Origin of the sequence: Acetivibrio cellulolyticus CD2, from assembly GCF_000179595.2 — a bacterium.
GTDB lineage: Bacteria > Bacillota > Clostridia > Acetivibrionales > Acetivibrionaceae > Acetivibrio > Acetivibrio cellulolyticus.
This window is the reverse complement of the sequence record NZ_JH556657.1, coordinates 1-57,671: the sequence shown is the minus strand read 5'-3', so window position 1 is coordinate 57,671 and position 57,671 is coordinate 1. Positions and strand designations below refer to the sequence as shown.

Sequence of the window (57,671 nt, the reverse complement as noted above, 5' to 3'; positions counted from 1 at the left end):
ATAAAATCATTTTTGAATGAAGTTGGTATAAGTTCAGGCAGTACAGAGAACACGTTAAGCAATGGAAGTGTGTCTTCAGATAACTACAAAAAGGTAGTAATTGAGAGTAAGGATTCTGCTGTAGTAGCTGTTGCAGAAAAAGTTGGACCTTCCGTTGTAGGTATAAGTGTCAAATTCCAATCACAGAATTTCTTTTTTGGTGCTCAGGAGGGTTCGGCATCCGGTTCGGGAATTATAATCAAAAGCAATGGTTATATAATGACCAACAACCATGTTATATCTGAAGCTTTGCAAGATTATAGCAATAAGACATTAAATGGGGCAAAAATTGAGGTTATTCTGCCAAATGAAGTAGATAAGCCGTATTCTGCAACTGTAGTTGGAAGAGATGAAAAAACTGATCTTGCAGTTCTAAAGATTGAAGCAACTAATTTGCCGGCCATAGAAATGGGTAATTCTGATGAAGTTAAGGTTGGAGAAATGGCTGTTGCAATTGGTAACCCCGGTGGACTTGAGTATATGGGATCTGTAACAGTAGGGGTAATAAGCGGTCTTAATAGAACGATTTCAATAGATGAGAATAATGGACTAAAGCTGATACAGACTGACGCAGCAATTAATCCTGGTAATAGTGGTGGAGCTCTTGTAAATTCTGAGGGGAAATTGATAGGCATAAATACAGCTAAGATTAGCGGTGATGGATTTGAAGGACTTGGATTTGCTATTCCTGTTAATAATGCCAAGGAAATTACAGATAACCTTATTGAATATAAATACGTAAAAGGCAGACCTTCAATAGGTATATCAATTAACCAATCCTTTAATGAAGACATTGCAGCACGTTATAATGTACCTGCAGGAGTTCTGATAGAAGAAGTTTCACCGTTGAGCGGGGCCTATAATGCAGGTCTTAAAAGAGGAGACATCATAACAAAGGTTGATGGTAAAGTTATAAAAACTTATTCCGAGTTAAATGATATAAAGAACAAGCATAAAGTAGGCGAAAAAATAAAGCTTGAGGTTTATAGAGATGGTAAAACCCTTACAGTTGAAGTTTTATTAGGGGAAGACAAAGGTAGTAATTAATTATTAACAGTAAAAAAGCTAGGTTGTATTTATTACCATATTGGAATTTTTGCTAAAAAATATTAAGATAAAGTGAACCGGCAAAGCAACTTATAATCTGCTCTGCCGGTTTTTGTTATGAGTTTTTATACAAGTTATTTGCTAAAATAATAAGAGGTGTGAAGGATTTTAGAATATTTTGTAGAATAATAAAATTAGAGAGTTCTTAAAGAATTTCTAGATAAAACTGATTGCGGGGAGCAAAATAATAGGCCTTAAGTTTAGACGGGCTTGATGACCTCATGATATTTGTTAATTGATCTGGAGGTATTGTATGTCAAATAAATCCCTGGCAGTTGAACGCATAAATTATATATTTGCTTTTTCCATACTCATTATCTCACTATATCTGTTTATTAGAACAGGATCTTTCTCGTTTCTTTTTTTCTTAATTTCCTCAGTTGCTTATATTGTAGTTAACTATATCTTTACATATTATAAGAGTAAAAAGCCTGCAGATTTAGATCAAAATTCAGACAGGTATGAAGAGTTAAACAGGACAATAATTGAGCAAAAAGAGAAGATTGAAGAAATGGAAGATGAACTCCTTTCACTTCACGATGCTCTAAAAATAATAACTTCAACCTTTGATCTAAACACCATAATGGTATATACTTGCAAATTGTTAAGCAAATATGCTGAATGTGAATGGTACTATTTATGTATTGTAAATGAAAGCACTGGAAAGCTAAACTATAAATATGAATACGGTGAAGCATGTACTTCCGAGATAGATAAGAATGAAATTGAGGAATATCTTAAGGAGGCACGTGACGGTGTTATTGACAGTATTCAAATTATTTCTGACAAAATAAAGGGAGATACTATAATTATACCTCTATCAGTATCCAACGAATTTGTAGGAGCAATTTATGCAGGAAGTACAAGTGTTGGAAGCTTTTCGAAGGTTAATTTTGGCTTTTTGGAGAGTTTGGCAAATTTTACTGCTATAAGCGTAAAAAATGCTGAAATGTATAATAGTATTTATACTCAGAAGCAGGAAATAGAAGCTTTGTATGAACAGGCAGCAGCAAGTAATGAAGAGCTTAATGCTTATATCAGGGAGCTCGACGAAACAAAGGTAGAGCTAGCCAAAAAGAACAATGAACTCACAAGATATTATAGTGAGATCCAATACGGTTATTTGCAAACGGTTATGTCGCTTGCAAACTCAATTGAGGCGAAGGATCCGTATACCAGAGGACACTGCCAAAGAGTTATGGAGATTTCCTGCGAATTGGCAAGAACATTGGGATTAAGTGAGAATGAAATAAGTGACTTGAGATATGCAGCAATACTTCACGATATAGGAAAGATTGGGATTTCGGCAGCTATACTCAACAAGCAGGGAAAGCTTACAGATGAAGAGTTTGATGAAATAAAGAAGCATCCTACAATTGCATATAATATATTAAAGGATATTGAATTTTTGAATAATGGTTTGAGCGGAATTCTGCAGCATCACGAAAGATATGACGGAAGAGGATATCCAAATGGGCTTAAAGGTAGCGAAATTTGTACTTTTGGAAGAATTCTCTGTGTTGCAGATGCTTTTGATGCTATGACCAGCGACCGTCCATATAGAAAAGGAATGGCAATGGAAGCTGCAATTGAAGAACTGAAAAGGTGCAAGGGAAGTCAATTTGACCCTGAAATTGTTGATGTTTTAGTATTGATGGCAGATGGAAAAGATGGCGGCAATGAAGTTATGTAGGGGGATTTTTGTGCCTTTGAGAGGCGCGAAATATTTCTTACACTTTTTTTGTGCGGTTGTTTGGTGTACAATAACTTTTGAGGTTGCTTTTAACTAAAGCAATTGATTATGCATAATATGGGTATATATAGATATTGGGATAAAAATACCCATAGTAGAAACTGTTGTAAATTAATTTTTATTGTGCTAATTTATTTTAGTCCGGCTTATTTATAGATCAGGTGGAGGCATAAAATGAGGGAGAATGATAACTTGAAAGTATTATTTGTTTCAGTTGAAGTAGCTCCATTCGCTAAAACAGGTGGTTTGGCAGATGTAGCAGGTTCGCTGCCAAAGTCATTAGTTTCAATGGGACACGATGTAAGGATTGCAATGCCCAGGTTTCAGCAAATAAATACGGATATGAAATATATTACCGATTTTCCGGTGATTATAAATAATAGGAAAGAAACTTGTATAGTTCGGGAAGGTGAAATTGGTTTTAAGCACGATAATGAGGATAAAAGTGTACCTGTATATTTCTTAGATAACTACCATTTATATGATAGAGAAAATATTTATTGTTATTTAGATGATGCTGACAGATTTGCATTTCTGTGTAAGGCAGCTCTTGAGATGCTTCCTAAAATTGGTTTTCAACCTGATATAATCCATTGCAATGATTGGCATACCGGCCCGCTTTGTATGCTTTTAAACGAGAAGTATAAGGAATATCCGTTCTATAAAAATATGAAAACTATATTTACTATTCACAATCTTGAATATCAGGGCAATTTCTCGAAAGATGTTATAGGGCTGTTTAATGTGGGTGAAGATGTTTTTATACCGGAAAAGGTTGAATTCTATGGTACGTTTAGCTTTATGAAGGCTGGTTTGGTTTACTCAGATATTATAAATACTGTGAGTGAAACCTATGTGAAGGAAATACAGACTCCACAGTATGGTGAAAAGCTGGAAGGTTTGCTGAAAAAAAGATCTAAAGACCTTTATGGAATAGTAAATGGGATTGATTACGATGTGTTTAATCCTAAGGAAGACCCAAGGATTGTAAAGAATTATGATGTGAATTCTATTGAACTTAAAAAGGAAAATAAATTTGCCCTTCAGAAGGAAATGGGGCTTCCTGTGAAAGATATGCCTATGATTGGATTAATATCCCGGTTGTCGAGCCAAAAAGGGCTAAACCTCTTAATGGATGAAATCGATGAAATTATGAAAAATGATATACAATTCGTATTACTAGGTGCCGGTGATGAGTACTATGAAACAGGATTCAAAAAGTTCAGGGAGAAATACCCGAAGAAAATGGGCGTGTACACAGGTTTTAATGCTCCTTTAGCGCAGCGTATATATGCAGCAAGTGATTTGTTCTTGATGCCGTCACGTTTTGAACCTTGTGGTTTGGGCCAGCTCTTCAGTTTACGTTATGGTACCATTCCGATTGTAAGATCAACAGGTGGATTGGCAGATACTGTTTTTGATGTTGAGAATGACAGTAAGAACGGAAACGGTTTTACTTACACTGAGTTTTCATCAAAAGATATGCTTAAGACCATAAATCGGGCATTGAAATTCTATCAAACCAAGCCTTCAGAATGGAAAGAGCTTGTTAAAAGGGCTATGAATATCGATAATTCATGGGATAAGTCAGCAATAAAGTATTTGGAATTATATAACAAGCTTATAAAAAAGAAAAGATAAAAATGTGACTATAGATAAGTGCGAAAAAGTCCGGGAAACTAGGGCTTTTTTCGTACATTTTGCTATCAATAAGTGTTATAATTAATGTTTTATAAATTAATTCAGTACGCATAATACAAATAAGATTTAATATTGTAAACAAATTTTATTGTACATTTTATATATTATTTTGATATAATAAGGATGGAGAGTTTTAATATGGACAAAAGAGCTCGTGTTATTGAGATTATAAAGATATTTGATGTATTATACAGTGATGCGGATTGCACACTGGATTATAAAGATCCCTTGCAGCTTCTGATATCAACACAACTTGCTGCACAATGTACTGATGCAAGAGTTAATATAGTAACCCAATCACTATATAAAAAATATAAAAGTGTTTTCGATTTTGCAAATGCAGACTTGAATGAACTGGAGCAGGATATAAAGCCTACAGGTTTTTATCACAACAAGGCTCGTAATATCAAGGAAACTTGCAAAATGTTAATTGATAAGTTCAAAGGAAAAGTTCCCGATAATTTAAATGATTTACTTACCCTGCCTGGGGTGGGTAGAAAAACTGCAAATCTTGTTTTGAGTGACATCTATGGCATACCTGGAATTGTTATTGATACTCATGCGAAAAGACTTAGCAACCGTATTGGTCTAAGTAAAAATGAAGATCCAACGAAAATTGAATTTGATTTGATGGAAATAGTCCCTAAAGAGAACTGGAGTAAATTTTGTCATCAACTGGTTTATCATGGCAGAGCTGTATGTCAGGCTAGAAAACCTGAATGTGCAAAATGTGGAATTCTAGATTACTGTGATTATGGAGTTAATCAAATAAGGAATAGCTGAAATGTTTTACTCATTCCTTAATTCCGATTTTTATCATTCCAAAAAAACATAAAGCGAGGGATTCTAATGACTGCTAACTTGGGTCAAAGCAAAAAAGATTTAAGAAGTAAAGTCATTGAGCGAGACAAAAAAAAGGCAACAAAAAGTCCTTTGAAAGAAAATTCAGTAAATAAAGTTAATCCCGAAGAAGTAATATTTGCAATGGATATTGGTACGCGGACGGTAGTTGGAATAGTTGGTATACAGGAAAATGACAAATTCAAAGTACTTGCAGCAGAAATAATTGAGCATAAGAACAGGGCAATGATGGATGGGCAGATTCATGACATAGCAGAGGTTGCTTTTGTTGCACAGGAAATAAAAGAGAGATTGGAAAAGAAGCTTGGATTTAATTTGTCGAAGGTTGCAGTTGCAGCGGCAGGAAGGGTTTTAAAAACTTGCGAGGTACGGGTTGAGCGCGAATGCGATATGGCAAAGGAAATTGACCAGGAATTTATAAGCAGTTTGGAAGTAGAAGGTATTCAAAAGGCACAGTTTGCTCTTGACGAAGAAATATCGAAAGAGGAGAGGACTCCTTTCTACTGTGTCGGATACAGCGTAATAAATTATTATTTGAATGGATATGTTATTTCATCCCTGGCCGGGCATAAAGGCAAAAAGGTTGGAGCTGATATACTGGCAACATTTTTACCCCATATAGTAGTTGATAGTATGTATACAGTTATGAGCAGAGTGGGTCTTGAGATAGTAAACCTTACTCTTGAGCCTATAGCTGCTATTAATGTAACTATACCTAAGGACTTAAGGCTTTTAAATCTGGCTCTGGTGGATATAGGTGCAGGTACTTCGGACATAGCTATTACAAGAAATGGAAGTGTAGTTGCTTATGGAATGGCTCCTATTGCCGGAGATGAGATAACCGAGAAAATTGCACAACACTATCTTGTGGATTTTAATACAGCTGAAAAAATCAAGTTATCTATAAGCGAGAAAACTGACAAAATAGCATTTACGGATATATTGGGTATTAAGAGAAATATAGCTGTAAGTGAAATAATGGAGGTTATCAAGCCATCTGCAGAGTTTCTTGCACAGACAATTTCAGAGAAGATTCTTGAATTTAATCATAAAGCTCCAAATGCGGTATTTCTCATTGGCGGCGGAAGTCAGATTCCTGGACTTACTGGCTTTATATCGTCAAGCTTAGGACTTGCAAACGATAGGGTAGTAGTAAGAGGGAGAGATGTTATTTCTAATATTAAGTTTAATAGCAAGAAGCTTTCTGGTCCTGAAGCTATTACACCTTTTGGTATTGCTGTTACAGCACAAATGCAGTGTGGAAAGGACTTTATGAAGGTTACAATAAATGGACAGAAGATTCGCCTGTTTAATTCAAAGAAGCTTATAGTAGCAGATGCACTTATACTAATAGGATTTAATCCCAGTCAGTTAATTGGAAGAACCGGTAAGAGTATCAACTATGAATTAAACGGTGTAAAAAAGGCTGCAAGGGGCGGAATCGGAAAAAGCGCGGAGATATATGTTAATGACAAACTTGCAAACCTTGAAACGGTTCTTAGCATTGGGGACAACATAAGAGTATTACCTGCTGAAGATGGCAGCAATGCAAGTCTAAAAGTTTTTGATCTTGTAAGAAATCCTGATACCAGAAGGGTTAGCTTAAATGGTACAAGTATTACATTAGAACCTAAGGTTTTTATAAACGGCAAACCTGTAGATATTACAGAAGCTATACATGACGGCGATATAGTGAATATTGAGGAAGTCGTTACAATAGAGAATTTACTTAAAGTTTGTGAAATTAATACTTCAGGGTTTGATGTAACGGTTAATGAAGTTGCTGTGCCGGAAGATTATGTGTTACAGGACTCGGATGTAATAGGATATACCCCTAAAAATCTTCAAGAATCAGTTGTTAATGAGGATTTAAGAGATAATGGTGACTATTATGCTGAAGGTGGAAACGAGACATCAGAAATCGGCAACAGTGATTTGTTTAGTATTAGCAATGATATCCTGGATAAAGAGGAGACTGTAAAAGATGTTCTGGTGAGTGGAAAATGTTTGAACATTATTGTAAACGGTGAAAGTAAGTCCATTAGAAGCGAAAACTCGCAATTTATATTTGTAGATATTTTTAATTACCTTGATTTCGATTTGTCAAACCCAAAAGGGAATATAGTTCTCAAGTTAAACGGTAAGAATGCCGGGTTTACTGATGTGATAAAGCCGGGAGATGTAATTGATATTTACTGGGATAAACTAGCCTGAAAAGGTAATAAACTTACTATAGTAATCCTAAATGTCTGTTATTAATGTAGTAGATGTCTGTTATCAAATATAAAGGAAGTGAATTTGTGAAAAAATTTGAGAGATATGAACAAATCTATGTTAATTTGGTCTGGATATTCATTGTATTATCCATTACCTTAGTAATATTTAGTGATTATGTTTATATTGGAGCGGGTAATATATTATCAGAAGTTACTGTTCACAAGTTCTGTTTTATTTTTATAGCAGGTCTATTTAATTTTCTTAAGCAAATAGCAGTTAAAAAAGGTTTGTTTGCCCATAATCGGTATTATATGCTTTTTAGGATTATAGAGCCGTTATTACTAGGTTATGCAGTAGTATTTTTGGGATCCAGGGAATTGATTTTGTCACTGCTATTTTTTGTAACACTTTTAACTGCTTTTAGAAAAGGCAAAAAAGGTGCACTTTATTTGGTGTTATTTTCAATGGTGGTTAATTTTGTATTTCAAGCTTTGCATGATTCGATATATAAATATGTGGGAGAAGATTCAATATTTGAGCCTACCAGGTTATATAAAACTTTGCTAATTTATCTTGTATTTTTAATGTTTTCATTAATGTGTGGAAGAATATATGAGGATAGTGCTGAGAACGAACAAAACAATTCAAAGCTGTATATCGAATTAGAAGAGAAATATGATCAACTGGCAGTTGCTCAGGAAGAAATAAAGACTCATAATGAAAAGCTTAAGGAAACTAACTTTAAAATTGAGGATGCAAACAAAAAACTTAGAGACAGTATAGCTGAGTTTTACACAGTACAGCAGATTACGCAAGCTATAAGTTCCATTTTTGATGTCAAGGAACTCTTAAAGCATGTTAATGATATAATAATTGGAGTTATGGGGGTAAATAACTCAACGGTAATTCTATATGATGAAAAGAAGGATCGGTTGAGAGTGAATACTACCAATGTAAGCAGTAGAGAGGAGCTCATTTCACTTTTTGACAATATTAATTGTGAACTTCTAAAGGATGTCCTTAAAAGTGGAGAGCCTCTTATGGAGAATTTTGTTGATTCTAAAGAATACTCCTTCACGCAGGAGAGAGAAGTGAGTTCATTAATTTGCGTTCCGCTTGTTACGAAGACAAGGAAATTCGGGCTTGTATTGATAGAACATAAATATTTTAATGCTTTTGACGAGGATAATTTAAGACTTCTTAACATTATTGGACAGCAAGTTAGTATTGCTCTTGAAAATGCCGAACTGTATGAGAGAATGCATGAGCTTGCGACTGTTGATAGCTTGACTGGGGTATATAACAGGTTATATTTCCAGGAACGTTTGCAGCAGGAATTTGAAAATGCGCAAAAGAATAAATATGATTTGTCTTTGGCCATATTTGATATAGACCATTTTAAACGTTTTAACGATACATTTGGCCATCTTTTTGGAGATAAGGTCTTAAGGCATATTAGTGATCTGCTTAAGAATTCATTAAGAAGCGGAGATATCATTGCAAGATATGGAGGAGAGGAGTTTGTACTTCTATTTCCTAGAACGGGACTTAAAGAGGCATATGATAAGGTTGAGATACTGAGAGAGAAAATTGCAAAAACTACTATCAGGGATGAGCTCGTGACAGCATCTGTTACTGTCAGCTTTGGACTGTCAACTTATCCTGAGGTGTCAACAACGGAATCGGATCTTTTGAAGATGGCTGACAATGCCTTATATGATGCCAAGGAAAGCGGAAGAAACTGTGTCAAAGTTGCAAGTTGTGTTATTACAAAGGAATAATAAAAATGAAACTTCCACTAACGGTAAAAGCAGTGGAAGTTTTTTTATGCGACTTTTTTACCTTTAAAAGGTCTTGAATGATTTTACAATGCTCCAGAAGGTTTCATATTCCTTGTCGCTCCAGAGATTTCCGGGTACGAAATAACTTATCCTATACATTTTATTGTCCTTTTTCCAGAACACTTCCAAACCTCTGTAATTTATATTGTCATTTGTTAATATACTGTAGTTCCAGAAGATAGCCGGGCTATTGTCTACAGTTACTGATTGCGAATTAAAGTTTAAATAATTTTGGGTTGAAGTTGACTTTGACTTTGCCAGAAATTCATCCAAGGAGTAAGGCATATTCCAGACCTGTACAAATCCATGAATAGGTCTGTTCTTATCTCTAAAACCTATATGGTATAAAATTTCCGCACTGTTGAAATCCTGTTCTTTTAATTCGAAAGCTGTAGGATAGTCAAAGCTGAATTGACCTTCCATAGATTTATATGTTGAGAATTTTTGTGCGATGTTCTGACTTATGTTGTAATTTGCTTCAATTGTATTTGCCTGAATGTTTTGATTGATAAAGATATCTTCAATAGTGTACTTCGTTGGGCACGAAAAGGTTAAATAATCGTTTATAGTCAGGTTGTACGCAAAGGTTTGACCTATAAGCATGCTGGCTGCCATGAACATTGCAATCCATAAAAGAATAATTAGCGAGAGATACATTATTTTTTTCTTGTAGTTTTTCACATAAATTATATACATTTTAAATCCTCCAAAATGATAGTCTACTTTTTGCAAAGAAACTTTCTTTATATAATTTATTTTATTCATGAAAAAAGTAAATAAAACTTATAATGGGAAATAATAATACAAACTAATAAATGAAAATTCAATTGTATAATTAGAGGAGGAGCATATGGTAGGTTTTATTGTAACTGTAATAATAGCTTTGGTATTGGGAGGTATAATGAATTCGATACTTATAGGAAAGATTAAAGGGGGAGCTGGTGAAGCTGCAATAGCTGGACTTGTTGGTGCATGGATTGGTGCATATATGCCTTTTTTCAATACATTTGGTCCCAAGTTTTTTGATATAGCTATTGTTCCAGCAATATTAGGGGGAGTAGTTACAATCCTTATTTTGAGTTTTTTCAGTTCTATTGCTCAAAAAAGCAGTTAGAACTTTTTGCATTTGAGGAATTTGGAAGGCAAATATCATAAAACCCAGGGGAACTATTGTGAAAATGGTAAAAATATTCACCAAAAAGATTGAGTTTGAATAATATATTAAGTAGTGGGAGCTTTTTACCGGGGAGGAGTGTTTCATATGAAAATAGTAGTGGTAAAAATGCCTAAATTCTTCGGGAGCTTAATAAGAAAGGTACTAAGAATGGGGTAGACGTAATTTCCTATCGCCTTCACACATAAAAAGGTTTATGATACCTTTTTTATCGAAACTCAAAAATTGAGGTGGCAGTAATTGCCATCTCAATTTTAGTACTTTATTGACCGAATTGATAAAAATTAAATAAAGAGGGTAAAACAAAATTGAGGTAGCTAAAGCCACCCCAATCCATAGTCGGTTTTAATATTAAACTGCTCTTGTTACTTTATTCGAACGTAAGCATCTTGTACAAATATTTATTGATTTTGGAGTTCCATTATCAACAATTCTTACCTTTCTAACATTTGGCTTCCAAGATCTGTTCGTTTTTCTGTTAGAGTGACTAACTCTTAAACCAAAAAGATAATCTTTGCTACATACATCACACTTTGCCATTTATGACTACACCTCCTTTAAGTTGGAGAAATCCAATTCTTTTAAAGAAATTTTAACTTATTAACCAAAGCAATAACTATTTTAACATAAACTATAGAAATTCTGCAAGTTATTTTACAAATTTTTTATATGATTGAGTTTTTAAGAAATCTATGGGACAAATTTTCTATAATCTCTAAGGCTAAACAGATTTTTATATAAAGGGTTATTATTTTTTAGTCTCTATGATAAAATAATAACAAATAAAGTTCGGATAATAAAATAATAACTTCTGTTTTTTACTGAAGCTTATTGGTTTAAAGTAGGTTGTGCAAAAAATTAAAAGTGATGTTTCATTTATATCTTAAATAGAAGGATAGGATCTATGGATATTAAAGAACTTTTGAAAAAGAATGTTCAATATATTAAGGGCGTTGGTGAGGCTAGGGCAAAATTGCTTCATAAACTTGGAATATATGATGTTGAAGATATTATTACTTATTTTCCTAGAGATTACGAAGACAGAAGCAGGCTTAAGAAAATTAATGAGCTTATAGATGGAGAATCCTGCGCTTTTGAAGGTATAATAGCATCAAAGGTTTCTCAACATAGATTTAGAAAAGGACTCACGTTGTATAAGGTACTAATAAAGGATGAAACAGGGGCTATAACGGCGTCTTGGTTTAATCAGCATTATATAGGGAAGGTCTTAAGGATTGGAGAAAGGTTTATTTTCTTTGGGAGAATATCAGGAAGATATAAGAACCTTGAAGTTCAGAGTCCTGTTTATGAAAAACATGATATTGGGGAAGCTAGAAATGTTTTAAAGATAGTCCCCGTGTATCCTTCAACAGCGGATTTAACTCAGAATACTATAAGAGCCACAATAAGCAGTGCTCTTGAAATGGTAGGCGGAAAGCTTGAAGATTTCCTTCCTAAAAGCATATTAAGCGAGCACCAATTGAGTGAAATAAACTATTCCATACAGCAGATACATTTTCCAAAAAGTGATGAGGATTTTAAAAATGCAAGGTATAGATTAGTATTTGAAGAACTATTTCTGCTTCAGCTCTGTCTTTTAAGTGTAAAAAAATCCTTTGAGAAAGATAAAAAGGGTATTGAGTTTAAGAATGTCCCAGAAATGGATGACTTTATAAAAATGCTTCCTTTTAAGCTTACCAATGCCCAAAAGAAGGTTTTTGAAGAGATTGAAAAGGATATGGAAAGTAATAATGTTATGAACAGGTTGGTTCAGGGGGATGTTGGTTCGGGTAAAACAATTGTGGCTGTGCTTGCGCTGTTTAAAGCCATACGAAACGGGTATCAGGGTGCATTGATGGTACCGACCGAGATTTTGGCAGAACAGCATTATAAGTCTATTAGCGAGCTTATGGGAAGGTATGATATTAATACAGCTTTGTTGACAGGCAGCCAGACTAAGAAGCAGAAGACCAAAATACTTGAAGAAATAAAGTCAGGAGAAGTTCAGATAGTAATTGGTACTCATGCACTGATTGAAGACAATATAGAGTTTAAAAACTTGGGGCTTGTAATTACTGACGAACAGCACCGCTTTGGTGTACGGCAGAGATCCTTGCTTTCTAAAAAGGGTGAAGACCCGGATGCTATTGTTATGACAGCTACACCTATACCTAGAACATTGGCATTGATTTTATATGGAGATCTTGATATATCTATAATAGACGAATTGCCCCCGGGCAGAAAACCTGTCAAAACCTATCCTGTAGATGACGGTATGAGGGAAAGAATAAATAATTTTATAATAAAAGAAGTAAGGCAAGGAAGACAGGTTTATATTGTATGCCCTTTAGTAGAAGAGTCGGAGGAGATCAATGCAAAATCAGCGGTACAGCATGCAGAGAAAATCGCTAAAGATGATTTTAAAGATTTGAGAGTTGGGCTTATTTATGGGAAAATGAAGGCTAAAGATAAAGAAGAAGTTATGAGAAGTTTTGTTGGCGGAGAAATTGATATTCTTGTCTCAACAACTGTTATTGAGGTTGGAGTTAATGTTCCGAATGCTTCGATAATGGTTATTGAAAATGCTGAAAGATTCGGGCTCGCGCAGCTACATCAATTGAGAGGAAGGGTCGGAAGGGGCGAATATCAGTCGCACTGTATTCTTTATAGCGAAGGAAAGACAGAAGTTTGCAGGGAGAGAATGAAAATAATGCAGAAGACCAATGATGGATTTATAATATCTGAAAAGGACCTGGACTTAAGGGGACCGGGTGAATTTTTCGGTACAAGACAGCATGGTATTCCGGAATTGAAAATTGCCAATCTGTATGAAGACATTGATATACTTAAAAAGGCTCAGGAGGCAGCAATAACACTGATCAATGATGATAAGGATCTTGAGCGTGAAGAAAACTTCAAGTTAAAAACAAAAATGCTGGAGATATTAAGTGAAAAACTTTATAATATAACAATGAATTAAAAGCCTTATTGTGGTTGACAATTATATATGATAAGATAAAATATCATTAGATTATTATTTTAAATTAGATAATTATTATTGAAGATGCAATAAAATTGGAGGAATTGTTATTCTTAGGGTTATATCAGGAGAGGCCAGGGGGCATAAACTTAAAACTTTAAAAAGCAATTTGACAAGGCCGACTTCGGATAAGGTTAAAGGGTCAATTTTTAATATTATAGCTGCTATTATTTTTGATAAGGATGTCCTGGATTTGTTTGCTGGAACTGGAAATCTAGGCATAGAGGCATTAAGCAGAGGTTCACGGTCGGCGGTGTTTATCGATAAAAGCCATGAATGTTCTCAAATAATCAAAGAGAACCTTACCCATACAAAACTTGTGGAGAAGGCGGAGGTGCTGGTAGCTGACGTTTGTAGCGGTTTAAACAAGCTTTCACAAAGGGGTAACAAATTTGATATAATATTTTTAGACCCACCATATAGTAAAGGACTTGTAGACGAAACACTTAAATGTATTGTCGGTGTTGATGTTATAAAGCCGGATACTATAATAATAGCAGAACATGATATAGAAGATGTTGTTCCTGAAAGTGTTGGAACGCTTAAGAACTTCAGACAGCAAAAATATGGGGATACTATGGTGTCTTTTTACAGGTGTGAAGGTTAGTATTTAATTGATTTATAAGCTATAAATCAAGAATTAAGTGACAGGAAGGTATTTGCAGTTGAGAGTGTATGTTTATCCAGGTAGTTTTGATCCCGTTACCAACGGGCATGTTGATATTATAAAAAGAGCAGCTAGCTTGTGTGATAAGCTCATTGTGGCAGTTTTGGTCAATAGCAGCAAAAATCCGTCTTTTACGTTGGATGAGAGAGTAAATTTATTAAAGTGTGCAATAAGTGATGTACCCAATGTTCAAATTGAGAGTTTTTCAGGTCTGTTGATAGACTTTATGACAAAGAAGAAAGCTGCGGTAATAATAAAAGGTTTAAGGGCTGTTTCAGACTTTGAGTATGAACTCCAAATGGCATTGTTAAATAAGAATTTGAATCCTGATATAGAAACTTTATTTATGATGACCAATATAAATTATTCATTTTTAAGCTCCAGTTCTGTAAAAGAGCTGGCGAGAAATAAAGGAAACATAGATGGCTTGGTGCCGGATTGTATTAAAGATGAAGTAATTAAAAAATTTAGTATATAGGCAAGATGAGTTCAAAATCCTGGGAGGGGTTTTAATGGAGATACTTTCAATACTTGAGACTTTGGAAGATGTTGTAGAAAAAAGCGTAAGCGTACCGTTTTCTGGCAAGTGTATGGTTGACAGGGAAGAAATACTTGAAATTATCAAGGAAATGAGGCTTAAGCTTCCTGATGATATTAAACAGGCAAAATGGGTGAAGGAAGAGAGGCAGAAGATTCTTTTAGAGGCGCAGAAAGAAGCCAATAATATTATCAAAGACGCTGAAAACAAAATTGCTTCTCTTGTTGATGAACACGAGATTACTAAAAAAGCCTATGATCAATCAAACGAGATAGTTTCAAACGCGCAGAAGAATGCCAGGGAAATAAGACTTGGCACTAAAGAATATGCAGATAATGTACTTAAGAAAGTTGAAGAAATACTTGAAGAAACACTTGAAGTAATAAAGGTAAACAGGGAAGAAGTTAAATAGTTTGGTCCTTTAAAGGGTCATTTTATAGTGATTTATGCAGCATAAAATATTGCATACTATTTTTCGCGAGGAAGCTATATATTCTAAAAAGTATGTTTTTCAAACGACCTTTTTGAGGATAATAGATAAAGTGAAATTTTTATAGTATGTTTATTTTATGGCATACCTTTGGCGTCTTTTAACAACAAATGATATTAAACCCATCAAAAATAGAAGAATAAGTGAAGCTGACATGTTCTTGATGGAGTTTAACATATAGTTGTACCAGGTCCAATTCGTGTTATATGTGAAGTAACCGAAGACGCTCTGACTTTTTACACCTATTAAAAAAGAAAGATTCATAAAAATTGATATATATATTGCCGCGAAAATACCTTGTATTAGTTTGCCAAATAAATAAGGTTTTATACTTATGTCAGTTTTGGAGATTATGCTGTAAACCTGAAAGTGAACTGACAGCCCAGCCCATCCTAGAATTAAACTTACTGCTGCCAGTTGCTGCACAAAAGATATTCCTTCTGTTTTGCTTATCATATTTATACCCGTCGTAATTTCGAAAAAACCACTCAAGATAGGAGTGAGTATATCTTTAGGGATTCCGATTATTGCAAGAAAGCCTGACAGGAAGTTTGATAAAGAGGCTATTACACCTGTTTCCAGTAAAAGGTTTATAATTACCGAGAATAAGATAATAAACCCACCTATTGCGAGCATAGTGTTTATTGAGTTCCGGATTGATTCACCCAATACTTCGCCGACATTTACTGGTTTGGTATTTGCCAGCTCTTTCTTGAATTTCCTGAAAATCTTATCTCCTTCAACACTTTTTATCTGATCTCTACGCTTACCGTAGAATCTGAACAGTATTCCTACAGTCAGACATGCTAGAATGTGACAAAATAATAAAACAAACCCTATGCCTGGATTGTTAAACATACCTACAGCTACTGCGCCAATGATGAAAAGCGGTCCTGAGTTGTTGGTAAATGAAAGAAGTCTTTCTGCCTCTGTTTTAGTTAGAAGCTTTTCTTCTCGCATGCTTGCCGTTAGTTTGGCACCAACAGGGTAACCACTTGTTACACCCATAGCAAGAGCAAAAGAACCACAGCCTGGAACATTAAAAAGTGGACGCATAATGGGTTCAAGCAAAATTCCAACTGATTTTATAAATCCTGTTCGGTTAAGAATTTCCGATGCTACAAAGAATGGAAACAGAGATGGAAATACAACATTTAGCCACAAATTAATTCCCTTTGATGCTGATGCAACTGCTGTATGCGAAAAAATTATCAGCAAAAGGATAAATGTAATACAACTGAATGGAAGCAAAAGAGGTCTTAAGCGGATAACCCTGCTTGATTTAAAATTGTAGAAAATAACTACAAAAATAATGATTAGTATTACCAAAGTATAAAGACTCATATTTCACCTTTAAAATTTAGATTCCATTTAATTTTATTAAATTAGAAATATACTTATAACTATTACGCAAAAAGGTATAAAAAAAAGTTGAAAATGTTCGATATAGAATAATGAAAAAGGATTTATTATTTTTATGTAGAATAAATAATATGTCAAACAAGCGGAGAGGTATCAAAGTGACTAACTATAAAGTAGATGTGGCTAATTTGGATAAAATCGTAAAGAAAACTATTGAAGCCATAAACAATAGTAAGGTTGAGTTGTTTGACATAGCAGAGAGTGCAAGAAAGGAATGCGGGAGACTTGAACAAGAACTAAATGACCTTAAAGAACAGACTATACTTCTTATTGATAGCGTTGATGTTTTAGAAAAAGAATTAAAATCCAGTAAGAAACATCTAATGTTAGTAAGCAAAAATTACGATAAATATTCCGAAGAAGAAACACGAAAAGCATATGAAAATGCAGATAACCTTCGTGTTGAGCTGGCAGTTAAACGTGAACAGGAACAATTTTTCATAAAGCGAAGAAATGATTTGGAAATTAGATTAAAAGATTCTATAAAGACTGCTGAAAAAGCAGATAGACTTATTTCAAATATTGGAATATCTTTAGGATGTCTGACAGGTGACCTTCAGCAAGTAACTCTTCAGCTTGAAGACTTACAGCAGAAACAGATGATGGGTTTAAGAATTATCAAGGCCCAGGAAGAAGAACGACAGAGAGTTGCAAGAGAAATACATGACGGTCCTGCACAGTCCATGTCAAATATTGTTTTAAAAGCCGAGATATGTGAACGTTTGGTAGATGCTGAGCCTGTTAAGGCAAAAGAAGAACTTAAAAATCTGAAATCAGTAGTTCGTGATACACTTCAGGACGTAAGGAAAATTATATATGACCTAAGGCCAATGTCTTTAGACGATTTGGGTTTGGTTCCGACACTTCAAAGATACATTATTACTTACCAGGAAGAAACAAGAACAGCAGTTTCTTTTAAAACACGAGGGGTTTGTGAAGAGATAAAACCTATAATATCATTAACGGTTTTCAGACTTGTACAGGAAGCTATCAGTAATATTAAGAAACATGCTAAAGCTAAAAATGTTGCAATTAACCTTGAGTTTGTGGATAAGGAACTAAAGCTACATATACTTGACGATGGCAAGGGATTTAATACAGATAATTTAAAAGTTAGAAAAGAGGATATAAACAGTGGATTTGGTCTCTATAGCATGAGAGAAAGAGTTGAACTTCTAAATGGCAAATTTGAGATTAATTCTACAGTAGGAAAAGGCACTAGTCTAAACATAACCGTACCTTTAATTCCGGACGAGGAGGTCTCAAATGGATAAGATTCGTGTTCTAATTGCCGATGATCACACTATGGTGAGACAGGGGCTAAAACAAATACTTGAGCTTGAAAAGGATATGGCTGTAATTGCTCAGGCACCAAATGGTGAGGAAGCTATAAGGCTTGCTAAAGAGTGCAGCCCTGATGTCATACTGATGGATATTAATATGCCTGGCATGAATGGTTTGCAAGCTATAAAGGAAATGAAGGCAGATAATATCCCATCAAGGATAATTGTATTGACTATCCATGAGGACAGGGAATATCTTTTTAAGACACTTCAGATGGGGGCAGAAGGATATGTATTGAAAGATGCAGATCCGGTTGTTTTAGTTGAAGCAATCAGAAGTGTGAACAGGGGACAGTCATATATTCAGGCTAATATGACTAGGGAGCTTGTAAGAGAATTTAATAAAATTACTCTTCATGATAAAAGTAAATCTGAGGAGAGTAACTTGACGGCCAGAGAGGTTGAAGTGTTGGAGTTAATAGCAGAAGGTATGATAAATAAGGAGATTGCAAAGCGCTTGTATATAAGTGAAAAGACAGTTAAAAACCATGTATCCAACATATTCAGGAAGTTAAATGTATCCGATAGAACACAAGCTGCCATATATGCTTTCAAACATAATATGACAAATTGATAGGATGCTGGTATAATACTCATTGTGTTATAAATAGAGACCTTCCGTTACTTAAGGTAACTGGTAGGTCTTTTTATTATGCCAATTTTGAACATGATTCCTATGTTACTTGTAGGTATATTGGTCTACCTAAATGGGGGCATGTGGTGGATAGAATATTATCGCTAAAGATTTTATAATAAAAATATAAGGTTACAGAAAACCTTGTAGCAAGGGGGTTTTAAAGAACCATGAACGCTATAAAGGAATTCATAAAGTTAGTAAGGAAGCAGAAAGGACAAGGACTAGTCGAATACGCATTCATAATAATCTTCATTGCGATGGCTGCATTTGCATCTCTAGGTTTATTAGGAACATCTTTGGTGGGCTTTTACAATTATTTTCTGAGTCTATTTTAAAAATTACAGATAAAAAATATTCAAGGAAATCTTTAACGAAAAACCAATAAAATGAAAGGTGGAATTTTAAATGATGAAAATGTATTTTGATTATTTGAAGGCGTTAGTAGGAAACAAAAAAGGACAGGGTATGGTTGAATACGGATTGATAATTTCACTGATAGCAGTAGCATGTATAGCAGCGTTGGTAGTTTTGGGACCTAAAATTGCGACTTTATTCAATGGCGTAGCTAACAGTATAACAGCTCCGTAAATTTGTGTAAAAAGTATTGATAAAAAAGTCTTATAAAACGAAAGGTGGAATTTTAAATGATGAAAATGTATTTTGATTACTTAAAGGCGTTAGTAGGAAACAAAAAAGGACAGGGTATGGTTGAATACGGATTGATAATTTCACTGATAGCAGTAGCATGTATAGCAGCGTTGGTAGTTCTGGGACCTAAAATTGCGACTTTATTCAATGGTGTAGCTAATAGTATAACAGCTCCATAATATTTGCTGAGACTTTGCTGCCCTATCTGGTTTCAGGTAGGGCAGCTTTTTGGAATATATATAGAAATTTGATGGGGATAAAAGTTTATTAAGGAATAGCTGAAGTTATATCTAAGTTTTAGTTGTCGGGTTGTTCTTATAAGGTGAAAGGTTGTGTACTTTATGCTAAGGAAAGAGAGGATGGCTGGGCAAAAGGGCCAATCTATTGTAGAAACAGCACTTATACTTCCTATAATAATCCTTATATTGACGGGTATAATCGATTTTGGCTTAATGTTTAACAACTATCTGGTTATAACAAACGCTTCCAGAGAAGCAGCAAGGAATGCGGCTGTTGGTGCAACGGATGCTGAAATAGCAGTTATGGTAGCTAATATGACAACAAGTTTGAATAGTTCAAAACTTTCTACAACAATTTATCCGGGTCAGGCTTTACGGAAAAAAGGAGACGAAGTTGTTGTAACAATTGAATATGATAATGCACTGCTAACACCGATAATATCATCAATAATACCAAATCCACTGCATCTTCAGGCGAAAACGACAATGAGGATGGAATAGAGTGCTGGGTAGGAGCAAATTTAAGCTTTACACATTAGTGTTTCAAAAGACTTATTAAATTAGGGATGTGGCAAAAAGTATTAAATGTATTTTTTGAAGCACCCTTGTGAGGGATGAAGATGAGGAAGGGAGAAATGCTTATAAACCTATTAAAAAACAGGAGCGGAAGTACATCAGTTATTTTTTTATGCTCTGCTGTGATTATTATCCTATTGTCTGCAATAGCTACAGATATAGGGTATATTGCTATTGAACGGTATAAAATGGATCGAGTTTTAGATCAGATTGCGAAAATAGGAGCAACTGCTTTAATAGTGGATAAGAACGAATGTACAAAGGTTATTAAAGAGAATGCGGTTAAAAGAATTGATAATATAACAAAGCTGGAAATAAACGTGTCTGACAATAACAGGGAAATGTCAATAAACATAGAAAGAAAACTCGACTATATCTTTTTAAAATATATAGGTTTCAAGGATAAAAATATAAATTCAAGGGTTACGGCAAAAGTGTCAAATGTTACGTCGTTTAAAGGAATAAGACCATTTGCTATACCAAAAACAGAGATTAACTATGGAAAGCAGTATTATTTGTCAACAAAGGAGTCGAAGTTTTTAGAAAACAACGATAACGGGGGCTTTATAAGATTGATAACGCTAAATATTGGTGATGGAAACTTTGAAACCGCCATATTGTATGGATTAAATAAGACAGTTAATACAGGAAAGAGTATATATGCGTTAGATCAGAGTGATTTCTCTCGAGGAAACGAGAGCATTGACAGGTTAATTAAAAAGTGCGATAGGGAACCTTCATGCACTTATGAGAATTATGAAGTTGACTGTTCCAGGATAATTGTTTTACCTGTGGTAGATAAGGCTGAAGCGTCGGGTAAAAAAGCAATGGTAATTCTAGGTTTTACAGCATTTTTTATTGAAAATGTAAGTGTAGATAAGGAAAAAAACAAGGAGAGTATTGAACTTAAAGGTAGATTTATTAAATACACTGTTAACTCTAGTACCAGTGATGGTATTCCGGATTTTGGACTTCTTGGTGTTAAACTTAAACACTGGTAGGACGAAAGTTCTATAGAATAAAAACCCGTATATACTAAGGAGGGACACTATGGAATCAGTAAATAAAAGAGTAATAGTAATTTCAATAATCCTGGCACTATTCACAACAGCATTGGTATTTTTGTATATCAAAGATGCAACAGTTAAGCCTGATGTAGTAGAGTATATAGATGTTTATGTTGCAGCTAAAACGATGGCTGCCAAATATGAGATTACCGAGGCTGATATTAAGAAAACCAGGGTTACAAAAGAATACTTAAATACGGATGCTGTTTTAGTTCAAGCTGATATCATAGGTAAACGTCTAAAGGAAAGCGTTATAGAAGGTGAACAAATACTTAGGAGCAGGCTGGTTCAGGAAGACAATTTTACTTTGGCATATAACGTACCTGAGGGGATGAGGGCAATAAGTGTAAACGTTAATGAGCAGACGGAGGTTGCAAACCTGATAAGGCCCGGAGATTTTGTAGATATAATAGCCAGTTTTCCACTTGAGAAGCAGGATATAGGGCAAAATACAATAATTAATTTGGGAATATCTCAAACGGTAATACAGAATGTTCAGGTTCTTGCTTTAGGACAGGACTTGGCAATAGAAGAAGATAAGAAGTTAGAGCTTCCAAAGACTGTAACACTTGCGGTTAGTCCAAAGGATGCTGAAAAGCTGACTTTTGTGACTGAATTTGGCACTATGAGGATGACTTTGAGGAGCATTGGTGATGATAAGATTATATCTGGTGATGGTACTATAAAAGATGATGTAATGGGCGATAAAGGTGTAATAATTGTACCAAAACAGTAGATGGAGGGAATAATATGGAGAAGATAAAAGTTGTTATTGTTGACGACACCGAAGAGACCAGAAATAATGTAAAAACGCTAATTTCTTTTGAGAAGCGCATAGAAGTTATCGGTGAAGCTGAAAATGGTGAAGAAGCAATTTTTATTGTTAAGGAATCAAGACCTGATATAGTTTTAATGGATATAAATATGCCGGTTATGGATGGAATAAAGGCTACCGAAGAAATTTCATTAAATGTTCCCGAGACAGCAGTTATAATTATGTCTGTTCAAGGAGAGTCTGAGTACTTAAGGAAGGCTATGACAGCAGGAGCTAAAGATTTTCTGAATAAGCCTTTTTCAAGTGATGACTTGATAACAACCATACTTAAAACCTATGATATTGAATCACAGAGGAGACAGCGGTCAAATGTAACAAAAGTTAAGGAAGAAGTTAAATCAAAAATAATTACTGTATTTAGTACAAAAGGCGGCGTAGGTAAAACAACACTTGCGTCAAACCTTGCTGTAAGTATGGCAAGAACTACGAAAAAGAGGGTTGCACTTGTCGACCTCGATTTACAATTTGGTGATATTGCAATAATGCTCAATGCATCAGTAAAAAATACAATCAGCGACATTATAAAAGAGATTAATCAGCTTGATGGTGATGTGGTGGAAGATTATCTTGTGACACATTTTTCAGGTGTAAGGCTGCTTCCTGCTCCATTAAAGCCTGAATATGCGGAATATATAACTGCTTCCCATGTAGAGAAGATACTCAATACACTTAAAGATCATTATCATTACATAATAGTTGATACATCTGCAAGTTTCCACGAAACAGTCCTCCAGGCCCTTGATATGTCAGATAGAATACTTATGCTGTCTACCTTGGACTTGCCTACGATAAAGAATGTTAAAGCTGGTCTTGATGTTATGGAAACTCTACATTATCCGAAAGAGAAAATTAATATAATATTAAACAAGGCGTCAGAGCAATTTGGCATTAAATATAAGGATTTTGAGAACACATTAAAGCATCAGATATGGGCATATATACCCGAAGATAGTCAAACCGTAATTACTTCTGCCAATAAAGGATTTCCGTTTGTTATGACAAGGACTGAAACTAAAGTGGCAAAAGCAGTTTTTAATATTACTAATGAGCTTGTTACAGATAAGCAAACTCCTGAAAAGGAAAAAGGCACTGTAAAGAAATTGTTTGGACTATAGTCAGCAAATAGAGTGGGGGAATTGAGATGTCACTGCTTGAGAGGATTCAAAAGGAAAAAAGTGTTGAAGTTGTTGATAGTAAGGTGCAAAAAGTTAAGAAGACTCAGGTTGCTCAGGAAGACCCTTATGCAACTATCAAAGCGAAGATACACAGTAAAATTATTGAAGAAATTAAGACTGATTCCCTTAAAGATCTCGGACCTAACGATGACGAAGTATTGGAAGAACAAATATCAGCAATTGTAGAGAATATACTAAATGAAGAAAGTACATATATTACGAAAAATGAGCGTCAAAAAATCTTGTCCGAAGTAATAGATGAAACAATTGGGTTTGGCCCTATCAACCCACTTATTCATGACCCGACAGTATCAGAAATAATGGTAAACGGGCCTAACCAGGTATATGTTGAAAAAAAAGGAAAGCTGGTATTGTCAGAAGTCAAATTTAAAGATGACCAACATGTTATGCATGTAATTGAAAAGATCGTTGCGCCATTGGGTAGGAGAATTGATGAAAGCTCTCCAATGGTAGATGCAAGACTTCCGAACGGATCTCGTGTTAACGTAATAATTCCTCCTCTTGCTCTAGATGGCCCAAGCATTACTATAAGAAAGTTTTCTGAGAAGCCATATACTGTAAAGGACTTAATTAACTTTGGGACGATGACTCCAAATGTTGCAATGTTCCTGAAGGCCTGTGTTGAAGCTAGGTTAAATATCGTAGTTTCAGGAGGAACCGGCAGTGGTAAAACAACAACACTAAACGTTATTTCATCCTTTATACCAGAGGATGAGAGAATAGTGACAATAGAAGATGCCGCCGAAATACAGCTCGGACAGGACCATGTTTTGAGGCTTGAAACAAGACCTCCGAATATTGAAGGAAAGGGAGCTATTACAATAAGAGACCTTGTAAGAAACTCACTGAGAATGAGGCCTGACAGGATAGTTGTAGGAGAGGTTAGAAGTGGAGAAGCATTGGACATGCTTCAAGCCATGAATACAGGTCATGACGGTTCACTTACAACAGGGCACGCGAACACTCCTAGAGATATGCTGGCAAGGCTTGAAACAATGGTATTAATGGCAGGTATGGAACTTCCTGTAAAGGCTATAAGAGAGCAGATAGCATCGGCTGTTGACATTATAGTGCAGCAGTCGAGGTTAAAAGACGGAAGCAGAAGGATAACACATATTTCTGAAGTTACAGGTATGGAAGGTGACATAATAACCATGCAGGACATATTTATTTATAAGCAGTCTGGAAAAGATGAGCGAGGACGAATAATCGGTGACATAGTACCTACCGGAATAAAGCCCAAATTTATGGAGAAGTTTGAAAAAGCCGGTGTAATGCTTCCGTCGGACTTGTTTACTGCTTAAGTCTGGTGCTTTTTATCATAATTGAGAGGAAGGACTTTTAAAATGATGAACTTTATTCTTGTATCAGCATTTGTAAGTGCTTTACTTTTCTCTTACCAGATATTGAAGTTTTTAATAGGCAAGCAGACTCCTATCATGCGTTTAACCAGATATACAAATTTAATGGAGATGGTAGGAGGAGAGGAAAAGAGAAGGAGCAAACAGAAGGAATATAAGGTAGGCCTTGGTTTTATTTCAAGAGGTGTCAAGGAAGCAAAATCTCTGGACGGCTATAAGAAAAAGATCCAGCTTGAGCTTCAGAGAGCGCACATTTTACTAAAGCCTGAGGAGTATATAACTGTTAGTATTATACTGTTTTTTGCTTTTGGAACCTTTATGTTTGTGCTGGCTAGTTCATCTTCTTTAGCCATTTTAGTTGCAATTGTAGGTGGTGTTATTGGATGGGTACTTCCGTCTCTATATATTAAAATAAAGATTAAGAAGCGTTTAAGGATTCTGAATGATCAGCTTAATGATGCAATTGTTCTTATATCCAACTCACTTAAGGCCGGATATAGTTTTTTTCAGGCAGTAGACATAGTAAGCAAGGAAATGACAGGTCCTATGGCAGAAGAGTTTGCACAACTTCAAAAGGAAGTAAATTTTGGAACAACAACGGAAAAGGCTCTTGAGAATCTGGTTACAAGGGTTACAAGTGATGACCTTGAATTGGTGGTAACTGCCGTTTTGATTCAAAGGCAGGTTGGTGGAAACCTTTCTGAGGTTCTAGACAATATTTCTACAACTATACGGGAAAGGATAAGAATAAAAGGAGAGGTTAAAACTGTAACTGCACAGGGAAGAATGTCAGGAATGATAATTGCCGCATTACCGCCGGCATTAGGGTTTATACTGTTTCTTATAAATAAAAGCCACGTAATGGTTCTTTTTACTGATCCGATTGGTCTTATAATACTTGGATTTTCAGTGTTTATGGAAATTATAGGGATATACTTTATTAGCAGAATCGTAAGTATTGAAGTGTGAGGTGCTAAGATATGATTATATATTTACTTTTGGCTTCAATTTTTATTTCATCATATTTCATATTCTATGCTTTTGTTGGAGTTTTCTATAGAAACAGGAAAGTGGTAAGTATAAGGCTTGACAGAATTACCAAGGAAGATGTAAAGACTTTAGAAAACGAATTGAACCAGCCTTTATTTGTGAGAGTAATACGTCCTATACTTGATGATATAAGTAAAGTCATATTAAGGATAACTCCTAAAGAGTTTAAATCTGCATTTGAAAAGAAGGTAGTTAATGCGGGCAATCCGTTTAACCTGTCCATGAAAGACTGGATAAACATGCAGGTTATTATTGTAGTGATTTTACCATTTATAACATCAGGTGTATGCTATTATTTAGGATTGGACGTAAGGAGTATAGTGTTTGTCGGAATAATTGAGATCTGTTTTGGATTGTTGTTTCCTAATTTGGTTTTGAATAAACAGATAGCACAAAGGCAAAAGAAGATACTTAACTCTCTTCCGGATGTATTGGATTTGTTGACGGTAAGTGTTGAAGCAGGTCTTGGATTTGATGGAGCGTTGGCAAAAGTTATTGACAAGATGCCTGGACCTATTGCAATTGAGTTTGAAAACGTTCTTCAGGAAATGAAAGTAGGAAAGCAAAAAAGAGATGCTCTTAAGGATATGGCAGAAAGGGTTGGTCTCCATGACCTTACAACATTTGTTGGTTCGATAATACAGGCAGACCAGCTTGGAGTCAGCATTGGTAATGTGCTTAGAATCCAGTCCGAACAGATGCGTGAAAAAAGGAGACAGAGAGCTAAGGAAAAAGCTATGAAAGCTCCGGTAAAAATGCTTATACCAATGGTTTTGTTTATTTTCCCAACAATTTTTTCAGTTCTTATAGGGCCTGTAATTATAAAGGTTATTTACACGTTCACCAAATAGAAATGATGAAAAATAGGCGTAATCAAAGTCTCGGACGAATTTAGCCCTACTCGATTTTTGGACATTTGCTTCGCAAATTACTCAAAAAAAACGAGTTGTATCATAAATACACGACTCGTTTTTTTATTAAGAATATTCATAATTTTCATAAAAAAAGCGGTATAAGGAAATTAATAAGACCTATTTCCCAAATTTATTTAAAGAGTATAAACAGAACTTTTAATGGCAACTTGGCGATCATATCAAGGATATATAATCCTTAACTTAGACCCATAGCTTTGCGTCATCATTTTTCAATGATTTTGCCCTGTTTCATAAGCCTATTTATCTCCTTATACCTTAGGTTTAAGGGAGGTAGAATGTATTACATTTTTATTATAGCATAGATTGTACAGGGTTTAAAACATAGAATTACATGAATTATCCAGTACAAATAGTTCTTAAGGATGTTGCAGTAAATTATTCAAGCCGCATGAATAATTTCACCTAAAAGCGTAATATTTTACGTCATTTTAAAATATTAAAGCTTTTTAACTTTAAAGGTCAGGCTTAATTTTTATCAGTTGGGATGATCTGCTTCTCTTTTAAAGGCTTTTTTTTGCCCTGTTCATCAACTACTACAATTGTATCAAGAGTAGATTTTAAGTTGTTTCGAAAATTCTTAATATATTCGTTTCTGAGTATTTGCTGCTCTTCCTTTTCTGCTGGAGTAAGACCTACTGATTTAGATTTTTTAGATAATTCATTAATTCTATTTATTTTACTTTGCTCCATTTTATCACTTCCATATGTTTTTTTCTTATTATAATCTATTTTAATTAATAATAAAACACTTTAGTTATTACAAAAAAATTACGATAAACTATTATACATAATGTTGTAAAAATTGGAGGTTGATAAGTGTGGCAGAAAAAAAGACCATTCAATTGAAGGAGAAAAACAAGAATTTGGGCAAAAAAGCGATTAAGCTTTTGAGGTTTGATAAAATAGGAATAGGCATAAAACTAAGCGTTTCGATAGCATTAATACTTGCATGTTCGATATTTCTAATTATTATTTTGTCTTTAAATATGATTTCAAATAATATGATAGAACAGGCAGAAAAAAGCACGTATGAACTTCTGGAAGAGACTGGAGAAAGCTTGAAAGTTTCTTTAAAAGAAATTGATAGATTTGCAATGCATTCATCTAGAGAAGCTACAATATCATCTAATATTGAACAACTTAATGTTATAAATGAAGAGACTTCAAGGGCAAGAGCAATAAGTAAAATACAACCAATTGTAGACACTTTGTACGGAAGCCGAATAGATAGCGTAATGAATATGATTGTAACCGATAACAAAGGGGATGGTGCAGTAGCAACTGCATCGAGTTTTCTAGACCTTGACAAAGATTATACTAAAACTATAGGATATAAAGAGTTTGTAGATAGTAAAAAGAGTTCAATGTGGATTGACACACATATTACCGACCTTGTTTTTAATCGGAAATCAAATGAAAAAAGGACCATTTCCTTATTTAAATCCGTATATTCCCCTACGAGTTTAAAAAATAGTGCTGGTGTCCTTGAGATATGTGTGAGGGAATCTGCTTTGAAGGACATTGTTAAAAAGACAGAACTACCTTATGAAGGGAAGTTTGTTGTTTTAGGTGAATCGGGTAATATTGTGCTCAATCCGGATAATATCGAAGAAAATGGACTATTGCTAAATGAGGTGAACAAGGTTGACGAAAATGGTAAGACCTTGGCTGAATTTATGGGTAAGACAAATTTAACCTATAAGGATAAAATACTGGATAAGCCGCTATATAAATTAGGTGAAATAAAAGAAGTAAGTCAGGAATTTAAAAATAGCCTTACTGAAAGAGATGGATATATTACCGGGCAAATTTATGAAACAATAAACAACAGAATAAAGAATTTATTGGAGTCAGGCAAAGTTAGTGAGAAAAATACAACCTATGGAGAGGTTGTTGGAAAAGACTTCAAAGTTAACGGTAGACAGATGCTTGTTGCGTATTACTATATAAGGAGTATTGAAGGAACTCCAATAAATTGGAAAATCATATCTATGACACCTGTTGATAAAATAACTGAAAATATAAACGTAGCATCCCTACAAATCATACTCATCGGTTTAGCTTGCTTATTAGTTGGGATCGGTTTATCCATTTTTATTACCAAGGATATTTCAAGTGGTATTAAATGTCTCACAGAGTTAATGGATAGGATTAAAAGAGGGGATTTGGAAGTTGCCTGTTGTATTGACAGAAAAGATGAAATAGGCAATTTGGCATTAAGTTTTGGAGATATGGTAAGTAATTTGAAGGCAATGATTGCGGGCGTAAAAATGGCATCAAATGTTGCGGTAGATTCATCAAAAATTGTATCCTGTAGTAGTCAGGAAAGTTATGCTTCAATTGAGCAATTTTCTGCTATGCTTTCTGAAGTGAAAAATGTTATAGACGTTCAAGCAAACAGTATAGAAGTTAACGGACAGGTTGTTAATGAGTTGTCAAATCAAATACAATTAATAAATGATGATTTTGACAGCGTGAGCAAGATTGTATCAGGCGCTAAAGAATTAAGTGAGGATGGGAAAAGATCGGTTAATAAACTGCTGGTAAATGCAAATGAGGTTAAAAACACTGTATCTGAGTTTGGAAAACTGATTGAAACTTTGAAGTCTGAGTCTTCAGAAATTTCAAAGATTATAGGGTTTATTAGAGGGATTGCAAATCAGACAAACATGCTCGCATTAAATGCAGCGATTGAAGCTGCCAGAGCCGGTGAAGCAGGCAGAAGCTTTAGCATTGTGGCCACGGAAATAAGGGTATTGGCTGAACAATCTAATAATTCGGTTAACTATATTGAAAACAAGCTGAAAAATATAAGTGATACGGTATTGCTAACAGGAGAATTTATCAAGTCTTCCGATTCGGTAATGGGAAGTCATGATTTTGCTGTAAATGATACTATCGGTAAGTTTGATGATATTATGAAATTTATGGATAATATTTTTAACCAGATGACGGATATTGAAAGTTCTTTACATAGTATTGAGCAGGCAAGAATAAATATTGTTGGGTTTATGAATAACCTAACTGACAGTACCGAAAAGACAAAAGATAATGTTAAGGCAATCTATGGGGCAATGGATGATCAGGTTGAACTGGTAAGACATCTTATGGAACTGTCGGATAACCTTAATGAATTGTCAGCAAATCTTGAGGGTACAATAAATATGTTTAAAGTTTGATGTGGTAACAGGGTTAAATTAATCTGATAAATTATTTACAAATATGAGCTCATGGGAAATAAATTTCCTGTGAGCTCATATTTGCGGAATTAGCGAAGATAATTTCCTGAAATCTCAAGGATTAATGCTTTCGGGAGTTTTTGCGAAGAGTTTGAAATAGGCTTATAGATTAGTGCTTGAGGTTTTTTGGGTTTTTTATCATTTCGGTTGTAATATCGGTTAAATATGGTATACTAATTACTGAAAAATATAAATGTTCATATAGTATTAGTAAAACTATGGATAATTAGTGTAACAAAAAAATAAAAGAGGAGAGTAGTATATGTCGAGCAATGCTGTATATAAGTTTTGGCTGGAAAATGAATACTTTGAAGAGCAAACAAGGGAAGAATTGCAAGGGATTAAAGATGACCCAAAGGAAATCGAAGATAGATTTTATAAGTATCTTGACTTTGGTACTGGCGGCTTAAGAGGAATTATAGGAACTGGTACAAACCGAATGAATATTTATACAGTAAGAAGAGCATCACAAGGACTGGCGGACTTTGTAAATAGTATAGGTGCAGCAAACAAAGGAATTGTTATTGCATATGATTCCAGAAACATGTCACCGGAATTTGCTCTTGAATCTGCAAAAATATTTGCAGGTAACGGAATAAAAGCATATTTGTTTGATGAATTAAGACCTACACCTGAATTGTCATTTGCTGTAAGATATCTTAAAGCTGCAGCAGGTATAGTTGTAACTGCAAGCCATAATCCAAAGGAATACAACGGATATAAGGTATATGGTGAAGATGGTGGACAGCTTCCGTTAGAGGAATCAAACCAGGTTCTCGAATTTATGAACAAAATTGAGGACATAACAAGTGTTACATTTATTGAGAAGAATGAAGCTATCGAAAAGGGACTTTTAAATATTATTGGCAAAGAAGTAGATGATGCTTACATAGCTATGCTTAAAGGTCTTTCTGTAAATCCTGATCTGGCAAAGAGCATTGGTGAGAATTTTAAAATTGTATACACACCTTTGCATGGCTCCGGAAACAAGCCTGTTAGAAGAGTTCTTGACGAGATTGGATTTAAGAATGTATTGGTTGTTAAAGAACAGGAGCTCCCGGATAAGAATTTTTCAACTGTAAAATCACCAAATCCTGAAGAAAAAGAAGCTTTCACGCTTGCAATAGAGTTGGCAAAGAGTGAGAACGTAGACCTTATTATAGGAACAGATCCAGACAGTGATAGAGTGGGTGTAGTTGCAAGAAATAAGGAAGGTGAATATATTACACTTACGGGGAATCAGACAGGGTGTTTACTGCTTGAATATATTTTGTCCCAGAAGAAGGCGAAAGGTACTCTGCCGGCTAACGGATTTGTTGTTAAGACTATTGTAACTACTGAGCTTTCAAGGGAAATTGCTAAGGAATATGGAGTTGAACTTATAGAAGTTTTGACAGGGTTCAAATTTATCGGGGAGCAGATAAAACTGCTTGATGAGAATGGAGACAAAAAGTATCTCTTCGGTTTTGAAGAAAGCTATGGCTATTTAGCCGGAACTTCTGTAAGAGACAAGGATGCTGTTGTAGCGTCTATGTTAATTGCTGAAATGGCTGCATATTATAAATCAAGGGATATGTCACTTTATGATGGTTTAATGGAATTATTGAATAAATACGGGTATACCATTGAAGGAATTAAATCTTATACTCTTAAGGGCAAAGATGGTGTAGACAAAATAAAGTTTGCCATGAATAAGATGAGAGAAGATGAAATAACCAAGTTTGGTAATATTGAGGCGGCTGCTGTAAGAGACTACCAAAAGGGTGAAAGATATGAAATAAGTTCAGGCAAAAGGGAAGCTATTGATTTACCTGAATCAGATGTTTTGTATTATGAAATGCAGGATGGTAAGTCATGGTTTTGTATCAGACCATCAGGGACTGAGCCAAAAATTAAGATTTACTATGGTGTAACTGATAAGGGAATGGATGCTGCAAAAGGCAAGCTGGAACAAATACAGACAAACGTGTTGGCAGTAGTTGAAAAACTCTTATTTGATTAAAATTGAGTTTTAAAAGATTTGAGTACACAGCCATAAACAAGAGGGATATCTCTCGTGTTTATGGCTTATTCGTTTTATATATACAACTTCTGATAAAGTATGTTTTTTTAACAAACTTTTAGAAGATAATGTTTCTCAGTTTATCGCAGCGGGCATTACTAGTTTGTTTGCAGCTACCGCTGTGATATGTTATAATATTAAAAAATTTGATTATTAGGGGACTAAAAAAGAACACCCCTTAGCATAGAGGATGATGAGATTTGGGAGAATTTGTTCACTTGCATGTTCATACGGAATATAGCTTGCTTGATGGGGCAAATAGAATAAAAGATCTTATAAAGAGAACAAAAGAATTAGGTATGGATAGCATAGCTATTACAGACCATGGAGTAATGTATGGAGTGGTTGATTTTTATAAGGAAGCAGTCAACAATGGGATAAAACCAATCCTTGGATGTGAAGTTTATACTGCAAAGAGAACCAGACACGACAAACAGGGAGTTTTGGATTCCGATCCCGGGCATTTGGTGCTCCTCGCGAAGGACAACAGGGGATACAAGAACCTAATGAAGATTGTATCTATAGGTTTTACAGAGGGCTTTTACTATAAGCCAAGGATTGATTTTGAGGTTCTTGAACGGTACAGTGAGGGATTGATTGCACTAAGTGCATGCCTGTCTGGTGATGTGCCTAAGGCACTAATGAATAATGATTTTGAGCGTGCAAAGAAAGTGTCACAAAGGTATAATGACATTTTCGGTAAGGGAAATTTCTATCTTGAATTGCAAAGTAACGGCATAGAGGAACAAAAACTTGTAAACAGCCAGCTTGTGAAGCTTTCAAAAGAAACAGGAATTCCACTTGTTGCAACTAATGATGCTCATTATCTAAGAAAAGAAGATGCAAGGGCCCATGAGGTATTGCTTTGCATACAGACCGGAAAGAATATGAACGATGAAGACAGAATGAGATTTTCAACGGAAGACTTCTATGTGAAATCGCCTGAAGAGATGGCAGATGTTTTTGTAAATGTACCGGAAGCAATACAGAATACTGTTAAGATTGGTGAAATGTGCAATGTAGAGTTGGAATTCGGTAAACTCCACTTGCCGAAGTTTAGCATACCGGATAACAAGGATGCTTTTAAATATCTGAAAGAATTGTGCTATGAGGGATTAAACCGTTTATTTGGTGAATGTATTGAGGACAAGCTTGAAAGATTAGAATATGAGTTATCAGTTATTAAACAGATGGGATATGTAGATTATTTTCTCATTGTTGGAGACTTTATCAAATATGCAAAGGATAACGGTATACCTGTAGGTCCGGGGAGAGGCTCGGCTGCGGGCAGTCTTGTAGCATATTGCCTTGGAATAACCAATATAGATCCATTGAAATACAACCTGCTCTTTGAGCGTTTCTTAAACCCTGAAAGAGTCACTATGCCTGATATAGACATAGATTTTTGCTTCGAAAGAAGACAGGAAGTAATTGATTATGTTGTCAGAAAGTATGGAGAAGATAAGGTATCACAGATAATCACTTTTGGAACTATGGCTGCAAGAGCTGCAATTAGAGACGTGGGAAGAGCTTTAGATATAGCATACAGCGAAGTTGATATTGTTGCAAAAATGATACCGATGCAGATCGGAATGAACATTGGTAAAGCTTTGGAAATGAACCCGGAACTAAAAGCAAAGTATGAGCAGGATAATTTAATAAAAGATATGATAGATACTGCAAGGCTTTTAGAGGGGATGCCAAGGCATGCTTCCACGCATGCTGCTGGTGTAGTTATATCTAAAGACCCTATAACGGAATATGTACCACTCCAGAAAAACGATGAGAGTGTAACCACCCAGTTTCCAATGGGGCAGTTGGAAGAATTGGGACTTCTGAAGATGGACTTTTTAGGTCTTAGGACACTAACGGTTATTAGAGATGCGGTTGATTTGGTGTATGAAAACTACAATACTAAGCTGGATATTGACAGGCTTGAAATGAACGACCCAAACGTATTTAAAATCATCGGAGAAGGTAAGACGTCGGGAGTTTTTCAGCTTGAAAGTGCTGGAATGACCCAGTTTATGAAAGAACTCCAGCCAACATCCCTTGAAGATATTATAGCTGGAATTTCCCTATACCGTCCGGGTCCAATGGACCAGATTCCAAGATATATAAAAAATAAGAATGTTCCTGCAGGGGTAAAATATGATCATCCGCTTCTTGAGAATATTTTGAATGTAACTTACGGATGTATGGTATATCAGGAACAGGTTATGCAGATCGTTCGAGACCTTGGCGGCTATTCAATGGGAAGGTCTGACTTGGTAAGACGTGCTATGTCAAAAAAGAAAATAAGTGTAATGGAGCAGGAAAGAAAAAATTTCATTCATGGTATAGATGATGAAAACGGAAACATTGTAGTTATGGGATGCGTAAGAAATGGTGTAGATGAGAAAATAGCAAACAAGATTTTTGATGAGATGATGGATTTTGCGAGCTATGCCTTCAACAAATCCCATGCGGCTGCATATGCTGTAGTAGCATATCAGACAGCGTGGCTAAAGTGTTATTATCCAGTTGAATTTATGGCTGCGCTGCTCAATAGTTTTTTGGGTAGCAGTGATAAAATATCGCAGTATGTACATGAATGTAAGGTTTTGAACATTGAGGTATTGCCTCCGGATATTAATGAAAGTCAAATGAAATTTACTGTAGTAAACGGGAAAATACGTTTTGGACTGGCTGCAGTTAAAAATGTCGGAGAAGGTGCCGTAAAATCAGTTATAGACGAGCGTAGAACTGATGGAAACTATAGGTCTTTCAGGGACTTCTGCGATAGAATTGACGGTAAAGATGTAAATAAAAGATGTATTGAGAGTCTTATAAAGAGTGGAGCTTTTGATTCTATGGGAGTTTATAGGTCAAGGCTGATTGCGGTTTTTGAAAAAATGCTCGATGGAATAGCTCAGATTAAGAAGCGAAACATGGAGGGACAATTATCTCTGTTTGAGCTTTCAATGGGTACCGATGACAAGGTAAATAGTAGTGAAACAAGTTTCTATGAAGATGAAGATATATATCCTGATATAAATGAATATCCTAATAAAGTGCTTTTATCAATGGAAAAAGAGATGCTTGGGCTTTACATTTCCGGTCATCCATTAAGTGAATTTGAAGAAGAATTAAATAAAATGGTGAGTTTATTTAGCTCCGAGTTGAATGTAGATGCTAATCAGAGTGAAGAAGCGTATTCATTGGATGATGCAAAAAATATAAGTGATGGAATGAATGTTATCGTAGGAGGAATAATTACATCAAAGAAAACCAAAACTACAAGAAACAATAATTTAATGGCTTTTTTGACTTTGGAAGATCTGTATGGCATGATGGAAGTTATTGTATTCCCGACCGTACTGGAGAAGTATTCGAAGTTAATAGTTGAAGAAAATATTGTTCTTATCAAGGGAAGAATAAGTATTAAGGAAGAGGAGCAACCTAAAATAATATGTGAGGAGATAAACCCTCTAAAGAAAATGCAGGTTCAGAAGGTTTATTTGAGAGTGAGTCATAATATTGAGGATGATAAAAGGGACTCATTAATGGCGTTATTAAAATACTTCAACGGGGATACTCCCGTTTGTTTGTGTGATGATGTGGAAAAGAAAGGCAGAGTATTAGAAAAAGAATGTTGGATAGCTTTAAATGAAAGTATAATAGCGGAACTAAAACAAAGACTTGGAGAAGAAAATGTAAAAGTAGTATAAAATTTATCAAATTGATGTTAATAAAATTAAAAATAATACGATATTTAATAGTAGCTGAGATGTATTATCCATCTAAAATTCGTATTGATTTTTGTTTTGAATTAATATATAGTTATGACGAGGTGGTTTTAATTGGATTGGGAAAATGAAAAAGTATCAGGAGATTATATTTTAATTAAGGCTGAAGAAAATGGTGTCAATATAATCGGTATGACTAGAGGTAGGGATACAAAATTCCATCATACTGAGAAACTGGATAAGGGTGAGTTGCTTATAGCCCAGTTTACCGAGAATACTTCTGCGATAAAAATTAGAGGCAAAGCTAAAGTGTTATGTCGTCATGGAGAAATTCTTTCAGGTGAATAAAACAAAAAGGGGCGTGTTTATATGTGGACAGTGGTATATATGGCTCAAAGTAGGGAGATCGCCACTTCTATGCAGGATTTGTTGACAAATGAAGGTATTTTGGTTAAGTTAAGACCAATCAGCAAGAACCATGAAAATAATGATAATTACTATGAGGTGCTCGTTCCAGAGGCGGAAGTTGAAGAAGCACACAGTGTGATTATTGAAAAGGGATATTAAGTATTTTGATTTATGTGAATAGGTTAATGATTGGATTATCCCGTGTTGCTAGTTTGACACGGGTTTAATGCTATTAAGGAGGAATTACGGTGAGTGAGATAAAGACAATAGGTGTATTAACGAGCGGTGGAGATGCACCGGGTATGAATGCTGCTATTAGAGCGGTAGTGAGAGCAGGCCTTTATTACGGAATGAAGGTTATGGGTATAAGAAAAGGATATGACGGATTGATTCATGGTGATATGGAGGAAATGACCGCAAGGTCTGTAGGTGATATAATACAAAGAGGTGGAACGATATTACAGACTGCAAGATCACCACAGTTTAAAACTGAAGAAGGGCTTAACAAGGCTATGGCAATGGCTAAAGTTTTTGGTATAGATGCTTTGGTTGTTATTGGCGGTGACGGGTCTTACAGAGGGGCTAGAGACATTTGTAAACTTGGAATGAACGTTATAGGCATACCTGGTACAATTGATAATGATATAGGTTGCACTGATTATACAATTGGGTATGATACTGCATTAAACACTGTTCAGGATGCAATTGATAAAATAAGGGATACAGCATATTCCCATGAGAGATGCAGCGTCCTTGAAGTTATGGGAAGGCATGCAGGTTATATTGCAGTGAATGTAAGTATTTCGGGTGGAGCTGAGGCTGTTATTCTGCCTGAGAAGCCTTTTGATCTTGATAAGGATGTATTAAAGCCAATAATTGAAGGCCGCAATAGGGGTAAAAAGAACTATACAGTTATTGTCGCTGAAGGTGTTGAGGGAAAAGCGATAGAAATAGCAAAGGAAATTACTGAGAAAACTGGCATCGAAGCCAGGGCAACAATACTTGGACATATCCAGCGTGGGGGAAGTCCAACTGTTCAAGACAGAGTTATGGCAAGCATGATGGGGCTAAAGGCTGTTGAAGTATTAAAAGCCGGGGCACGAAACAGGATAATATCCTATAAAAATAGTGTTGTTGTAGACCTTGATTTGGATGAAGCCCTTGAAATGAAGAAGTCATTACCGGAAGAATTGATAGGATTAAGCAAAATAATGTCTTTGTAAGAAAGATTAACTTATAGTAAATATATATAAATACGCTTATTTTGTTTTAGATTGGGCAAATTAAAGGTGGAGATTATGTATACTTCGAAAACAGAAATTGTTGTAAGGTATGCTGAAACAGACCAAATGGGGATAGTGCATCATTCAAATTATCCCATTTGGTATGAAGCGGCTAGAACGGATTTTATAAAAAGCATTGGTATGTCATACTCTGATATTGAAAAAAGTGGATTTATGCTTCCGCTGCTGGAATTAAAGAGTTGTTACAAAGGTGCTGCAAAGTATGAAGATGAATTAATAGTTACAACAAAAATCAAACAAATTTCTTTTACAAGAATTACATTTTATTATGAAGTATATAATAAGAATAGTAATATATTAATAAACTATGGTGAAACCATGCATGCTTGGACGAACAAGGAGCTTAGGCCTTTAAACATGAAAAAGCATGCTCCGGACATTTATGACTTAATGGCAAAATTAATGTAAAAAGAATATTAAAGAAACATGGAGCATGATTTTGTTACAGACCGTTGTAATAAAATGGGTATCTATGGTAAAATGAATTTAATAAAAATCGGTAAAACTAATATTTGACTAAAATGCTTTCAGGTGGTGAATAAGTGAATATTCCTAATATTCTAACCGTAATCAGATTTTTTCTTGTTCCTGCTTTTGGATATTGTTTATACAATGAACAGTTCATTGCTGCTGTTGTATTATTTGTAGTTGCATGCATTACCGATATGCTGGATGGGATGATCGCAAGAAAATATAATTTGATCACTTCATTTGGAAAGTTGGCAGATCCTTTAGCTGACAAACTTATGCAGCTGACCGCATTGACTATACTTAGTATACAAGAAATAATACCGTTGCCTGTTTTAATAATAGTTTTGGCGAAAGAAATCTTTATGATATTAGGAAGTATTCTCTTATATAAGAAAGTGAATTTTGTTGTACAGGCAAATTGGTATGGCAAGATGACTACTGTAATTTTTTCGCTTGCTATAGTTATGACTATAGTTCTTAAGTCTGGAAATCTGATAAATACATATACTAATATTCTAATTGATATATTTGTTTTGATTGCAGTTTTCTCTACATTGTTTTCCTTCTTTATGTATTCAATGGAGTTCAGAAAGATTACAAATGATAAGATAAACTAAAATAAAAACAACTTAATAGGTAAGTTGTAAAATAAAGTGACGGAAGAAGCAAAAAATTGAGACTCATGGTAAAATCCATTGTATAATGTTTAGCAACCACGAAAAACAAACAAAGGAGAAAACCATGAGCCAGATTAATAATACCGCAAAAACAAAAAAATATAAACACCTAAAAGCAAGAGAAAGATATAGTATTGAAATATTGTTAAAAGAGGGATTAAAACCTTATGAAATAGCACAGCGCATGCAAAGAGGTATCAGAACAATAGAAAGAGAAATATCGAGGGGAAAGATAAAGCTTGTGAACTCTGATTTGACTTACAGAGAAGAATATTGTGCAGATGTAGGGCAACGAATATATTATGAGAATGCAAGGAACAAAGGACCTGGATTAAAGATAGGTAAAGACCACAAATTAGTCAAACACATAGAAAAAAAGATTGTAAAAGAAAAGTATTCCCCAGATGCAGTGATAGGAGAGATAGAAGCGAAAGGCTTAGAGTTTGAGACCCAAATATGTACAAAGACAGTATATAACTATATAGATCGAGGAGATGTGTTCTTAAACCTTACAAATATAGATCTTCCAGTGAAAAAAGCTGGCAAAAAGAGAGACTATAAGAAAATAAAGATACCGCATAAAAATCTTAAAGGAACAAGCATTGAAGAAAGGCCTACAGAGATTGATAAGCGCGAGGAATATGGACATTGGGAAATGGACTGTGTTGTTGGAAAACGTGAAGGGAAAGGTGCAGTATTACTGGTTTTAAGTGAGAGAAGTATACGCGAGGAAATAATAATCAAAATGCCATCAAAGACACAAGAATCAGTAGTAGCAGCACTAGATTGTTTGGAGAAGAAATATGGTAAATCATTTAAGGATAAATTCAAAACAATAACAGTGGATAATGGTAGTGAATTTCTTGATTATGAAGGCATAGAACGGTCTGTGAGGGCTGGAAAAGATAAAAGGGTGAAACTATATTATGCACATCCATATAGCTCCTGGGAAAGAGGCACAAACGAAAATACAAACAAGCTAATACGCCGATTTATACCAAAAGGAACAGATATAGGGAGAATAAGTAAAAAGACGATAAAATGGATAGAAACATGGATAAATAACTATCCAAGACGAATATTAGCATATAAGTCTGCAATTGATATGGCTGCAAGTTAAAACCTTGGGACTCTGTCCCAAGCCCTGTCCTCGCCAGAAGGCAGCCGGTCTGTCATAACAGACCGGGAACAAAAGGATGATAGTGCAATGGATGTAAAGGGTCTCCGGCTTTGCCTACGATGAACGAGCTATGCTCGCCCTTGACATCCCGAACAATAGTGCCAATAGTTTGCATTATACAAGTTTACCAAAATTTTACCGTCACTTTAACTTGCAATTTATAAAAACAACTTAATATATTGTTAATCTTTATTTTTATATAAATGAGTGTTATAATTAGGCTATATAAAGAATATATATTAAGGGGAATTTTGGTTTTATAATTTAATTGATTGCTTTCGTTGCACTTTGGGGAAAAGTTTTGATATATCCGTTTCAAAAATGTTTGTAATATATTCGTGGTTTTCCATTTCTTAAATCATTCTCTCAAATCCATAATTCCTAAATTAATTTTGCATTGTTGAAATGTATTTTTAGGAGGAGTATTAGTGAAAAGAAAGCCTGGCATATTTTTGTTTGCCGCTGTTTTTATTGTGCTTTCTGCAAATTACTTATTAGCCAAAAATCCTATTGGAAATATGGTTAATTTAAAGAATCTGTGGTTTGGAGTTGGATTACTTGCAGTAAGTGCACTTATGGGTTTTGCAAATATTTTTGCAAAGAAGACTTTTTTTAAGTCGTATATTTACTATAAACCTAGAGAAGTTTGGGTTATAGCCTTTTTAGTGTTTCTCGAGGGGCTTATAGTCATTGCGTACTATCTGATAGATGTGTATTTTACAAATAATATTATTATTAACGAGTTGTATATTAATATAATTATTCAGTTGTTGGTGTCAGTAGGATTGATTGCAGTATTGCATGAGGTTTACAGTTACATGTATGAGTATCCCGTTAGAAGAGTTTTAAAAGTAATGGATAAAGCTGGGCAGCTAATTGATAATATGAGGTTTAATGAAGCTTTAACTGAGTTTGATAAGGTTCAAAGAAAGCTTGACTGTTGCGAACGGCCTCATATATATGGGTGGGTCAAGCAGGCAAAAGGGGTGTGTTATATTGAACTGTCCAAGCATGAAGATAAAAAGCAAAATTTACTTATGGCAGCAAAAGAGTTTGAGGAGATTTTAAAGCTTAAAGAATTGCAAGGACAACATGGACATGTAAAGGTTGATATTGGTAATATATTTTATGATATAGCAGAAATGGATAACGATATATATTATTATGAGAGCGCACTTGGCATGTTTAGTGATGCGATTAAACATTATAAATCAGACAGAGATTTTGACGGATATATGAATGCGTTGAGTAATGCAGAGAAAACAAAGACAGTACTTATTTTAGAAAAAACAAGCTAAATGATCATAAGTTTTTTTGTAATACATATACGAAATATGATAAAAGTTATCATTTAGGTACTCAAAAAATTACTTTCATACGAACTTATTTTAGTATAATTATTAGACATGCTATCCGCACAATATAAAGTTTAAACTGAAGGGAATTAATTAGGAATGCTGGAAATGTAACTTTGGCTATAATTTCTTGGTCTAGCTTATTTGACCTAAATCGACATGGCTAGTAATGTTATTTTATTAATATAACTTATAATTTTCAACAGGGGGGTGAAGTAGGACATAATAAATATTTAACTTATTTCTTTTAAACTTATTAATAGTTGTTTATTTAAATTTATTAAGGAGGAATGTTAATTGAAAAAGACAGTATGCTTTTTACTCTTATTAGCTATGCTTGTGGTTATGGCGTTACCAACAAACATGGTATCGGCAGCAGGAAGCTATAACTATGCTGAAGCCCTTCAGAAATCAATTTTTTTCTATGAGGCTCAGCAGGCAGGTCCACTTCCAGATTGGAACCGTGTTGAGTGGCGTGGAGATTCAACAATGAAGGATGATGTATTAGGTGGATTGTATGATGCAGGAGACCATGTTAAGTTTAATCTTCCTATGTCATATACTGCATCAATGCTTGGTTGGGCTTTGTATGAATATGGTGATGATATTGAGTCATCAGGACAAAAAGTTCACCTCGAAAATAACCTCAAGTTTATATTGGATTACCTTGTTGCTTGTGACAAGGGGACAAGCATTGTGTATCAGGTAGGTGACGGAACTAGAGACCATGCTTGGTGGGGACCTGTTGAATGTCTTGAAAAAGAGATGACAAGACCATCATATACAGGTAAACCTACTTGTGTAACAGCTCAGATGGCTGCAGCTCTTGCAATCGGTTCAATAGTTCTTAAAGATAGTACATACCTTACCCATGCAAAAAGTCTTTTTGCACTTTCGGATTCAACAAGAAGCGATAATGGTTATGAAGCAGCAAAAAACTTCTATAACTCATGGAGTGGTTGGCAGGACGAACTTATGTGGTCAGCAATTTGGCTCCATATAGCAACAAATGACGATACTTACCTTGAAAAGGCAGAATCACTTGTTGCACTTCAAAAGACAGAAGATCAAGTTCCAGATATGAAATATACATGGGCTCACTGTTGGGATGATGTTCACTACGGAGCTATGTTAATGCTTGCAAAAGAAACAGGCAAGTCAGAATATCACGATTTCGTTAAGAAGCACCTTGACTGGTGGTCTGTTGGATATAATGGAAAACAGATAAAATACGTTGGAGATCTTGCATGGCTTGATCAATGGGGTTCATTAAGATATGCAACAACAGAGGCATTTCTTGCCAATGTATATGCTGATTCTCTATCAGATACTACATTGAAGGATAGATATTATGGTTTTGCTAAGAAACAGATAGATTATGCACTTGGAAGCAGTGGCAGGAGCTACGTTTGTGGATTTGGTACAAAACCACCGGAGCATCCTCACCACAGAACAGCACATAGTTCATGGACTGACCAATTGACATACCCTGAAAATCACAGACACATCCTTTACGGAGCTTTAGTAGGTGGTCCTAGTTCTTCAGGTTCTTATACTGATGATATTAAAGATTATGTTTGTAACGAAGTTGCTACAGACTACAATGCTGGTTTTGTAGGAATACTCTGCGGTATGTATGCTAAATACGGTGGAACTCCTGTTGCAAACTTCCCAGCACCTGAAGTAAAAGAAGATGAGTTCTATGTTGAAGGTGCAGTAACTGGAAGCTCAGGAAATGATATGGCATTCAAGTTATTCTTGAACAACCGTTCAGCTTGGCCTGCAAGATTGATCAAAGACCTTTCATATCGTTACTATGTAGATCTTTCTGAGGGAGTAGATCCAAGCAGTGTAGTGGTTGGAACAAATTATATGGAAACAAATATGGAAGCAACCGTTTCACAGCTTAAGCCTTATAAAGGTGATATTTATTATATTGAAGTTAAATATGCAGACGGAACTAACATTTATCCAGGTGGACAGTCTGAATATGCTGCTGAGCTCCAACTTCGTATAACAGCACCTGCAGGATCAAAATGGGATCCAACAAACGACCCGTCATACAAGGGACTTGGTACAGGAACTACACCTGCTAAGTCAACAACAATAACTGTATATGATGGAGATACATTAATATTCGGAACAGAGCCTGATGGAACTACTCCTTCAAAGACTTCTAATCCACCTAAAACTCCTACAGTTACACCTACAAAGACTGCTACAGCTACTCCTACTTCAGGTTCAGTTGTAAAAGGTGACATTGACGGTAATGGAAGCTTTAACTCAATAGATTTCGGTTATATGAGACTGTACTTGCTTGGTAAACAAACTTTTACTGAAAGACAGTTTACAGCTGCCGATGTTGACAGTAATGGATCGGCAAACTCAATTGACTTCGGACATATGAGAAAGGGGCTTCTTGGAGAAGAATTCTTTAATTAAGAGAGATTAAAATTACTATTTAGTATGAATAGCCATATGGACTTAAGGTCTGTATGGCTATTTTTTTTGATTGATTGTTTAAAAATTAGGGATTTAGGAATGCTGAAAATATAAGTATGGCTATTTCTTAAGTGGTGTACTTGTTTTAAAAAAATCTGTTATAATATTACTAGAAAAGTTTGTAATGAAGAGATTAAGATTAAAATAATACAATATAAATACATACTCCCAGGAGGGTAATGGCATGATGTCAAAAGAATTATACAGGGAAACCTGTAAAAGGGCGTTAGAGTATCTTGATAAAGCTGGAATTGTTGTCACAGATAAAGAAAAAAATAATATGGAAGTTGCAGAGTATGGATTAGGAGAGGTTGAAAAAATTGGACTGGAACTTATAGTTTATGTTAATACTGATAGGTGTTGTGCAAAGGAATTGATCCTTTTTCCTGGACAGACTTGTCCTGAACACAGGCACCCACCAGTAGACAATGAACCTGGCAAGGAGGAAACATTCAGGTGCAGATGGGGAAAAGTATATTTATATGTGCCTGGGGCTTCTGTTCAAAATCCAAAGGCTGTTCCTCCAAAAGGAAGAGAACAATTTTTTACGGTTTGGCATGAGATTGAATTAAACCCTGGGGAGCAGTATACACTTGCACCAAATACACTTCACTGGTTTCAGGCAGGAAATGAAGGTGCAGTTGTGTCTGAGTTTTCAACAAAGAGCAGAGATGAATTTGATATATATACTGATCCTGATATCAATCCAGCCCAGAGCAGAAAAGCGTAGATATTATAGAGCTTTAAAGATTTAAACTGAACAGAAGATTTTTATTAAAGAGGAATGTTATGGAAAGAGTTATTTTCCTTGTAGATATGAATGCTTTTTTTATAAGCTGCGAGATGGCCAAAAATCCAGAACTAAAAGGCAGGACAGCAGCGGTTGCAGGAGATCCCAAAAAGAGAACAGGGATTATTCTTGCTGCAAATTATGAGGCAAGGAAGTATGGAGTAAAGACGACAATGCTTATACATGAGGCGAAGAAACTTTGCCCTGATATTATTCTGATACCTCCTAGCCATGGACTTTATGAAAAGAAGTCAAGAGAAGTAATGAGTATTCTTTCAAGATATTCGCCTGTAGTACAGCAAAACAGTATTGATGAAGCATGGCTTGATATGACAGGGTGCGAGGCATTATTCGGGAAGCCTGTGGAGTCTGCAAAAAGAATTATGAAGGATATAATGAACGAATTGGATCTTTGGTGCTCGATAGGCATTTCTGAAAATAAATTTCTGGCAAAAATGGCCTCGGAATTCAAAAAACCTCTTGGAATAACAGAACTGTGGAGGAATGATATAAGTGAAAAGTTATGGCCGCTTCCGGTAAGAGAAATGTATGGGATTGGCAAACAGACGGAGAAGAACCTTATAGATATTGGAATATATAAAATCGGGGATATAGCAAAAAGTGACCCGCAATTTCTTATAAAAAAGTTTGGAAAATACGGTGGCGAAATTTACCGTTTGGCAAATGGTATTGATGAATCTCAAGTTTCAGAAAATCCAATAAGCAAAAGTAAATCTGTAGGCAGAACTACTACACTGCCCCAAAATATAACAGATTTGGAGTATGCCAAAGCAGTTTTGTTGAGGCTTGCTGAGGATGTTGGGATGGAAGCAAGAAAGCAAAACTACAAGGGCAAAACAATATCAATAGCTATCAGATATGAAGATTTCAAAACTATAACCCGGCAAAAATCCATTAGGGCTACATATTTAACCAAAGAAATATATGCTGCAGGGGCAGACTTGTTGGAAGATAACTGGGATAACCGCCGACCTGTAAGATTACTTGGGATTTCATTAAATAATATTTCTGAAGATGAAGCAGAACAGATATCAATATTCAATATGGATAACAGTGAAGGTTGTAACGAAAAAGAAGAAAAACTGGAAAAAACCTTTGATTTAATTAGGGAGAGATTTGGGTCTGATAAAATTAAAAGGGCAGTAATTTTAAAAGACAATCATTCGTAGAGACTTATAATGTTTCTGTTATTGATGTTTTGGGCATGAGTACATATTTGGCTGGGTTTTATATTATGTGATAATAGGAGAAATATTATTATGACGGACAGGACTACGTCAAGGTGGAAGGGATTTAATCTTTTAAACTTATTTATTTCGAAAAAGGAAGCTGACATGAATGGAAAGTATGAAAGGCATTTAGGCGATTTTTCGGAAGAATATATAAAATGGATTGCGGATTGGGGTTTTAATTGTATTCGTATTCCGATGTGTTATAGGAATTGGGTTGGTGATGAAAAGGATTTTTATAAAATGGACGAAGTTGTCCTTGAAAAGATTGATAGGGTAATTGAGATGGGAAGCAGAAATGGGCTGCACGTATCGCTCAATATACACAGAGCACCTGGGTATTGTATAAACACCGAAATTCAGGAGCCGTTTGACCTCTGGAAGGACAGGGAGGCACAACAGCTTTTCTGCTTCTATTGGGAGACATTCTCCAAACGTTACAAGGGTATTTCCGGTGATAAACTTAGCTTTGACCTGCTAAATGAGCCCCCGTGCCCTGAGCAAGGCAAAATGACAGAGGCTGATTATGTCAGGATTATGAGAGAAGCTATTAATACTATCAGGGAAGTAGATAATAATAGGAAGATAGTAGTAGAGGGGCTGTGTGGTGGAAATGAACCTGTATTCGAATTAGTTGATACTGGTGCTATACAGAGCTGCAGGGCATATATTCCTTTTGGGCTTAGCCATTATATGGCAGAATGGGTTAGTGACCAGAAGTGGGAGACACCTGTCTGGCCGGGTGCAAAGCAGGATGAAAGGCCATGGGATCGAAAAATGCTGGAAGATCACTATGAAAAGTGGGTAAAGCTCACCAGAAAAGGAATTCCTGTAATTTGCGGAGAAGGCGGTGCATATATACATACTCCCCATGAAGTGATGCTAAAATGGATGGAAGATGTTTTAGATATATTGAAGTCAAACAATATTGGATTTTTGCTTTGGGAATTCTCGGGTGAATTTGGAATTATGGATTCTAAACGCAGAGATGTGACTTATGAAGACTGGCATGGACATGCACTAGACAGGAAGATGCTGGAATTGATGCGGAAATACTAATTGCGGTAAATTTGGTGCCTCTTTTTCTTAAGGAAAAAGGGGTGTTTTTTTGCACTTTTCAAGTTAAATGTAGAACAGATTTATTCAGCTAGATTATAAACTAATAATTTACCAGTTAACTTCTGCCTAAATATGATAGAATAGAGATGATTGGTTGGACCATTTTTGAGGAGATGAGGCTTAGTATGAAGGCTATTATAAGGTTTCTTTATAGAAGGGTTGTTCTGATATCTGTTGCTATAGCCCTACAATTAGCAGCAATTATTGGTGTTATTCTAAAATTCAATAACTACTTTGTTCATTTCTATTGGATAAGTATATTTATAAGTATACTTGCGGTCTTATGGATTATTAATGACAGGAGTAATCCGTCATATAAGATAGCATGGATTATACCGATACTTCTATTCCCCATTTTTGGAGGCCTGTTTTATATTTTCTTTGGTGGAAAAAGGGTAAGCAAGAGGGAAAAACGTAAAATGAAATTAATGGATGAGAAAGTTTTTAAGGTTTTAAAACCTCAAAAAGCCATTTTGAATGAGATTATAGAGCAAAGTGAGGACGCATCAATTCAGTCAAGATATATTCACAATAATGCGCATTATCCTCCGTATAACAACACGACTGGCGAATATCTGCCAATTGGAGAAAAGAAATTTGAGAGGCTTAAGGAAGAACTGAAGAAAGCAAAGCATTTCATTTTTATGGAGTACTTTATTATTCAGGAAGGAGTTATGTGGAACAATATATTAGATATACTAGTGGAAAAAGTTAAAGAAGGTGTAGATGTTCGTATTATATATGATGATGCCGGCTGTCTTCTTACTTTACCATATAATTATTCTAAAAAGCTTGAAAAGCTTGGGATTAAATGCTGTGTATTCAATCCAATGATTCCTATATTGTACATCAGGTTGAATAATAGGGATCACCGGAAAATCACAATTATAGACGGGCACACGGGATTTACCGGTGGAATAAATCTGGCGGATGAATACATCAATGAAATTGAGAAACATGGGCATTGGAAGGACACTGCAATTATGCTTAAAGGAGATGCTGTGTGGAGCATGACGGTTATGTTTTTATCGTTGTGGGAGTGCCTAAGAAATGTTGATGAGGATTTTAACAGGTACAAGGTCAAAAGTCGATTGGATAGGGAAGTAAGTATAAAAGGATATTATCAACCTTTTTCGGATAGTCCGTTAGATGATGAACATGTTGGGGAAATAGTTTATCTGAATTTAATAAATAAAGCAAAGAGGTATGTTTTTATAACTACTCCATATTTGGTTATTGATCACGACATGATAAAAGCTTTAACTTCAGCTGCTAAAGGGGGAGTTGATGTTCGTATTATTACGCCTCATTGTGCTGATAAGTGGTATGTGCACACAGTCACAAAATCGAATTATAAAATATTGGTTGAAAGTGGCGTGAAAATCTATGAATACACCCCTGGATTTATACATGCAAAAACCCTTGTCACAGATGATGAATTTGGGGTAGTTGGCACCATAAATATGGATTTCCGTAGCTTTTTTATGCATTATGAATGTGGTGTTTGGATGTACAAAAGTAGTGCCCTAAAAGATATCAGAGATGACTTTTTAAATACTTTGGAGGTCTGTAGAGAGGTTAAGATGGAGGATTTTAAAGACTTTAGGTGGTATAATGCTTTACTGGGTTCTGTGCTCAGGCTTTTGGCACCGCTTATGTAAAATATCATTTCATAGATTAAATTTTACCGTTTACATGAAAAAAACGACTGTTAGCAGTCGTTTTTTTACTTTTCACAAAGAATATATTACAGTTAGTGAAATTCAAATTATAATCAAGTTGTAAGTTGAGTTGAGATAATATGCAAGGGGAGATAGGGGAGTACTCAGATGGATTGTAAATTGTTATATAAAATTAAAAGATTTTATCAGGCAGTAGTTTGGATAGCTTTGTATCTGGTTTGGTTTTTAGCCATAATTGCATTAATTCAGAACATAAAGCCTTCTTATGCACTGGTAAACAATAGCATATCCATTGAGACAGGAGCTTTCAAAGTAGAGACAGATGTAAAAAATGAGCCCGAAACTGTAATGGGAGCAGTATATGGGGCGGCCGGAAATGTGGAAGGTGAGAAGAAAGTAAATGATCCATTAGAATTTCTGAGGGAGGACGAGTAATGTTAAAAGTGAAAATGGTTTTAGGAAAGGTTATTTTAGGTACAATTATTTTAACAACTATTTTTAGTTTGTGTTTTGTAATAGCAGCTAAAATGACTGGCAGTTCTCCAAACGTATTCGGGTATGAAATTCTCACAGTTCTTTCAGGTTCAATGGAGCCTTCCATAAAAACCGGTTCCATTATAGTAATCAAGGAGAAAAGTCCTATGGATACCTATGAGGCTGGAGAAGTTGTGACTTTCAGATCAAAAGATTACAATATGCTGGTAACACATAGAATTGTAAGTGAAAAGATTGTAAATGATACCTGTCAGTACGTAACCAAAGGCGATAATAACAATGCGGAGGACTTAAATTATATTACTCCGGAAGATATAGTAGGAAAATATATTGGGGTTCGTATACCTTTTGCAGGTTATATATTTAGCTTTCTGAAAACAAAAAGCGGGATTATATTCTTACTTCTGATATCCTTCATCGTTTTGGCAGTTCCCAATTTGATAAAATCTCTAAAAATTGCCTATAAGTGCAGTGTAGATTCAAAAATGTAAAAGTAGTTTTTAAAAACATGAACGTAATATCTTTAAAAGTAATTATCAAAGTATGGGCCCAATGATAATGAGCTTTTAAAGGGTTATATAAACAGCTCAAATTAAATGAGCAAATAAATTTAAAAGGGGAATATAACTATGAAAAAAAGTATATTTATCACAGCAATAATATCTACAGTAATTATATCAATGTTAGTTGGTGCAGGTACTATGGCACTGTTTACAAGCAACGCAGTCAATGCAAATAATCCGTTTACAGCAGGAACGGTAATTATTAAGGATATATCTGCTCAACCAGCAGTATCAACAACAAAGTTCTTTAGTAATTTAGCACCTGGTGACAGTGAGATTTTTGATGTTACTGTGCAAAACATGGGAACACTTGCAGCTAGAGTAAATATTAAAGAAATTCAAAAAAGCGGAACTATTTTTGAAGGTAAATATCCTTTGACATTAACTGTTCAGGATAATAACTGGCAGATAATTGAACCTGGTAAGACAGCGACATTCAAGGTTGTATATAACTTTTCGCTTGAAGCAGATAATTCATATCAGGGTGCAAAAGGTTCTGCAAATATAGTAGTGTATGCTGAACAGGTTAGAAATAACGTTCAAAAGACAGTTTTGACAGCTGATCTTACAAAAAGTCCAATAGCAGCAAGTGGCTTGAAGACTTCATGCACAGCATATTATGATTCCGGTTACGGTGTACATACTTTTGTCAACGGAGATAACTTTCAGGCAGAGTTTGATTTAACCAGCACACCATCAACAGCAGTACTTACTCTCAATCAGCTATCTTCAATGATACCAGGTGGTGGATATTCACCTATAAATTTAATTGTTAATGGCAAATATGTTTTAACCGAATACCAGCCTAAAGGGTCGGCTGGATATGTAGCAGAGGACTTTAGTATAAAAGATTATTTGGTAAAAGGAACTAATGTAATAAAGATTGAAGCAACAAGCAAAATGCGTTCAAAGTACTGGTTAAGAGATTTAACTTTGACTATGCAGTAAGTATTAATAGGTGCCGGACAACATATGTTCGGCACCTTAATTCCGCCTCTTTCGAACGAAGTGAAAGAGGCAAAAACGTAGGCGCTCGATGCCCCGGAGTTTTATTGCAATTTTGTGAAGCTAATGTTCTAAAGTTGATATAGGAAAAATGTGCTGGTTCTTTTTAATTTTGCTAATTTATTTGAAAACAATTGTACTATCAAAATAGAAATAGTAAAATGGTTTTACTGGCAGGTGGAGCATTACTATTAAAGACTAATTTAAGGAGAGGGTTAAGGTTATGACAGAGATAGATATAATGATTCTTGAACAGCAATTGTGGTATGCAGTTTATCAAAAGGCTTGTACAGATAAGGAATTTAGAAAAGAGATGCTGGAAGATGCTACAGCAGCAGTTGAAAAAGTTCTTATGGAAAACTGGGGGCTTACAAGAAAGGACTTACCTTTGCCTGAAGACTTTGTAATCAAAGCGATAGAGGCAAAGCCTGATACATATTATCAAATAGCGCCTTATATTGATAAAGGAAATGTTACAATTCCTCAGGATGTCAAAATTGAGCAGCTTGAAGAAACTGCAAGTGTGCGTTTTTTTGTTATGCCGTCGGAGTAGGTTTTTAATCCATAAGTTTGAAATATAAGAAGTATTAGTGTCTTTTGTTAAAAAGGGTGAGAGCTATGAAAAAAGAGTCAGCAATTTCGAAAATGCGTTTTTTGATTATGTTTTTTGTAATTCTGCCTGTTTGTATATTCCAGATGCAAAGCTTTGCAAGCCCTGATTTGGGTCTTGTTGGAATTGAAAAACAATGGGAGTATTACCCTGAGGATTTGCCATCTGAGTGTATTGATTTACCAAGGTGGACAAAGGAAGAGCAGGATAAAGTGCCGTGGAGAAAAGTCGATGCCAAAGAGGGTTTGTCGGGTCTGGATCAAAAGACTAAGGCTGTTTGGTTTAAAAATAGTATCCCGGAAGGGAATTTGCAAGGCAAATGTATATATTTTGAACTTGTTTATGGCCAATCAATTGAAGTTTATATTGATGGGAAAATAGTCTATGAAAAAAGCCGCAGATATTTATTTGATATAAACAGGTTTATAATACCTTTGGAGGCTGATAGTGGCGGAAAGACAATATATATTAGAACTCAGTCTATTTATGGAAAGTTTGGTCCTGCCGGGAAGATTTCAATAGGGAGTTACAATACTTTGTACCCTGAGTTTTTCTTTGAAGACTTTTTCAATATTCCGTTAGGATTGAGTTTTGTATTGATGGGGCTGATTCTATTTGTTTTTGCACTGTTCTTATTAAAAGACAGAAAAAAGGAGTTTCTTATATTAGGGCTAATAGTACTTATATTAGGTCTAATGGCTGCAATTTATCCTACGCTTATTATTCTTTTTAGCAATTTCGATCAGTACCTTACACTGACATTCAGTATATGTCTTTTACTGCTTGTCGTTTTTTTGATGTATTTTTTCCTTCAGATTTTTGGTCCGGGACGAAAAAATATATTAAAAAAGTCTTTTTACTTCCAAGCTACATATTCAGTTTTTTGTATTGCAGTGTATATTATTGATATTTTATCGGGATATAAAATTGTGGAATTTGAATATTTTATATCGATAAATCTTTTGGGCATAATTATGGTGATTCAGTTTGCAATGCTCATCGGAACTTCAATACTCTATGCATTTAAGGGAAATGCAGATGCAAAAATATTTACAGCAGGGTTTTCTCTTTTTGCACTGACGTGCGGGATAGAGTTAATTCTGTTTATAATTATCAAAGACTACGAATTCTTTTTATGGAAATGGGGGATTTTGCTTTTTATTCTTTCATTAGGGCTTATTTTAGGACGGAGGTCAGCAATAAACTTTACTAAAGTAATAACCTATTCAAAGGAGCTTGAATTGAAAAATATTGAGTTGGACAGCATGTGGAAAGAGATTAAAGAATCAAGGGATAAGCTGGCAGATCTTAATATTACTCTGGAAAAACGAGTATCTGAGAGAACGGAACAGCTTCAGGAGGCTAATGAGGAACTTTCTCTCTTAAATGAAGAATTGATTGCATCAAATAATGAACTTGGAAGTACACTTGAAACACTTAGAGAAACACAAGATTATCTAATAAAATCAGAAAAAATGGCAGCTTTGGGTCAACTTGTGTCAGGTGTTGCGCACGAAATCAATACTCCTCTCGGTGCAATACAGGCTTCTATAACAAATATTTCGGAATCATTGGATCAAGTTTATAAAAGTTTACCGGAGATTAACAGGTTTTTAAATGAGGAAAATAGCCCGTATTTTTTTGAAATTCTTAATATGGCAACTCAAAATCAAGTTTATATTTCTTCAAGGGAAGAGCGTGAATACCGACGCAGTATTATAAAGCAGCTGGAAGAATACAGGGTTGAAGATTCAGAGGGAATTGCTGAAAATCTTGTGACAATGGGAGTTTTTGATATTCAAGCTTTTAAAGGGGTATTCCGTTGTGAAAATTATGCTTTTATAATAAAAGTTGCATATTTGTTTTCAAGTATTCAAAAGAATTCTCACACAATATCAATAGCAACAGATAAAACGTCCAAAGTTGTTTTTGCGTTAAAATCATATGCACATCAAAGTGAACACACGCAAATGATTGAGGTTGATATAACTGACAACATTGAAATGACTCTTACATTGTACCATAATAGAATCAAACACAATGTAGAGGTAATAAGAAACTATGAAGAGGTTTCGCCTATTCTTGGATATCCGGATGAACTGAACCAGATTTGGGCTAATTTGATTCACAATGCGCTGCAGGCTATGGATTTCAAGGGGACACTTACAATTGATATTAACGGTAAAGGTGAGAATGTTATTGTTAGCATTACCGACAGCGGCAAAGGTATACCGGATGAAATTAAAGACAGGATATTTGAACCGTTCTTTACAACAAAGCCTCAGGGAGAAGGAAGTGGTATGGGGTTGGATATTGTTAAACGTATAGTTGAAAAACATAATGGCGAAATAACGGTTGAGAGTATGCCGGGGAAGACTACCTTTACTGTTTCAATACCAAAATGACCTGTAATGTAATAAGCAGAAAATGAAAAATAGACAAACCATTCTTGGATTTGTCTATTTTTATTTGAGATGTTTGCAAAGCAAATATCCTAATATTTAATTGGGTTAAATACACACAGAAATTTTATTACCAGCATCCAACAATAGGCTCTCTAGGATCGGTTGGATTAATGGCAGGGATTCTTATATAATATGTATCAGGAGTTTCTTCAATGACTTTGATCTTTAAATCCGATGGTAGTGCAAATGCCTGATCGCCATACAATTCTTTGGCTAATGCTTCTACTGTATCTTTAGGATCGGAAATTAATTTCTTTTTAAATTCAGGGTCTTCTAATGCCTTTTTTACTATTGTTGCCTCAAAATCTTTGTAATTTGTCATAAACATTCTCCCCTTTGGTATTATATTTTTATTAGAAAAGCTATACAATAATTATATTATCAAAAAAGAAAAAGGCAATAAATATTTGAAATTAATGTATATCAGGTATGTTCTTTTTTCTTATGATAATTATACATGTAATAGTTGAGCCCACCATTTACTAAAACGTTCCTATCTTCATTCAATTCAATATTGAGCTTTGAACTGTAATCTAAAAAGCTCTTATGAAAAGAAATCAAGTAAGGAAAAGCATCTTTTCCGAGGTCTGAAATTTTTAGGTGATTGCTATCGATAATAGAGAACAGATCAACCAAAACGTCGGAAAAAAACAAAGTTCTTTTGACATCAGCTTCGTTTAGCATAGAGTAAGAATGAATACCTTTTTTTGATAAAACTCCGCTTAAAATGTAGTTGCGATTTCCGGATATAAGGTCTTCCTGCCAATCAATCCAGTCATCCACGACCTGAAGACTTGTAAGGATCAAATCGACAGTATCAGAAATCGGTTTAATGAGTTCTTTTTTATCACCCAATAAACATGCTGCAACTGCAGCTACCTTTAAGGGGGCTGCTTTATATGCCATTATATTGAGATCTTCAGAAGTGAAAGCAGTTTGCGTACTATCAACGTCCGTATTTTCCCACAGCATGCTTTTTGACCAAATATATGTATACTCTTGCAGGTAGGTCCAGAATGGCGAACCAGCCGGAAATAATTCATGGTAGCAGTGCATAAAATCGAGCATAAAAAGGTTCCCAAGGGGAAGCAGAGTTCCTTTATTTTTGCAGGCCGGTTGATCTATAATATCATCTTGTATCAAAAAGTAGAGCATTAGAAAGGTATTGGCAATTGATATTTTTTTAGCAATTTCATTTTCAATGCCCAGTGAATCCTTGAGCCAGAACGGAAGGAGGTAACAGATGTAGTTTTTATTGCTCTCTTTCTTTAGTACATCATACTTGTCAAGAAAATTTATACCTTCACTTTGAAAGATTGGAGGATATTCGTTTATTCTTTTACGGCAGTGTTGAAATACATATGATAGGTCTTCTTTAAAATCTTCAAAAAAGTGCATAAATCCACCTGTTCCTATATTCGAAATTTACACTTATACTAACATTTATAAGGTGAAGAGTGCAACTTTTTTAAATCAAAATTTTGAAAAATCATAATTAATTAGTTATTCGTTATGTAATTTCTGATATAATATTGTCATAATATGAGATAGATATCATCCTGGGGGGATAACAATGGGAAAGAAAATAATTCTATGCGTCGATGATGAAAATATCATTCTACAGAGCCTCAGAAATTCAATAAAAAATACATTCACAGAGTTTGGTATTGAAATAGCCGAAAGCGGAGAGGAAGCCTTAGAATTATTTAAAGAAATAATTAATTCAGGGAACGAAGTTCCTGTTGTTATTATAGACTATATAATGCCGGGCATGAAAGGCGACGAGCTTCTGAAAAGGATTCATTCCATATCTGAAAGAACGCAGAAAATAATGCTGTCAGGGCAGGCAACCATTGAAGGAGTTACAAATGCGATAAACAACGCAAACCTTTATAAATATATTGAGAAACCGTGGAATAATGAGGAGTTGAAAGTATTAATTCAAGAGGCTGTTGAACGTTATGATGCCATTTCGTATCTGGATTTGGAGAACAGTGCTTTGATGGGAAAAAAAGAAATGTTAGAAAAGGAAATCAGAGAAAAAGTACTTAAGCTTGAAGATATGAGACAAGAGCTCAAGGAAAAGGGCAAAGATTTGGATCCAGATGAAGTGGAGAGAAATCTTAAATTACTTTGTAATTTATATGAGAAGATTACACTGATCAAGTCAAAAGTCGATTTGTCCGTAAGTGAAGATAATATAGGTATTGATGAAATTGAAGAAATTATTCAAACTCTTAACAATATCAGGACATGAGCTGCAGTTGAAAAATTTGTAGTATATTGAATCAAAAAATGCTTAGAGGGAGATAATTATGGGCAAATCTTACATCATTTGCGTTGACGATGAAATGATTATTCTTCGGAGTTTGAGAGAACAGTTGGAGCTTGAATTCGGTGGAAATTATAATATAGAAATAGCTGAAAGCGGAGAGGAAGCACTGGCGCTGATAGAAGAATTTCTTGAGGCGGGGGAAGAAATTCCGTTGGTCATCTCTGATTACATCATGCCTGGTATTAAAGGGGATAAGTTACTTGAAGAAATAATGAATATAAGCCCTAAGACGATATCGATTTTGCTTACGGGACAAGCTAGTATGACTGGTATAAAGAATGCTCTTAATAACGGTGGAATATTTAAGTACATACCAAAGCCATGGGAAAGAAAGGACCTTTATACGGCTGTTCATGAGGCTTTGAAAGTCTACCATGAAAATGAAAGAAGGCTGGATAAAAACAAAGAGCTCAAACAAGCGAACTTATTGCTTGCAAGAGAGGCCATGGAAAGCGATGAAGAAATTAAAAAGAGCACAGATGCTTTGGAGTCTTTAAGGAAAGTTTCAACAGTTAACCGTATAACGGAGGAGTTATCTGATGCGGTTGGAGTTTCTCTAAAATCTATAAAATCAGCAATTGAGTCAATAAGGACGCTTCGTGATAATATAAGTGATACTGATCCTGCAAGCGTTGAAGTATATATTAAAAGTGTTGACTCTTTTTATAATGATGCATCTTATACGATAAATCAGCTTGTTAGCGTATTTCAAAGCAATATGATCAAGTATTTGACAGAGCCTGCTGATAATATTGATGTAACGAAGCTTTTGAATAATATTTCTTTACTGAATAAAACAACTGTGCAGAGTACTGATTTGTTGCATAACGATAAAGCCCAGGCTGATATGGTGCCAAAGATGCGTATTGAAAAAATAGCTGCATGGGAAAATGAAGAAATGTATTTGTTTAACTATGATGAGATTTTATTTTTCTCCAAAGAAGAAAACTCTACAATTGTGGTAACAAGGGGTAGTGGGAGCATCCGTGTCACCAGGGGCAAAGTAAATGTTAATTTATGGCAATGTCTATTGGTATTCTTTCCTCCATATTCAAATCAAAGTTTCCGTATGGGTTTATATGTGTATAGATAAGTGGTGTGAGTGCTCGGAAGTCTTCTTGTGTCATAATATCATACCACTTGCTTTGTGTAAGAACTTTTTGAATCATTAAAGTATTAACGTACACAAGGCAATTTTGTAATAAATGTAATGTCAAAACTGCAATTTCTTGGTCTTCATACCTGTTGGTTGATATTTCTCCACCTTTTCCATAAAAAATAAATCCGTTAGCTGAATTCCAGTTTTCTATAACATTAAGACCTTCATGAATCTCAATTCTTAATTCCTCTGACCTTAAATATTCACAAAGAAAAATAGTTTTTATAGCTTTACCCAGTTCCATAAATGCAAGATATGTAGGATGTTTAATTTCATTATTTCTTTGAAATCTTTTCATAATGGCTTCGGTTTCAGCAGTTCCAAGACGTAAGGCAGTAGCATATTTAACCATTTGGTCATATTGCTGTCTTATAAGTTCCCAATTGATATTTCTTGTCAATATAGGTTGCAAATTTGGATACATATCTGATATACCAGCATCAGGGCGATATAGTTTTGCCTTTCCAATATTCTTTAATCTAGGCATCAAATTAAATCCTAAAAGATGACAAAAAGCAAAGGCAACTTCACTTTG

51 protein-coding genes and 1 riboswitch (1 of these 52 running past the window's edge) are annotated in these 57,671 nt (G+C 35.0%); of the genes, 44 read left to right on the top strand and 7 right to left on the bottom strand.

Features of this window, described 5'->3' with window-relative positions; genetic code table 11:
- The 6 genes from ACECE_RS0212345 to ACECE_RS0212320 all read left to right on the top strand — a co-directional run.
- Positions 1-1,086: the 3' portion of a S1C family serine protease gene (locus tag ACECE_RS0212345; protein ID WP_010247483.1), read on the top strand. Its footprint begins 384 nt before the window's first position; 1,086 of the gene's 1,470 nt are visible here — the last part of the coding sequence; the start codon falls outside the window, past its left edge; the stop codon is at positions 1,084-1,086.
- 313 nt (positions 1,087-1,399) lie between these two features.
- Positions 1,400-2,839, top strand: coding sequence for an HD-GYP domain-containing protein (locus ACECE_RS0212340; RefSeq protein ID WP_010247480.1), 1,440 nt, complete (start codon positions 1,400-1,402; stop codon positions 2,837-2,839).
- A 234-nt stretch (positions 2,840-3,073) separates the two neighbouring features.
- On the top strand, positions 3,074-4,540 hold the full coding sequence (gene glgA / locus ACECE_RS0212335) for a glycogen synthase GlgA (protein ID WP_010247478.1): 1,467 nt from the start codon (positions 3,074-3,076) through the stop codon (positions 4,538-4,540).
- 198 nt (positions 4,541-4,738) lie between these two features.
- Positions 4,739-5,383 carry an endonuclease III gene (gene nth, locus ACECE_RS0212330; RefSeq protein ID WP_010247474.1) on the top strand — a complete coding sequence of 215 codons (645 nt, stop codon included), beginning with the start codon at positions 4,739-4,741 and terminating at the stop codon, positions 5,381-5,383.
- 66 nt (positions 5,384-5,449) lie between these two features.
- Entirely contained in the window at positions 5,450-7,675 is a 2,226-nt protein-coding gene (locus ACECE_RS0212325; RefSeq protein ID WP_010247471.1) for a cell division protein FtsA, read from the top strand.
- Positions 7,676-7,761: 86 nt separating this feature from the next.
- A complete protein-coding gene (locus tag ACECE_RS0212320; RefSeq protein ID WP_010247466.1) occupies positions 7,762-9,459 on the top strand; it encodes a sensor domain-containing diguanylate cyclase in 1,698 nt (565 codons plus the stop codon).
- Positions 9,460-9,522: 63 nt separating this feature from the next.
- On the opposite strand, the gene ACECE_RS0212315 is transcribed toward ACECE_RS0212320, so the two are convergent.
- On the bottom strand, positions 9,523-10,215 hold the full coding sequence (locus ACECE_RS0212315; protein WP_010247463.1) for a PsbP-related protein: 693 nt from the start codon (positions 10,213-10,215) through the stop codon (positions 9,523-9,525).
- Between the two features lie 154 nt (positions 10,216-10,369).
- Between ACECE_RS0212315 and ACECE_RS0212310 the strand changes: the two genes are divergently transcribed.
- Entirely contained in the window at positions 10,370-10,633 is a 264-nt protein-coding gene (locus ACECE_RS0212310) for a GlsB/YeaQ/YmgE family stress response membrane protein (RefSeq protein ID WP_010247461.1), read from the top strand.
- Positions 10,634-11,044: 411 nt separating this feature from the next.
- Here the strand turns inward: ACECE_RS0212310 and rpmB are convergent, their stop codons facing one another.
- Positions 11,045-11,233 (bottom strand): 50S ribosomal protein L28, encoded by a 189-nt coding sequence (gene rpmB / locus ACECE_RS0212305; RefSeq protein ID WP_010247460.1) that lies wholly within the window; start codon positions 11,231-11,233, stop codon positions 11,045-11,047.
- A gap of 364 nt (positions 11,234-11,597) precedes the next feature.
- Between rpmB and recG the strand changes: the two genes are divergently transcribed.
- The 4 genes from recG (at position 11,598) to ACECE_RS0212285 (ending at position 15,350) form a co-directional block, all read left to right on the top strand.
- Entirely contained in the window at positions 11,598-13,673 is a 2,076-nt protein-coding gene (recG, locus tag ACECE_RS0212300) for an ATP-dependent DNA helicase RecG (RefSeq protein WP_010247458.1), read from the top strand.
- 94 nt (positions 13,674-13,767) lie between these two features.
- Complete coding sequence (gene rsmD / locus ACECE_RS0212295) at positions 13,768-14,340, top strand: 16S rRNA (guanine(966)-N(2))-methyltransferase RsmD (protein WP_085946255.1); 573 nt, start codon at positions 13,768-13,770, stop codon at positions 14,338-14,340.
- Positions 14,341-14,398: 58 nt separating this feature from the next.
- On the top strand, positions 14,399-14,878 hold the full coding sequence (coaD, locus tag ACECE_RS0212290; protein ID WP_010247451.1) for a pantetheine-phosphate adenylyltransferase: 480 nt from the start codon (positions 14,399-14,401) through the stop codon (positions 14,876-14,878).
- A gap of 34 nt (positions 14,879-14,912) precedes the next feature.
- Positions 14,913-15,350 carry a hypothetical protein gene (locus tag ACECE_RS0212285; protein WP_010247447.1) on the top strand — a complete coding sequence of 146 codons (438 nt, stop codon included), beginning with the start codon at positions 14,913-14,915 and terminating at the stop codon, positions 15,348-15,350.
- Positions 15,351-15,500: 150 nt separating this feature from the next.
- Here the strand turns inward: ACECE_RS0212285 and ylbJ are convergent, their stop codons facing one another.
- Positions 15,501-16,772 (bottom strand): sporulation integral membrane protein YlbJ, encoded by a 1,272-nt coding sequence (gene ylbJ, locus ACECE_RS0212280; RefSeq protein ID WP_026073818.1) that lies wholly within the window; start codon positions 16,770-16,772, stop codon positions 15,501-15,503.
- 176 nt (positions 16,773-16,948) lie between these two features.
- Between ylbJ and ACECE_RS0212275 the strand changes: the two genes are divergently transcribed.
- The 11 genes from ACECE_RS0212275 to ACECE_RS0212220 all read left to right on the top strand — a co-directional run bounded on the left by ACECE_RS0212275 (position 16,949) and on the right by ACECE_RS0212220 (position 26,653).
- Positions 16,949-18,124 (top strand): sensor histidine kinase, encoded by a 1,176-nt coding sequence (locus ACECE_RS0212275; RefSeq protein WP_010247438.1) that lies wholly within the window; start codon positions 16,949-16,951, stop codon positions 18,122-18,124.
- Positions 18,117-18,767, top strand: coding sequence for a response regulator (locus ACECE_RS0212270; protein ID WP_010247435.1), 651 nt, complete (start codon positions 18,117-18,119; stop codon positions 18,765-18,767). Before ACECE_RS0212275 ends, ACECE_RS0212270 begins: the two co-directional genes overlap by 8 nt.
- Before the next feature lie 468 nt (positions 18,768-19,235).
- Positions 19,236-19,418 (top strand): Flp family type IVb pilin, encoded by a 183-nt coding sequence (locus ACECE_RS0212260; protein ID WP_010247432.1) that lies wholly within the window; start codon positions 19,236-19,238, stop codon positions 19,416-19,418.
- Between the two features lie 56 nt (positions 19,419-19,474).
- Positions 19,475-19,657, top strand: a complete 183-nt coding sequence (locus ACECE_RS0212255) for a Flp family type IVb pilin (protein ID WP_010247432.1) — start codon at positions 19,475-19,477, stop codon at positions 19,655-19,657.
- Between the two features lie 162 nt (positions 19,658-19,819).
- On the top strand, positions 19,820-20,218 hold the full coding sequence (locus ACECE_RS0212250) for a TadE/TadG family type IV pilus assembly protein (RefSeq protein WP_010247429.1): 399 nt from the start codon (positions 19,820-19,822) through the stop codon (positions 20,216-20,218).
- A gap of 119 nt (positions 20,219-20,337) precedes the next feature.
- Complete coding sequence (locus tag ACECE_RS0212245; RefSeq protein ID WP_010247426.1) at positions 20,338-21,294, top strand: TadE/TadG family type IV pilus assembly protein; 957 nt, start codon at positions 20,338-20,340, stop codon at positions 21,292-21,294.
- Between the two features lie 49 nt (positions 21,295-21,343).
- Positions 21,344-22,096 carry a Flp pilus assembly protein CpaB gene (cpaB, locus tag ACECE_RS0212240; protein ID WP_010247423.1) on the top strand — a complete coding sequence of 251 codons (753 nt, stop codon included), beginning with the start codon at positions 21,344-21,346 and terminating at the stop codon, positions 22,094-22,096.
- A 14-nt stretch (positions 22,097-22,110) separates the two neighbouring features.
- Positions 22,111-23,310, top strand: coding sequence for an AAA family ATPase (locus tag ACECE_RS0212235; protein WP_010247421.1), 1,200 nt, complete (start codon positions 22,111-22,113; stop codon positions 23,308-23,310).
- A 26-nt stretch (positions 23,311-23,336) separates the two neighbouring features.
- Entirely contained in the window at positions 23,337-24,695 is a 1,359-nt protein-coding gene (locus ACECE_RS0212230; protein ID WP_010247419.1) for a CpaF family protein, read from the top strand.
- A gap of 42 nt (positions 24,696-24,737) precedes the next feature.
- Positions 24,738-25,721, top strand: coding sequence for a type II secretion system F family protein (locus tag ACECE_RS0212225; protein ID WP_010247417.1), 984 nt, complete (start codon positions 24,738-24,740; stop codon positions 25,719-25,721).
- Positions 25,722-25,732: 11 nt separating this feature from the next.
- A complete protein-coding gene (locus ACECE_RS0212220) occupies positions 25,733-26,653 on the top strand; it encodes a type II secretion system F family protein (protein ID WP_010247414.1) in 921 nt (306 codons plus the stop codon).
- A gap of 221 nt (positions 26,654-26,874) precedes the next feature.
- Positions 26,875-26,970: riboswitch (cyclic di-GMP riboswitch) on the bottom strand.
- 232 nt (positions 26,971-27,202) lie between these two features.
- Here ACECE_RS0212220 and ACECE_RS0212215 read toward each other — a convergent pair.
- Positions 27,203-27,427, bottom strand: a complete 225-nt coding sequence (locus ACECE_RS0212215) for a DUF896 domain-containing protein (protein WP_010247412.1) — start codon at positions 27,425-27,427, stop codon at positions 27,203-27,205.
- A gap of 128 nt (positions 27,428-27,555) precedes the next feature.
- Here ACECE_RS0212215 and ACECE_RS27410 point away from each other — a divergent pair, with 128 nt between their 5' ends.
- From ACECE_RS27410 to ACECE_RS29370, 20 genes are all read left to right on the top strand, one after another.
- Complete coding sequence (locus ACECE_RS27410; protein WP_010247410.1) at positions 27,556-29,916, top strand: methyl-accepting chemotaxis protein; 2,361 nt, start codon at positions 27,556-27,558, stop codon at positions 29,914-29,916.
- 322 nt (positions 29,917-30,238) lie between these two features.
- Complete coding sequence (locus ACECE_RS0212205; protein WP_010247408.1) at positions 30,239-31,978, top strand: phospho-sugar mutase; 1,740 nt, start codon at positions 30,239-30,241, stop codon at positions 31,976-31,978.
- A 260-nt stretch (positions 31,979-32,238) separates the two neighbouring features.
- The gene (locus ACECE_RS0212200) at positions 32,239-35,748 is read left to right on the top strand and encodes a DNA polymerase III subunit alpha (protein WP_010247405.1); all 3,510 of its coding nucleotides are present in this window, start codon (positions 32,239-32,241) and stop codon (positions 35,746-35,748) included.
- Positions 35,749-35,880: 132 nt separating this feature from the next.
- Positions 35,881-36,114 carry a trp RNA-binding attenuation protein MtrB gene (mtrB, locus tag ACECE_RS0212195; RefSeq protein ID WP_010247403.1) on the top strand — a complete coding sequence of 78 codons (234 nt, stop codon included), beginning with the start codon at positions 35,881-35,883 and terminating at the stop codon, positions 36,112-36,114.
- A 21-nt stretch (positions 36,115-36,135) separates the two neighbouring features.
- Entirely contained in the window at positions 36,136-36,333 is a 198-nt protein-coding gene (locus ACECE_RS0212190) for a hypothetical protein (RefSeq protein WP_010247401.1), read from the top strand.
- A gap of 89 nt (positions 36,334-36,422) precedes the next feature.
- On the top strand, positions 36,423-37,397 hold the full coding sequence (gene pfkA / locus ACECE_RS0212185) for a 6-phosphofructokinase (protein ID WP_010247399.1): 975 nt from the start codon (positions 36,423-36,425) through the stop codon (positions 37,395-37,397).
- 75 nt (positions 37,398-37,472) lie between these two features.
- Positions 37,473-37,886, top strand: a complete 414-nt coding sequence (locus ACECE_RS0212180) for an acyl-CoA thioesterase (RefSeq protein ID WP_010247397.1) — start codon at positions 37,473-37,475, stop codon at positions 37,884-37,886.
- A gap of 134 nt (positions 37,887-38,020) precedes the next feature.
- Positions 38,021-38,566: a CDP-diacylglycerol--glycerol-3-phosphate 3-phosphatidyltransferase gene (pgsA, locus tag ACECE_RS0212175; RefSeq protein WP_010247394.1), complete on the top strand. Its 546-nt coding sequence runs from the start codon at positions 38,021-38,023 to the stop codon at positions 38,564-38,566.
- A gap of 124 nt (positions 38,567-38,690) precedes the next feature.
- Positions 38,691-39,746 carry an IS30 family transposase gene (locus ACECE_RS0212170; protein WP_010243871.1) on the top strand — a complete coding sequence of 352 codons (1,056 nt, stop codon included), beginning with the start codon at positions 38,691-38,693 and terminating at the stop codon, positions 39,744-39,746.
- Between the two features lie 488 nt (positions 39,747-40,234).
- The gene (locus ACECE_RS0212165; protein WP_010247391.1) at positions 40,235-41,104 is read left to right on the top strand and encodes a hypothetical protein; all 870 of its coding nucleotides are present in this window, start codon (positions 40,235-40,237) and stop codon (positions 41,102-41,104) included.
- A gap of 354 nt (positions 41,105-41,458) precedes the next feature.
- Positions 41,459-43,603: a glycoside hydrolase family 9 protein gene (locus ACECE_RS0212160; RefSeq protein ID WP_010247388.1), complete on the top strand. Its 2,145-nt coding sequence runs from the start codon at positions 41,459-41,461 to the stop codon at positions 43,601-43,603.
- 244 nt (positions 43,604-43,847) lie between these two features.
- On the top strand, positions 43,848-44,393 hold the full coding sequence (locus ACECE_RS0212155; RefSeq protein ID WP_010247385.1) for a D-lyxose/D-mannose family sugar isomerase: 546 nt from the start codon (positions 43,848-43,850) through the stop codon (positions 44,391-44,393).
- Between the two features lie 59 nt (positions 44,394-44,452).
- Complete coding sequence (locus ACECE_RS0212150; RefSeq protein ID WP_010247381.1) at positions 44,453-45,643, top strand: DNA polymerase IV; 1,191 nt, start codon at positions 44,453-44,455, stop codon at positions 45,641-45,643.
- A gap of 90 nt (positions 45,644-45,733) precedes the next feature.
- Positions 45,734-46,762, top strand: a complete 1,029-nt coding sequence (locus ACECE_RS0212145) for a glycoside hydrolase family 5 protein (RefSeq protein WP_010247379.1) — start codon at positions 45,734-45,736, stop codon at positions 46,760-46,762.
- 185 nt (positions 46,763-46,947) lie between these two features.
- A complete protein-coding gene (gene cls / locus ACECE_RS0212140) occupies positions 46,948-48,483 on the top strand; it encodes a cardiolipin synthase (RefSeq protein WP_010247376.1) in 1,536 nt (511 codons plus the stop codon).
- Between the two features lie 168 nt (positions 48,484-48,651).
- On the top strand, positions 48,652-48,939 hold the full coding sequence (locus tag ACECE_RS0212135) for a hypothetical protein (RefSeq protein WP_010247373.1): 288 nt from the start codon (positions 48,652-48,654) through the stop codon (positions 48,937-48,939).
- Positions 48,939-49,490 carry a signal peptidase I gene (locus ACECE_RS27405; RefSeq protein ID WP_010247368.1) on the top strand — a complete coding sequence of 184 codons (552 nt, stop codon included), beginning with the start codon at positions 48,939-48,941 and terminating at the stop codon, positions 49,488-49,490. The genes ACECE_RS0212135 and ACECE_RS27405 overlap by 1 nt, the downstream gene beginning before the upstream one ends.
- 138 nt (positions 49,491-49,628) lie before the next feature.
- Entirely contained in the window at positions 49,629-50,510 is an 882-nt protein-coding gene (locus ACECE_RS0212125) for a TasA family protein (protein WP_010247365.1), read from the top strand.
- Positions 50,511-50,790: 280 nt separating this feature from the next.
- Positions 50,791-51,120 (top strand): hypothetical protein, encoded by a 330-nt coding sequence (locus ACECE_RS0212120; protein WP_010247362.1) that lies wholly within the window; start codon positions 50,791-50,793, stop codon positions 51,118-51,120.
- A 65-nt stretch (positions 51,121-51,185) separates the two neighbouring features.
- Positions 51,186-53,582 (top strand): ATP-binding protein, encoded by a 2,397-nt coding sequence (locus ACECE_RS29370; RefSeq protein WP_010247359.1) that lies wholly within the window; start codon positions 51,186-51,188, stop codon positions 53,580-53,582.
- A gap of 127 nt (positions 53,583-53,709) precedes the next feature.
- Here ACECE_RS29370 and ACECE_RS0212110 read toward each other — a convergent pair whose 3' ends face one another.
- Both ACECE_RS0212110 and ACECE_RS0212105 read right to left on the bottom strand, forming a co-directional pair.
- Positions 53,710-53,964 (bottom strand): hypothetical protein, encoded by a 255-nt coding sequence (locus ACECE_RS0212110; RefSeq protein ID WP_010247357.1) that lies wholly within the window; start codon positions 53,962-53,964, stop codon positions 53,710-53,712.
- 101 nt (positions 53,965-54,065) lie between these two features.
- Positions 54,066-55,040: a class 1 isoprenoid biosynthesis enzyme gene (locus ACECE_RS0212105; RefSeq protein WP_010247353.1), complete on the bottom strand. Its 975-nt coding sequence runs from the start codon at positions 55,038-55,040 to the stop codon at positions 54,066-54,068.
- A gap of 175 nt (positions 55,041-55,215) precedes the next feature.
- Between ACECE_RS0212105 and ACECE_RS27395 the strand changes: the two genes are divergently transcribed.
- Together ACECE_RS27395 and ACECE_RS29365 are read left to right on the top strand one after the other, a co-directional pair.
- Positions 55,216-55,899, top strand: coding sequence for a response regulator (locus ACECE_RS27395; protein WP_010247351.1), 684 nt, complete (start codon positions 55,216-55,218; stop codon positions 55,897-55,899).
- A gap of 58 nt (positions 55,900-55,957) precedes the next feature.
- On the top strand, positions 55,958-57,070 hold the full coding sequence (locus tag ACECE_RS29365; RefSeq protein WP_010247348.1) for a response regulator: 1,113 nt from the start codon (positions 55,958-55,960) through the stop codon (positions 57,068-57,070).
- On the opposite strand, the gene ACECE_RS0212090 is transcribed toward ACECE_RS29365, so the two are convergent.
- Positions 56,988-57,671, bottom strand: a 684-nt coding sequence (locus ACECE_RS0212090; protein ID WP_026073816.1) for a Tn3 family transposase, incomplete at its 5' end; no start/stop codon positions are given. The two genes, ACECE_RS29365 and ACECE_RS0212090, sit on opposite strands and share 83 nt — an antisense overlap.

What these genes read in the sequence shown, in the direction of transcription:
- ACECE_RS0212260 (WP_010247432.1), top strand. Translation starts at nt 19,236, where the DNA reads ATGATGAAAATGTATTTTGATTATTTGAAGGCGTTAGTAGGAAACAAA.
- ACECE_RS0212145 (WP_010247379.1), top strand. Translation starts at nt 45,734, where the DNA reads ATGACGGACAGGACTACGTCAAGGTGGAAGGGATTTAATCTTTTAAAC.
- glgA (WP_010247478.1), top strand. Translation starts at nt 3,074, where the DNA reads ATGAGGGAGAATGATAACTTGAAAGTATTATTTGTTTCAGTTGAAGTA.
- ACECE_RS27405 (WP_010247368.1), top strand. Translation starts at nt 48,939, where the DNA reads ATGTTAAAAGTGAAAATGGTTTTAGGAAAGGTTATTTTAGGTACAATT.
- nth (WP_010247474.1), top strand. Translation starts at nt 4,739, where the DNA reads ATGGACAAAAGAGCTCGTGTTATTGAGATTATAAAGATATTTGATGTA.
- ylbJ (WP_026073818.1), bottom strand. Translation starts at nt 16,772, where the DNA reads ATGAGTCTTTATACTTTGGTAATACTAATCATTATTTTTGTAGTTATT.
- ACECE_RS0212190 (WP_010247401.1), top strand. Translation starts at nt 36,136, where the DNA reads ATGTGGACAGTGGTATATATGGCTCAAAGTAGGGAGATCGCCACTTCT.
- ACECE_RS0212150 (WP_010247381.1), top strand. Translation starts at nt 44,453, where the DNA reads ATGGAAAGAGTTATTTTCCTTGTAGATATGAATGCTTTTTTTATAAGC.
- recG (WP_010247458.1), top strand. Translation starts at nt 11,598, where the DNA reads ATGGATATTAAAGAACTTTTGAAAAAGAATGTTCAATATATTAAGGGC.
- cls (WP_010247376.1), top strand. Translation starts at nt 46,948, where the DNA reads ATGAAGGCTATTATAAGGTTTCTTTATAGAAGGGTTGTTCTGATATCT.
- ACECE_RS0212235 (WP_010247421.1), top strand. Translation starts at nt 22,111, where the DNA reads ATGGAGAAGATAAAAGTTGTTATTGTTGACGACACCGAAGAGACCAGA.
- ACECE_RS0212205 (WP_010247408.1), top strand. Translation starts at nt 30,239, where the DNA reads ATGTCGAGCAATGCTGTATATAAGTTTTGGCTGGAAAATGAATACTTT.
- ACECE_RS0212215 (WP_010247412.1), bottom strand. Translation starts at nt 27,427, where the DNA reads ATGGAGCAAAGTAAAATAAATAGAATTAATGAATTATCTAAAAAATCT.
- ACECE_RS0212120 (WP_010247362.1), top strand. Translation starts at nt 50,791, where the DNA reads ATGACAGAGATAGATATAATGATTCTTGAACAGCAATTGTGGTATGCA.
- ACECE_RS0212230 (WP_010247419.1), top strand. Translation starts at nt 23,337, where the DNA reads ATGTCACTGCTTGAGAGGATTCAAAAGGAAAAAAGTGTTGAAGTTGTT.
- rpmB (WP_010247460.1), bottom strand. Translation starts at nt 11,233, where the DNA reads ATGGCAAAGTGTGATGTATGTAGCAAAGATTATCTTTTTGGTTTAAGA.
- ACECE_RS0212285 (WP_010247447.1), top strand. Translation starts at nt 14,913, where the DNA reads ATGGAGATACTTTCAATACTTGAGACTTTGGAAGATGTTGTAGAAAAA.
- ACECE_RS27395 (WP_010247351.1), top strand. Translation starts at nt 55,216, where the DNA reads ATGGGAAAGAAAATAATTCTATGCGTCGATGATGAAAATATCATTCTA.
- ACECE_RS0212270 (WP_010247435.1), top strand. Translation starts at nt 18,117, where the DNA reads ATGGATAAGATTCGTGTTCTAATTGCCGATGATCACACTATGGTGAGA.
- ACECE_RS0212170 (WP_010243871.1), top strand. Translation starts at nt 38,691, where the DNA reads ATGAGCCAGATTAATAATACCGCAAAAACAAAAAAATATAAACACCTA.
- ACECE_RS0212225 (WP_010247417.1), top strand. Translation starts at nt 24,738, where the DNA reads ATGATGAACTTTATTCTTGTATCAGCATTTGTAAGTGCTTTACTTTTC.
- cpaB (WP_010247423.1), top strand. Translation starts at nt 21,344, where the DNA reads ATGGAATCAGTAAATAAAAGAGTAATAGTAATTTCAATAATCCTGGCA.
- ACECE_RS0212110 (WP_010247357.1), bottom strand. Translation starts at nt 53,964, where the DNA reads ATGACAAATTACAAAGATTTTGAGGCAACAATAGTAAAAAAGGCATTA.
- ACECE_RS0212105 (WP_010247353.1), bottom strand. Translation starts at nt 55,040, where the DNA reads ATGCACTTTTTTGAAGATTTTAAAGAAGACCTATCATATGTATTTCAA.
- ACECE_RS0212315 (WP_010247463.1), bottom strand. Translation starts at nt 10,215, where the DNA reads ATGTATATAATTTATGTGAAAAACTACAAGAAAAAAATAATGTATCTC.
- ACECE_RS29365 (WP_010247348.1), top strand. Translation starts at nt 55,958, where the DNA reads ATGGGCAAATCTTACATCATTTGCGTTGACGATGAAATGATTATTCTT.
- ACECE_RS0212325 (WP_010247471.1), top strand. Translation starts at nt 5,450, where the DNA reads ATGACTGCTAACTTGGGTCAAAGCAAAAAAGATTTAAGAAGTAAAGTC.
- ACECE_RS0212155 (WP_010247385.1), top strand. Translation starts at nt 43,848, where the DNA reads ATGATGTCAAAAGAATTATACAGGGAAACCTGTAAAAGGGCGTTAGAG.
- ACECE_RS0212250 (WP_010247429.1), top strand. Translation starts at nt 19,820, where the DNA reads ATGCTAAGGAAAGAGAGGATGGCTGGGCAAAAGGGCCAATCTATTGTA.
- ACECE_RS0212310 (WP_010247461.1), top strand. Translation starts at nt 10,370, where the DNA reads ATGGTAGGTTTTATTGTAACTGTAATAATAGCTTTGGTATTGGGAGGT.
- ACECE_RS0212135 (WP_010247373.1), top strand. Translation starts at nt 48,652, where the DNA reads ATGGATTGTAAATTGTTATATAAAATTAAAAGATTTTATCAGGCAGTA.
- ACECE_RS0212340 (WP_010247480.1), top strand. Translation starts at nt 1,400, where the DNA reads ATGTCAAATAAATCCCTGGCAGTTGAACGCATAAATTATATATTTGCT.
- ACECE_RS0212245 (WP_010247426.1), top strand. Translation starts at nt 20,338, where the DNA reads ATGAGGAAGGGAGAAATGCTTATAAACCTATTAAAAAACAGGAGCGGA.
- ACECE_RS0212125 (WP_010247365.1), top strand. Translation starts at nt 49,629, where the DNA reads ATGAAAAAAAGTATATTTATCACAGCAATAATATCTACAGTAATTATA.
- ACECE_RS0212220 (WP_010247414.1), top strand. Translation starts at nt 25,733, where the DNA reads ATGATTATATATTTACTTTTGGCTTCAATTTTTATTTCATCATATTTC.
- ACECE_RS29370 (WP_010247359.1), top strand. Translation starts at nt 51,186, where the DNA reads ATGAAAAAAGAGTCAGCAATTTCGAAAATGCGTTTTTTGATTATGTTT.
- ACECE_RS0212255 (WP_010247432.1), top strand. Translation starts at nt 19,475, where the DNA reads ATGATGAAAATGTATTTTGATTACTTAAAGGCGTTAGTAGGAAACAAA.
- ACECE_RS0212180 (WP_010247397.1), top strand. Translation starts at nt 37,473, where the DNA reads ATGTATACTTCGAAAACAGAAATTGTTGTAAGGTATGCTGAAACAGAC.